The organism is Neorhizobium sp. JUb45 (assembly GCF_004343585.1).
Classification (GTDB): domain Bacteria; phylum Pseudomonadota; class Alphaproteobacteria; order Rhizobiales; family Rhizobiaceae; genus Neorhizobium.
In genome coordinates this window covers 57,672-115,342 of record NZ_SLYW01000001.1, presented here as the reverse complement: position 1 = coordinate 115,342, position 57,671 = coordinate 57,672, and the positions used below count along the sequence as shown (strand labels likewise).

General features: G+C 59.1%; 45 protein-coding genes and 1 tRNA gene (2 of these 46 cut by a window edge). 22 read left to right on the top strand and 24 right to left on the bottom strand.

Annotation, left to right across the window (positions count from 1 at the left end):
• The 5 genes from EDF70_RS00430 to EDF70_RS00410 form a co-directional block, all read left to right on the top strand.
• A protein-coding gene (locus EDF70_RS00430) for a chloride channel protein (RefSeq protein WP_132271292.1) crosses the window boundary here: on the top strand, positions 1-1,726 show its 3' portion. Its footprint begins 146 nt before the window's first position; 1,726 of the gene's 1,872 nt are visible here — the last part of the coding sequence; its start codon lies off the left edge, out of view; the stop codon is at positions 1,724-1,726.
• A gap of 99 nt (positions 1,727-1,825) precedes the next feature.
• The gene (locus tag EDF70_RS00425; RefSeq protein ID WP_132271291.1) at positions 1,826-2,707 is read left to right on the top strand and encodes an AraC family transcriptional regulator; all 882 of its coding nucleotides are present in this window, start codon (positions 1,826-1,828) and stop codon (positions 2,705-2,707) included.
• Positions 2,708-2,871: 164 nt separating this feature from the next.
• On the top strand, positions 2,872-5,043 hold the full coding sequence (locus EDF70_RS00420) for a TonB-dependent siderophore receptor (RefSeq protein WP_132271290.1): 2,172 nt from the start codon (positions 2,872-2,874) through the stop codon (positions 5,041-5,043).
• An 89-nt stretch (positions 5,044-5,132) separates the two neighbouring features.
• Entirely contained in the window at positions 5,133-5,912 is a 780-nt protein-coding gene (locus EDF70_RS00415; RefSeq protein ID WP_132271289.1) for an ATP-binding cassette domain-containing protein, read from the top strand.
• Between the two features lie 57 nt (positions 5,913-5,969).
• Positions 5,970-7,037 (top strand): siderophore-interacting protein, encoded by a 1,068-nt coding sequence (locus EDF70_RS00410; protein ID WP_245518974.1) that lies wholly within the window; start codon positions 5,970-5,972, stop codon positions 7,035-7,037.
• 234 nt (positions 7,038-7,271) lie between these two features.
• Here EDF70_RS00410 and EDF70_RS00405 read toward each other — a convergent pair whose 3' ends face one another.
• From EDF70_RS00405 to EDF70_RS00370, 8 genes are all read right to left on the bottom strand, one after another.
• A complete protein-coding gene (locus tag EDF70_RS00405) occupies positions 7,272-7,895 on the bottom strand; it encodes a 50S ribosomal protein L11 methyltransferase (protein ID WP_132271288.1) in 624 nt (207 codons plus the stop codon).
• Positions 7,892-9,037 carry a UDP-galactopyranose mutase gene (gene glf / locus EDF70_RS00400; protein WP_207908206.1) on the bottom strand — a complete coding sequence of 382 codons (1,146 nt, stop codon included), beginning with the start codon at positions 9,035-9,037 and terminating at the stop codon, positions 7,892-7,894. Before glf ends, EDF70_RS00405 begins: the two co-directional genes overlap by 4 nt.
• Before the next feature lie 143 nt (positions 9,038-9,180).
• Positions 9,181-13,347, bottom strand: coding sequence for a hypothetical protein (locus EDF70_RS00395; protein WP_132271287.1), 4,167 nt, complete (start codon positions 13,345-13,347; stop codon positions 9,181-9,183).
• A gap of 384 nt (positions 13,348-13,731) precedes the next feature.
• A complete protein-coding gene (locus tag EDF70_RS00390) occupies positions 13,732-15,096 on the bottom strand; it encodes a hypothetical protein (protein WP_132271286.1) in 1,365 nt (454 codons plus the stop codon).
• Between the two features lie 86 nt (positions 15,097-15,182).
• Positions 15,183-16,190 carry an NAD-dependent epimerase gene (locus tag EDF70_RS00385; protein WP_132271285.1) on the bottom strand — a complete coding sequence of 336 codons (1,008 nt, stop codon included), beginning with the start codon at positions 16,188-16,190 and terminating at the stop codon, positions 15,183-15,185.
• Between the two features lie 167 nt (positions 16,191-16,357).
• Positions 16,358-17,617 (bottom strand): hypothetical protein, encoded by a 1,260-nt coding sequence (locus tag EDF70_RS00380; protein WP_132271284.1) that lies wholly within the window; start codon positions 17,615-17,617, stop codon positions 16,358-16,360.
• Between the two features lie 57 nt (positions 17,618-17,674).
• Entirely contained in the window at positions 17,675-18,817 is a 1,143-nt protein-coding gene (locus EDF70_RS00375) for a glycosyltransferase family 1 protein (protein ID WP_132271283.1), read from the bottom strand.
• The gene (locus EDF70_RS00370) at positions 18,807-19,976 is read right to left on the bottom strand and encodes an acyltransferase (protein ID WP_132271282.1); all 1,170 of its coding nucleotides are present in this window, start codon (positions 19,974-19,976) and stop codon (positions 18,807-18,809) included. Before EDF70_RS00370 ends, EDF70_RS00375 begins: the two co-directional genes overlap by 11 nt.
• Before the next feature lie 236 nt (positions 19,977-20,212).
• On the opposite strand from EDF70_RS00370, the gene epsC reads away from it, so the two are divergent.
• Positions 20,213-20,791 (top strand): serine O-acetyltransferase EpsC, encoded by a 579-nt coding sequence (gene epsC, locus EDF70_RS00365; RefSeq protein WP_165931906.1) that lies wholly within the window; start codon positions 20,213-20,215, stop codon positions 20,789-20,791.
• A 14-nt stretch (positions 20,792-20,805) separates the two neighbouring features.
• Positions 20,806-21,999 (top strand): glycosyltransferase family 4 protein, encoded by a 1,194-nt coding sequence (locus EDF70_RS00360; protein WP_132271280.1) that lies wholly within the window; start codon positions 20,806-20,808, stop codon positions 21,997-21,999.
• On the opposite strand, the gene EDF70_RS00355 is transcribed toward EDF70_RS00360, so the two are convergent.
• Positions 21,960-23,072: an acyltransferase gene (locus tag EDF70_RS00355; protein ID WP_132271279.1), complete on the bottom strand. Its 1,113-nt coding sequence runs from the start codon at positions 23,070-23,072 to the stop codon at positions 21,960-21,962. The two genes, EDF70_RS00360 and EDF70_RS00355, sit on opposite strands and share 40 nt — an antisense overlap.
• 287 nt (positions 23,073-23,359) lie before the next feature.
• On the opposite strand from EDF70_RS00355, the gene EDF70_RS00350 reads away from it, so the two are divergent.
• Together EDF70_RS00350 and EDF70_RS00345 are read left to right on the top strand one after the other, a co-directional pair.
• Positions 23,360-23,878, top strand: coding sequence for a hypothetical protein (locus tag EDF70_RS00350; protein ID WP_132271278.1), 519 nt, complete (start codon positions 23,360-23,362; stop codon positions 23,876-23,878).
• A 76-nt stretch (positions 23,879-23,954) separates the two neighbouring features.
• Positions 23,955-25,001 carry an acyltransferase gene (locus EDF70_RS00345; protein WP_165931905.1) on the top strand — a complete coding sequence of 349 codons (1,047 nt, stop codon included), beginning with the start codon at positions 23,955-23,957 and terminating at the stop codon, positions 24,999-25,001.
• A 177-nt stretch (positions 25,002-25,178) separates the two neighbouring features.
• Here EDF70_RS00345 and EDF70_RS00340 read toward each other — a convergent pair whose 3' ends face one another.
• The 10 genes from EDF70_RS00340 to rfbC form a co-directional block, all read right to left on the bottom strand.
• Positions 25,179-26,543: a hypothetical protein gene (locus EDF70_RS00340; protein WP_132271276.1), complete on the bottom strand. Its 1,365-nt coding sequence runs from the start codon at positions 26,541-26,543 to the stop codon at positions 25,179-25,181.
• Entirely contained in the window at positions 26,540-27,646 is a 1,107-nt protein-coding gene (locus EDF70_RS00335) for a glycosyltransferase family 4 protein (protein ID WP_132271275.1), read from the bottom strand. Before EDF70_RS00335 ends, EDF70_RS00340 begins: the two co-directional genes overlap by 4 nt.
• A gap of 151 nt (positions 27,647-27,797) precedes the next feature.
• Positions 27,798-28,625 (bottom strand): glycosyltransferase family 2 protein, encoded by an 828-nt coding sequence (locus tag EDF70_RS00330; RefSeq protein WP_132271274.1) that lies wholly within the window; start codon positions 28,623-28,625, stop codon positions 27,798-27,800.
• A 103-nt stretch (positions 28,626-28,728) separates the two neighbouring features.
• Positions 28,729-29,919, bottom strand: a complete 1,191-nt coding sequence (locus tag EDF70_RS00325; protein WP_132271273.1) for a glycosyltransferase family 4 protein — start codon at positions 29,917-29,919, stop codon at positions 28,729-28,731.
• The gene (locus tag EDF70_RS00320; protein ID WP_132271272.1) at positions 29,919-31,292 is read right to left on the bottom strand and encodes a cellulase family glycosylhydrolase; all 1,374 of its coding nucleotides are present in this window, start codon (positions 31,290-31,292) and stop codon (positions 29,919-29,921) included. The genes EDF70_RS00325 and EDF70_RS00320 overlap by 1 nt, the downstream gene beginning before the upstream one ends.
• An 80-nt stretch (positions 31,293-31,372) precedes the next feature.
• Positions 31,373-32,599 (bottom strand): glycosyltransferase, encoded by a 1,227-nt coding sequence (locus EDF70_RS00315; protein WP_132271271.1) that lies wholly within the window; start codon positions 32,597-32,599, stop codon positions 31,373-31,375.
• Between the two features lie 85 nt (positions 32,600-32,684).
• A complete protein-coding gene (gene rfbA / locus EDF70_RS00310) occupies positions 32,685-33,569 on the bottom strand; it encodes a glucose-1-phosphate thymidylyltransferase RfbA (protein ID WP_132271270.1) in 885 nt (294 codons plus the stop codon).
• Between the two features lie 93 nt (positions 33,570-33,662).
• Complete coding sequence (gene rfbD / locus EDF70_RS00305) at positions 33,663-34,553, bottom strand: dTDP-4-dehydrorhamnose reductase (RefSeq protein ID WP_132271269.1); 891 nt, start codon at positions 34,551-34,553, stop codon at positions 33,663-33,665.
• A 5-nt stretch (positions 34,554-34,558) separates the two neighbouring features.
• A complete protein-coding gene (rfbB, locus tag EDF70_RS00300) occupies positions 34,559-35,614 on the bottom strand; it encodes a dTDP-glucose 4,6-dehydratase (RefSeq protein ID WP_132271268.1) in 1,056 nt (351 codons plus the stop codon).
• Between the two features lie 17 nt (positions 35,615-35,631).
• A complete protein-coding gene (gene rfbC / locus EDF70_RS00295) occupies positions 35,632-36,192 on the bottom strand; it encodes a dTDP-4-dehydrorhamnose 3,5-epimerase (protein ID WP_132271267.1) in 561 nt (186 codons plus the stop codon).
• A 675-nt stretch (positions 36,193-36,867) separates the two neighbouring features.
• On the opposite strand from rfbC, the gene EDF70_RS00290 reads away from it, so the two are divergent.
• The 6 genes from EDF70_RS00290 to EDF70_RS30575 all read left to right on the top strand — a co-directional run bounded on the left by EDF70_RS00290 (position 36,868) and on the right by EDF70_RS30575 (position 41,893).
• Positions 36,868-38,181, top strand: a complete 1,314-nt coding sequence (locus tag EDF70_RS00290) for a UDP-glucose/GDP-mannose dehydrogenase family protein (protein WP_132271266.1) — start codon at positions 36,868-36,870, stop codon at positions 38,179-38,181.
• Positions 38,182-38,222: 41 nt separating this feature from the next.
• Positions 38,223-38,408, top strand: coding sequence for a hypothetical protein (locus EDF70_RS00285; protein ID WP_132271265.1), 186 nt, complete (start codon positions 38,223-38,225; stop codon positions 38,406-38,408).
• A gap of 35 nt (positions 38,409-38,443) precedes the next feature.
• Entirely contained in the window at positions 38,444-40,708 is a 2,265-nt protein-coding gene (locus EDF70_RS00280; RefSeq protein ID WP_132271264.1) for a polysaccharide biosynthesis tyrosine autokinase, read from the top strand.
• A 237-nt stretch (positions 40,709-40,945) separates the two neighbouring features.
• Positions 40,946-41,022, top strand: a tRNA-Pro gene (locus tag EDF70_RS00275).
• Between the two features lie 195 nt (positions 41,023-41,217).
• Entirely contained in the window at positions 41,218-41,568 is a 351-nt protein-coding gene (locus tag EDF70_RS00270) for a hypothetical protein (RefSeq protein WP_132271263.1), read from the top strand.
• Positions 41,569-41,758: 190 nt separating this feature from the next.
• On the top strand, positions 41,759-41,893 hold the full coding sequence (locus EDF70_RS30575) for a hypothetical protein (protein ID WP_281033511.1): 135 nt from the start codon (positions 41,759-41,761) through the stop codon (positions 41,891-41,893).
• Positions 41,894-42,602: 709 nt separating this feature from the next.
• Here the strand turns inward: EDF70_RS30575 and EDF70_RS00265 are convergent.
• Entirely contained in the window at positions 42,603-43,946 is a 1,344-nt protein-coding gene (locus EDF70_RS00265; RefSeq protein ID WP_132271262.1) for an MFS transporter, read from the bottom strand.
• A 329-nt stretch (positions 43,947-44,275) separates the two neighbouring features.
• Between EDF70_RS00265 and cyoA the strand changes: the two genes are divergently transcribed.
• The 5 genes from cyoA to EDF70_RS00240 all read left to right on the top strand — a co-directional run bounded on the left by cyoA (position 44,276) and on the right by EDF70_RS00240 (position 49,329).
• The gene (gene cyoA, locus EDF70_RS00260; RefSeq protein ID WP_132271261.1) at positions 44,276-45,406 is read left to right on the top strand and encodes a ubiquinol oxidase subunit II; all 1,131 of its coding nucleotides are present in this window, start codon (positions 44,276-44,278) and stop codon (positions 45,404-45,406) included.
• Between the two features lie 47 nt (positions 45,407-45,453).
• Complete coding sequence (gene cyoB, locus EDF70_RS00255) at positions 45,454-47,457, top strand: cytochrome o ubiquinol oxidase subunit I (protein WP_132271260.1); 2,004 nt, start codon at positions 45,454-45,456, stop codon at positions 47,455-47,457.
• 2 nt (positions 47,458-47,459) lie between these two features.
• The gene (gene cyoC, locus EDF70_RS00250; protein ID WP_132271259.1) at positions 47,460-48,080 is read left to right on the top strand and encodes a cytochrome o ubiquinol oxidase subunit III; all 621 of its coding nucleotides are present in this window, start codon (positions 47,460-47,462) and stop codon (positions 48,078-48,080) included.
• Positions 48,077-48,481: a cytochrome o ubiquinol oxidase subunit IV gene (gene cyoD / locus EDF70_RS00245; RefSeq protein ID WP_132271258.1), complete on the top strand. Its 405-nt coding sequence runs from the start codon at positions 48,077-48,079 to the stop codon at positions 48,479-48,481. The genes cyoC and cyoD overlap by 4 nt, the downstream gene beginning before the upstream one ends.
• 86 nt (positions 48,482-48,567) lie before the next feature.
• The gene (locus EDF70_RS00240; protein WP_132271257.1) at positions 48,568-49,329 is read left to right on the top strand and encodes an SURF1 family protein; all 762 of its coding nucleotides are present in this window, start codon (positions 48,568-48,570) and stop codon (positions 49,327-49,329) included.
• Positions 49,330-49,514: 185 nt separating this feature from the next.
• Here EDF70_RS00240 and EDF70_RS00235 read toward each other — a convergent pair whose 3' ends face one another.
• The 4 genes from EDF70_RS00235 to mqo form a co-directional block, all read right to left on the bottom strand.
• Positions 49,515-50,441 (bottom strand): AraC family transcriptional regulator, encoded by a 927-nt coding sequence (locus tag EDF70_RS00235; protein WP_245518972.1) that lies wholly within the window; start codon positions 50,439-50,441, stop codon positions 49,515-49,517.
• 371 nt (positions 50,442-50,812) lie between these two features.
• Positions 50,813-52,735 (bottom strand): HAMP domain-containing methyl-accepting chemotaxis protein, encoded by a 1,923-nt coding sequence (locus EDF70_RS00230; RefSeq protein WP_132271256.1) that lies wholly within the window; start codon positions 52,733-52,735, stop codon positions 50,813-50,815.
• 257 nt (positions 52,736-52,992) lie between these two features.
• Positions 52,993-53,871: an MBL fold metallo-hydrolase gene (locus EDF70_RS00225; RefSeq protein ID WP_132271255.1), complete on the bottom strand. Its 879-nt coding sequence runs from the start codon at positions 53,869-53,871 to the stop codon at positions 52,993-52,995.
• 122 nt (positions 53,872-53,993) lie between these two features.
• A complete protein-coding gene (gene mqo / locus EDF70_RS00220; RefSeq protein ID WP_132271254.1) occupies positions 53,994-55,700 on the bottom strand; it encodes a malate dehydrogenase (quinone) in 1,707 nt (568 codons plus the stop codon).
• Positions 55,701-56,035: 335 nt separating this feature from the next.
• Here mqo and EDF70_RS00215 point away from each other — a divergent pair, with 335 nt between their 5' ends.
• Both EDF70_RS00215 and EDF70_RS00210 read left to right on the top strand, forming a co-directional pair.
• A complete protein-coding gene (locus EDF70_RS00215) occupies positions 56,036-56,713 on the top strand; it encodes a response regulator transcription factor (protein WP_132271253.1) in 678 nt (225 codons plus the stop codon).
• On the top strand, positions 56,691-57,671 hold the 5' portion of the coding sequence (locus EDF70_RS00210; protein WP_245518971.1) for an ATP-binding protein. It continues 393 nt past the right edge of the window; only the first 981 of its 1,374 coding nucleotides appear in the window; it begins with the start codon at positions 56,691-56,693; the stop codon falls past the right edge of the window. Before EDF70_RS00215 ends, EDF70_RS00210 begins: the two co-directional genes overlap by 23 nt.

Sequence of the window (57,671 nt, the reverse complement as noted above, 5' to 3'; positions counted from 1 at the left end):
CATTCTCGTGCGCCGCAACGAATGGGGCATCATCGTCATCGCCGCCGCCATCGGCGTCATATCCGGTCTTGTCGTCACCGCCATGAACCTTGCGGCTGCCGCCATGCACCAGCGCATTTTTGGCATTGCGGATGGTGAAAGGCTGAGTTCATCCGAGGTCGGCGACACGATCCTGCTTCTGTCTGCACCTATCGTCGGCGGCATCATTCTGGGCATCACCATTCTGGTTCTGGCCCGTTTCCGCAAACGCCCGATGGTCGACCCGATCGAGGCCAATGCCCTGCACGGCGGAAAGCTGTCGCTCACCGACAGTTTTATCATCGTCTACCAGAACCTCGTTTCCAACGGTTTTGGCGCATCCGTCGGCCTTGAGGCCGGTTACACCCAGCTCGCCGCCGGTTTCGCCTCCAAGATCGGCAACAAGCTTTCCCTTCGTCGCGCCGATATGCGCATCCTCGTCGGCTGCGGTGCCGCCGGCGCCATTTCCGCCGCCTTCAACGCACCGCTGACCGGCGCATTCTACGCCTTCGAGCTGGTCATCGGCTCCTACACCACCGCCTCGCTCGCGCCCGTCGTCGTTTCAGCACTGGTCGCCACGCTGGTCGCCCGCCAGTTCATCGACATCAGTTTCATCGTCGAAATGGGCATGCTGCAGAGCGTTTCGCCCGGTGATTTCGTGCCCGCCATCATCCTCGGTGCCTGCTGCGCTGGCGTCGGCATCGTCCTCATGAAAGGCGTCGCCACCATCGAGGAGCTTTCCCGCAAAAGCTCCATCCCCGCCTGGATCCGCCCAACGCTTGGCGGCATCGTCGTCGGCCTGTTCGCGATGATCAGCCCGCAGGTCATGTCCGGCGGCCATGGCGCGCTGCATCTCAACCTGGCGCATGATGTAGCACTTCCCATGCTGATCGCCATTTTCCTGATGAAGGCGGCGACCTCGGCCATTTCCATCGGCGCCGGTTTCCGTGGCGGCCTGTTTTTCGCCTCGCTGTTTCTGGGCGCGCTGCTGGGCAAAATCTTCGCCTTTTCCACCGCAGCGATCGGCCTTGTCCTGCTCGCCCCCGTCGTACTTGCCATTGTCGGAATGAGCGCGCTGGCCGTCGCCATCATCGGCGGCCCGTTGACCATGACGTTTCTGGCACTGGAACTGACCGGCGACTTTCCCATCACCGCACTGGTGCTCGCCGCCGTCATCACCTCGTCGCTGATCGTGCGCACCACATTCGGCTACTCATTCGCCACATGGCGCTTTCACCTGCGCGGCGAAAGCATTCGCAGCGCCCACGATGTCGGCTGGATCCGCAACCTCACCGTTGGCCGCATGATGCGCTCCGACGTCAAGACGGCGCTGGCAACCATGTCGCTCGGCGATTTCCGCCGCGACTTTCCGCTCGGCGCCACCCAGCGGGTGATCATTGTCGACGACACCGGCAAATATGCCGGCATGGTTCTGGTGCCGGAAGTCCACAACGCGCTGACCGATGCCGACGATCACGATGACAGCCTAGAAAAATACATCCGTTTCAAGAACGACGTGCTGCAGACCCAGATGAACGCCAAGCAGGCAGCGGGCATATTCGAAAAGAGCCAGAGCGAAGCGCTCGCCGTGATCGACAATCTGATCGAGCGCAAGGTGGTCGGGCTTCTCACCGAAAGCCACACTTTGCGCCGCTATTCGGAAGAACTGGAACTGCGCCGCCGCGAAATGGTGGGCGATAGCATCTGAACAGCGCCAGACCAAAGGTCTGCGACCACCCGGCAATTGCTAATCCAAGCAATACTTGATAAATATGGGAAGGTTTAATGAGATTGGCCGGGGGCTTTCATGACATTCCAGCCACGGATGCAGAACAGGATCGAGGGCTTTGCCGTCGGCAGCCTGCATCGCCGTGCCTGGAACGGCATTGTTGCGGACCTCTGGGATGTCGAATGCGGCTCCTATGCCGGTGGACATTATGTCGCTCGGGATCCGCGCCTGTTTATCGTCCTCGATCATAGCGGCAAGGGTTGCCCGACGGTCAAACGGTCCCCTACGGATGGCGGGGGCCGCCAGGACAGAAGCACCAGCCCGATCTCCTACGTTCCCGCCGATATGGAACTATGGGTGGATATCGAGGGCGTGCAGCGCCTTCGCCATCTCGACCTTCATTTCGATGCGACCGGTATAGGCCGCCGGTTGATGGACGAAATCGACCCTGATCGCCTTAATCACCCCAACCTGCTGTTTGCCCATCCCGGCATCATGTCGCTGGCCGAACTGATCACCGCGGAAATTGCAAATCCGACACCACTACACGATCTGTATGGCGACAGCCTGTGCCTAGCGCTGATCATTTCCGCGTTGAAGATCGAGAAAGCCAATACCCGCAAGCGCAGCGCGCTGGCACCTTGGCAACTGCGCCGCGCCACCGAATTCATCGACGCCCATTGCCTGCGCAATATCCGCCTTGAGGAACTGGCCGAGCTGACCGGCCTGTCGCAATCGCATTTCAGCCACTCGTTCAAGGTTTCGACCGGCATGGCGCCGCATCAATGGCAGATGAAGGCGCGGCTTGACAAGGCAAAGGCCTTGCTGACCGGTTCCAGCCAGCCGCTGACAACAATCGCCGCCGAAACCGGCTTTGCCGATCAGGCGCATTTCACCCGCGCCTTCCGACAGCATTTCGGCACGACCCCGGCCCGTTGGAAACGGACGCAGACCGCTTGAGCTGGCGAACATCTGCCCTTTTGGCAACACCTTGCAGGCATTTGCCCATAACGTTCAAATTTGCCCAAGAAGCTTCAATTTTCCCCGATAGCGGCAATCCGCAAATCCTAATTTGAGTTAATTCCTCAACTTATATGCAGTAAATGGGGCGTTAAGGGGTGCAAATGCGTAAGCATTCGAAGTTTTTGAACATGGGCATGAAGGCCTCGGCCGCGGCAATCGCGATCATGGCGGCGTGGCCGGCTGCATCACAGGATGCAACGCAGTTGCAGACCATCGTGGTTGAAGGTCAGGGCAATGGAACGGGCACCGGTCCGGTGAAAGGTTATGTGGCCAAGCAGACAACGGCCGGTTCCAAGACGGATACGCCGTTGAATGAGGTTCCGCAGGCGGTTTCGGTTGTCGGCCGTCAAGAGCTTGAGGACCGAGGCGTTGTGAACAAGGTCGATGAGGCGCTGCGCTACACGGCCGGCGTTGCCACCCAGACGTTTGGCACCGACCCGGATACCGATTGGTATTACATCCGCGGCTTCGATGCGAGCCAGACGGGCGTTTATCTCGACGGTCTCAATCTCTTTGCTTACGGCTTCGGAAACTTCCAGGTCGATCCGTTTATGCTTGAGCGGGTCGACATCCTCAAAGGTCCGGCATCTGTGCTTTACGGTGGCGCCAATGCTGGCGGCATCGTCGACATGGTCCGCAAGCGCCCGACGGATGAGCCCTACTACTACACCGAGGCCGGCATCAACACGAACGGCAACGCCTTTACCGGCTTTGATATTTCCGACAAGGTCGGCGCTAGCGAGACGATGACCTATCGCTTGACCGGTAAGATTGCCGGTGGCAACGGTTACACCGATTTCACCAACGATCTACGCGGCTTCATCATGCCGCAGCTGACCATCGCGCCCGATGACGCCACGAAATTCACGATCTGGGCCTATGCTGGCGGCCTCGATCAGGTTCACACGGGCAACGGCTTCCTGCCTTACGAAGGCACGGTCGTCGATCGCCCCGGCGTCGGCAAGATTTCCCGCAAGTTCTTCCCCGGTGAACCGGACCTCGACAAGGGCCGTTATGACCAGCAGATGATCGGCTATGAGTTCGAGCACGAATTCGAAGGCGGCTGGAAGGTCTCCTCGAACGCACGTTATGGCCATCTCGATAAATACGAGCACCTCATCTACCCGTATCTGTGGGCCGGCCCAACCGAGCTGCAGCGCATCGGCTTCACCGGCGATACGTCTGCCGATACGCTGGCCTGGGATAACCGCATCGAGAACGAATTCGACCTCGGCGGCGCAACGCACAAGATCATGGCCGGTGTCGATTATCGCCTCTACAAGATCGATAATGTTCAGAACTCCGTCTTCGGCGCCGGTTTTCCGGCCCAGCCGTACAATGGCAATCTTGATGTCCTGAACCCGAATTACGGTCAGACACAGCCGACGCCCGGCGCGCTCTACAATGAAAACGTCACGATGAATCAGGTGGGCTTCTACGCTCAGGATCAGATTCGCTTCGGCGACGGCTGGCTGGTCACGCTGAACGGCCGCTACGACTATGTCCATACCGACTTTGACAACAAGCTCTCCCCGGCCGGCAGCTTCAAGGAGTCCGACGGCGCCTTGAGCGGCCGCGCAGGTCTGGCCTATGAATTCGACAACGGCGTGACGCCCTATGTCAGCGCCGCAACCTTCTTCAACCCGCTGGTTGGCCGTGGTGCCCAGGGCCCGCTCAAGCCGGAAGAAGGTGAACAGTACGAAGCCGGTATCAAATACGATCCGACCTTCATGGATGCATCGTTCACCGCTTCGGTCTTCCACATCAACAAGAAGAACAATTCGGTATCGATCCCCGTCGCACCGTTTACCGACCAGCTCGGCGAAGTGGAATCGAAGGGCTTCGAGCTTGAAGGCAAGGTCAATATCACTGAAAACTGGAAGCTTCTCGGCTCCTTCAGCTACAATGATGTGGAAGTCACCAGAAACGACCCCAACCCGAACCTCATCGGCAAGACGCCCTATGTCGTGCCGGATTACATGGCCTCGATGTGGGTGGATTACAGCGTGACGGAAGGTGCATTTGAAGGCCTCGGCCTTGGTGCAGGCGTGCGTCACAAGGGCCAGTCCTGGGCTGACGAACTCAATACCTTGCAGGTGCCGGATTCGACCATTTTCGATGCGGCTATCCGCTACAAAAAGGACGGTTGGGCCGCATCGCTTAACGTCACCAACCTGTTTGACAAGACCTATGTGGAATCCTGCCGCACCAACGGCGCATGCGGTTACGGCGACGCCCGCACCATCACTTTCAAGCTGAGCAAGACTTGGTAAGTTGACATTAGCGGAAAGGTTTTGCAGGAAACCGGGGGCGGAAGGAAATCATCCTTCCGCCCCTTTCCGTATCCGATCGGAGTTTTCGCGTGGCCCAGACGTTCCTATCCCTTTCCGGCATCAACTATTCGGCAACCGGCAAGGATATCCTGCACGATATCGACCTGTCGCTGGAGCCGGGCCATGTCTACGGCCTTGTCGGGCCGAATGGATCGGGCAAGAGCACGCTTCTGAAAATCATCGCCCGCCAGATCGGCGCGACCGGCGGCAACATTTTGTGGGACGGCAAGGCCTCGGGCGAATGGGGCACCAGGGCCTTTGCCCGTCACCTCGCCTACATGCCGCAGTTCACGCCGCAGACGGATGGCATGACGGTGCGCGAACTGGTGGCGCTCGGCCGTTTTCCCTGGCACGGCACGCTCGGCCGCTTCACCGATGCCGACCGCGCCAAGGTGGATGAAGCGCTGGAGCGCACCGATCTCGTCCGCTTCGAAGACAGACTGGTGGACAGCATGTCCGGCGGTGAACGCCAGCGCGCCTGGATCGCCATGATGCTGGCACAGGATGCCCGCTGCATCCTGCTCGATGAACCAACCTCGGCGCTCGATCTCTCGCATCAGGCAAGCGTCCTGTCGCTGGTCCACGATCTCTGCCATGAACGTGACCTCACGGTGATCGTCGTGCTGCACGATATCAACCTCGCCGCCCGCTACTGTGATCGCATGGTGGCGCTCGGCAATGGCCGTATCGTCGCGCGCGGAAAACCGTCCGATATCGTCCGCGCCGACATGCTGCAGGAAATTTTTGGCATCGACATGGGCGTCTTCATGCATCCGGTTCGCCAGGAGCCGGTCAGCTATCTTCTCTGAGGCGCCTGCAATCGCCGCCCGCATCTGTTTTGCTTTTAACCGAAAGGACTTACGTCCATGATGATGGCTGAACGCTTCACTCTCTCCGGCACCGCCATTCCAGCCGATCCCCAGCGCATGCTGGATGAGATCTGCGAACATTTTGTCGAACATGCCGACGTCGTTCGCCGCGAAGGCGGCGCAAAGCTGATCACCATCATCGGCAATGCCGATATCGACATCGTCGGCAACAAGCTCGCTATCGAAATCGATTGCCCGGCCCAAAAATTCATCGTGTCGGCGCGCAGCATGATCGCCGAACACCTGTTCGAATTCGCCGGTGACGAGCCGCTGGAACTGACCTGGGCGGAAGAACCGAACCCGGATGCGCTGCCGAGTTTTCGCGAGGCGACCGTGGTATCCACTGCCGACATTACCCCGCATATGCGCCGCGTCACCGTCTCCTGCCGCAATGTCGAACAGTTCATCGGCGTCGGCCTGCATGTGCGCCTGCTGATCCCGCAGCATGACGGCGAGCCTGCATGGCCGGGCATGCGCCCGGATGGCCGAGTGGCATGGCCGGATGAAAAGGATATCGCCGTGCGTATCTACACGATCCGCAGCGTCGATCGCGAACGCGGCCAGCTGGATATCGATTTCGTGCTGCATGAAAGCGATGGCGAGCCGATGCCGGGCGCTGAATTCGCCGTTTCCGCCAAGCCGGGTGACGTGATCGGCATCATGGGGCCGGGTGGAGATGGCGTGGCGCATGCCCGCTCGATCATTCTGGCCGGCGACGAGGCGGCCCTGCCCGCCATCTGCCGCATGGTCGCCGAAGCACCAAAAACCTCCGCCATCCGCGCCTTTATCGAGATCGACAATCCGGCGGAAGAACAGGACCTCGTCTCACCGGCCACGCTCGACATCACCTGGCTGCACCGCAATGGCGGCAAGGCCGGCACGATGCGGCTGCTCGAAGCCCGCGTGAAGGAAGCAGCAGAGACGGCACCGGAAGGCACCTATATCTGGGGCGGCTGCGAAAAGACCGAGGCCCGCGCCATCCGCGATTTCCTGAAAAGCCGCGGCCACGACCGCAAGCAGATGAGCATCAGCGCCTATTGGCAGAAGGCGAAAGCCAAGGCCTGATGATATTCAGGGCGGGGCTATCGCATATGAAGAAAGTCCCTCTCTGGCCTGCCGGCCATCTCCCCCACAAGGGGGGAGAAAACTTGCGGCAAACGCCTGCCCCAATTGAGCCACAGCAGAGCGCCCGGGTTAAGCCCCTCCCCCTTGTGGGGGTCCGAAGGACGGGCGAGACTCGTGGCTCGCCCCGGTCAGGTTTGGGGCGGGGTCTTTTATCATACCCGATCTCCCCGCCGCTCAGGACAGGCTGAACACCCCTGCCCTGCCACCGGCACCCGAACCGAAATCCGGCACCTCGTAATCGGCGACAAGTTGCAGACTGTCTTCCGGCAGATGCGCCCGAAAAGGATCGCCGATCAGCACAGCGATCCCGGCCGCAGCGCAGGCCTGCAACCACGGCAGAACCCTTGCCGCCGTCTCGCGGTCGTAAAACAGATCACCAACCAGAACGACATCGACACCCGGCAACGGGCCACCAATCAGGTCACCCTCCGCAATGTCGATCATCACACCGTTCAGCACCGCATTGAGCCGGGTTGCGGCCACGGCGTTGGCATCGATGTCGGCAGCCAACACCTGCCCAGCACCGGCTTTTGCAGCCGCAATACCCACCACGCCGGAACCGCAGCCGAGATCGAGGACACGTCTGCCCCGCACCAACTCCGGCTGATCCAGAACATGCCGCGCCAGAACGGTGCCGCCGGCCCAGCCATAGGCCCAGTAAGGCGGCGCATCCGCATCGCCGATAAGCTGGCTCAAGCCGCTGCCGGGATGGGCGGTGTAGAGAGAAATTTCCGGTATCAGCCGCGCCGGTTCAATCCGCAAATTGTCGCGAATGAACGCTTCCGCAGATGCACTCATGTCAGCGCCGGCCTGACCTCGTTTTCGAAGGATTTCAGCGCCGAAGCGATGGCCTGATGCATGTCGAGATACCGATAGGTGCCGAGCCGCCCGCCGAAAATGACGTTCCTCTCCTCTTGCGCCAGCGCCTTGTAGGCAAGGTATGTGCGTTTGTCTTCGGCCGTGTCGATCGGGTAATAAGGCTCGTCGGCGCGGGTGGCGAAGCGCGAAAACTCCTTCACGATGACGGTTTTTTCCGTCTGGTAATTCCGTTCCGGGTTGAAATGGCGGAATTCTAGAATGCGCGTATAGGGCACATCCTCATCGGCATAGTTCATCACCGCCGTACCCTGAAAATCGCCGACCGGCAGCACCTCTTCGGCAAAATCGACCGTGCGCCATTTCAGCTCGCCGGCGCGGTAATCGAAATAGCGGTCGATCGGGCCGGTATAGACGACCGGAACGCCCTCCGGGACTTCAGATTTCACATCGAAATAGTCGACTCCAAGCCGGGTTTCGATCAGCGGATTACCCAGCATGCGCTCGAAAATCGCCGTATAGCCATCAACCGGCAGACCCTCGTAAGGGTCATTGAAATAGCGGTTGTCAAAAGTATAGCGCACCGGCAGGCGGGTGATGATGCTTTCCGACAATTCGCGCGGATCGGTCTGCCACTGTTTGGCAGTGTAGCCGCGGATAAACGCCTCGTAGAGCGGCCGGCCGATCAGCGAAATCGCCTTTTCCTCGAGGTTCTGCGGCTCGCTGCCGTTCAGTTCGGAGGCCTGTTCAGCAACCAGCGCCCGCGCCTCGTCGGGGCTCATGCGTTTCCCGAAAAACTGGCCGATCGTGCCGAGATTGATCGGCATCGCATAAACCTGGCCCTTGTGGGCGGAAAACACCCGGTGGCGGTAGTCGGTAAACTGGGTGAAGCGGTTGAGATAATCCCACACCGTGCGGTTGGGCGTATGAAAAAGGTGGGCGCCGTATTTGTGCACCTCGATGCCGGTTTCGCGGTCGTTTTCGCTATAGGCATTGCCGCCGATATGACGGCGGCGGTCGATCAGCAACACGCGTTTGCCGAGTTCGTTTGCCACACGTTCGGCAATGGTGGCACCGAAAAATCCGGCGCCGACGATGATGATGTCGTGGTTCGAAAAACTCATGGGGCCCCCGCCGTGACTGCGAGCGACCATAAGGCCGGACATGCCCATGGCAAAGCCGCACTTGGCGCGGAGAAAAATCATGAACAGAAAACCCGCCGCCACTTGCGCGGCGACGGGTCCGAATGTCGTCGGCTCAGCGGAAATCAGCTGAAGACGAAATAATCGTGGTGCTGCTGCAGGGCGGCGATGGTCGATTGCTTGATCAAGATCGAGTTCTGGTCGTTGAACTCGATCAGCACATCGGTGCCCTGCTGCGTCATGTTGAGATCATCGAACGTGGCCGCCCAGTTGCTGTCGATATCGATGTAGTCCGGGCCGCTGGCATCGTTGTTGAAGTTGAACACCGTGTCCTTGCCACCTTCGTAGAGCATCTTTCCGTCACTGGTGGTGCGGAAATAGAAGGTGTCGTTGCCGGCACCGCCATCCAGCGTCTGGCCGTTGGCATAGGCATAAAGGTCGTGGCGTCCGTCCGCATGGGAAATGTCCCGCGACAGGATGGTGCCGCTGGCGCTCATGTGGTCGCTCCACACCTGCCCCGTACCATCCTGCTTGTAGGCGTGGACGATGCGCGAACCATCGGCCTCGATCTCCGAATTGTAGAGAAGCGTGCCCTTGGCATCGTAGGTGCTGATATCCTTCGATCCATCGGCAAAACGCTGTTCCTTGTAGTCGTAGGAACCGTCCTCGTGGAAACGGGCGATCAGCAGAACCTTGCCGGCCGCATCGGTGGACTGATGTTCGGTGACATAGGTCTTGCCGGTGACGTTATAGGCCCAGTTGTCCATCGTGCCGTCGGCATTCAGGATGTTCTGCTTCATCAGCTCGCCGCCGACATAGGTCTTGTTGGTGGCGCTGCCGTCGGTGTGGAGTACATAGTCGGTCAGCATCACGCCGGCCTTGTCATAGGTCGTCGTATGCTTGTCGCCCAGATGGCCGACGTAATTGTAACCGGTGCGGATGCCGTCCGTGTAGCTGGTGGTGAACAGGTCGCCGTCCGGTTCCTTGACCATCTTGGTGATCACGTGGCCACTCGCCACATCATATTTCAGGGTCGTGTTGGTGCCGTCCGCCGCCACCGTCACGTCGTTCTGAAGCCTGCCGACACTGTCGTAATACATGTAATCGCGGCTGCCATCGGTGGAGCGAACCTCCCGGTAATCATAGGTACCGTTCGTGTGCAGCCGCTCGATCAGCAGGATGTTGCCGGCTGCATCGTTCTTCTGATGCACGGTCGCATAGGTCTGCCCGGTGATGTTGTAGGTCCAGTTGTCCAGCGTGCCATCGACATTCTGGGTGTTCACCTTGGTCAGAACGCCACTGACATAGGTCTTGTTCGTCGCGCTGCCATCGGCATTGGCGATATAGTCGGTCAGCATGATGCCGGTTTTGGCATCATAGGTGATGGTCTGTTTCCAGCCCTCATGGCTGGTGGCGACGTAAAGCGTGCGCACGCCGTTGACATAGGTACTGGTGAACAGGTCGCCATCCGGCTCCTTCACCATTTTAGAAATCACGCTGCCGCTGGACGGATCGTATTTGAACGTGGTGTTGGTGCCGTCTGCCGCGACCTGCACGTCGTTCACCACGCGGCCTGCCGTATCGTAATAGAGATACTGCTTGGCACCATCGACGGTGCGGATTTCGCGGTAGTCGTAGGTACCGTCCGCATGCAGCCGCTCGATCAGCGTGACATTGCCGTTGGCATCGCTCTTCTGGTGAATGGTCACATAGGTCTGGCCGGTAATGTTGTAATTCCAGCTGTCATAGGTGCCATCGGCATTCTGGCTGTTCATTTTGGTCAGCACGCCGCCGACATAGGTCTTGTTCGTCGCGCTGCCATCGGCGTTGAGCTTGTAATCCACCAGAATGACGCCGGTCTTGGCGTCATAGGTGATCTGCTGTTTCCAGCCTTCATGGCTGGTGACGGCATACAGCGTGCGCACGCCATTGGTATATTGCGAGGTAAACACGTCGCCATCGGTTTCCTTGACGACCTTGGAAATCACCTGCTCGGTGGCGGGGTTGTAGGTAAACGTCGTGCTGGTGCCGTCAGAGGCCACCTGCACATCCGTCACCAGCTTGCCGGCGGTGTTGTAATAGAAGAACTCCTTGGAACCATCCGCCGCACGCACCTCGCGATATTCATGGGTGCCATCGGCACGCAAGCGCTCGATCAGCGTGATATTGCCGGCCGCATCGTTCTTCTGGTGGATGGTCTCATAGGCCTGACCCTTGATGTTGTAGGACCAGTTGTCATAGGTGCCATCGGCATTCTTGGTGTTGAGCTTCATCAGCACGCCACCGACATAGGTCTTGTTCGAAGCGCTGCCGTCCGACTGCAGCACGTAATCGGTCAGCATCTGGCCGGTCGTGGCATCATAGGTGATCTGCTGTTTCCAGCCCTCATGGCTGGTCACCGCGTAAACGGTCCTCACACCATTGGTATATTGCGTGGTGAAGATATCGCCATCGGCCTCCTTCACCATTTTGGTGATCAGATTGCCGGTGGCCGGATCATAGGTCAGCGTCGTGTTGGTGCCATCGGTGGTCACCGTCACGTCGTTCACCAGTTTTCCGGCGGCGTTGTAATACATGTACTCCTTGGTGCCGTCGGCCGAGCGGATTTCCCGGTAGTTGAACGAACCATCGGCGTTCAGACGTTCCAAAAGCGTGATATTGCCGTTGGTGTCGAACTTCTGGTGGATCGTCGCGTAGTCCTGACCGGTGATGTGGTAATTCCAGGTCTCGTGCGTGCCATCCGTATAATAGTTGATCTTGCTGACCGGAATGCCGCCGTCGATGCCATAATCGGTGGTCAGTGTCAGGTTGCCGGCCGCATCGAATTCCTGAACCTTGGTCCACTGTGCCTCGCCATAGGTGACAGTGAACGAAAAGCCGCCCTGCACCTTGGCCAGCAACGCCCCGTAATTGGCGATCATATAGGCCATGGTCTCGACCGATGAGACGGCAAGCACATTGCCATCCGTCAGCGTCACAGTCTGCAGCCCCTGCGCATCATCGAGCTTGTGCATCTGCGACACGAACTCGGCAGCAGTCATGCTGAGGTCGGCATCGACTGTGGTAACCGGCTCATGCACCGCCTCAGGCGCTCCGACCTCGATGATCAGGGGACTGTCGCTGAGCGGGATCGTGAAGGAGCTGACATTCTGGTAAACCGCGATCGGCGTCAGGCCCTGCATCGGATCATAGACGCGGATGATGCTTTCGGTGCGGCCGAGATTGATCGTCACCGTGGTCGGCGGATTGGTGATATCCGTGTCGGTGATATCGTCAAACACCAGCGCATCGCGCCAGACGACAAGGTCGTAAACGCCGCCGGATTTTTCCATCAGCATGGAATGGGTGTCGGCAGGTGCGCCTGCCAGCGTGTAGTCGACATCGATGATGCCATCGGCCGTGCCGTCATCACCGAAGCCGAGAATGGTGGTGAGATTGTGCAGCGCGATGGCCGCTTCCTTCGGCGTGCCATCCTGTTCGAACAGGCCGAAATAGACTTCCTTCTCGCCGCGATCGCGGCTCGCCTCGTTGTCGAACAGTTCGTAGATATAGGTTTCGGACGCACCGTTCTCATAGGACAGCAGCAGGTCGGAGAGCAGCAGCTTGGCCTGCGCCGTCTCGCTGGTGCCGATACCGGGCTCGCTCTTCAGCGTCGTATGGCCGGTCTCGGTAACGATCAGCCGGTCCCCGACAGAAGCGCCCTTGGCAAGATCCAGCGTGTATTCGACCTGGCTATCCGCATCCTTGCCGGTATGAGTGTAGGTATGGGCATTCGCCGCATCGGAATAGTCACCCAGATCGCCAAGCTTGGCATAATCGGCCAGATTGTCATAGGCGAGGCTGAGATTGATGACGGTGACGCCGTTCAGCTCCGGCTCGGCCCGGATTGCCGTATAAAGCGCCTTCTGGAAGGCGATGGCGGCATCGAGCCCGACCATGCCGTTATAGGTAACGCTGTTGACATTGGCCTCGTTGACGCCCTCGACGGCGATAACCGAACCGGGATGTTTGGCCATGAATGCCTTCAGGCCGGTGATATGGCCTTCGATGCCATCGTCGCCCTTGCCCGGCAGCGTATAGGTCACACGGAAATCGAACTGGATGCCGGCATCTGCCATGGCATCGACCACCGGCGAGGCCTTTCCGTGCTCGGCAAAGGAATCCCGCACCTTGTTGACGCCGAGATATTCGAGACTCTCGACGATCAGGCTCGAATTCTTGTAGCCGTCGCTATAGGTGGAACCCTTGGTATTGATACCAATGGAGTTCACGAAGGTTGAGGCACTTACCACTGTACGATTATCCGACATCATTCATCCCCGTTCGGTAATTTAGTGAAACATGAACTTCTGAATCGCCCCTTTTGGGATTGGATTGCATTTTAACGATCTGGAACTGATCGCTTTTCGGACACTTCCGCGTCGCGAAACCGGAAAACGTGCCTCAATGGCACGGAGCATCAGCCGGGGATGCGACAAGGCATCCCACGCGGCGCTGCTCCAAATCTGCCGGCCCAAAGCCGGGACACGATGCCCCCTTGGGGACAATCGCGGCATTCCTCCCTGGTAAATCTGCCGGCAGCGCGAAACTGCGTCCGCTTGCTCTTGCACCGGCTCGGTCGGCCTTGCGCCGCCGAAATCATGCTCCACCCGCTTCGAACGCAGGCGAAAAAAGCTTTACTTCATTGAAATATCTGCTGAAAAATCAATGTTCGTATTCTTTGCGAGTTCCACCACAACAGGTGTCGCTCCAATCTCGAAATGCGCCGCATCGGCAACCGGTTCGGCGGCGCACAGGACCTGCGCCTTGACCGCAGAAGCAGTCGGCATCGACATGTCCGCGCGGATTTCTGCGCGTGTCGTCCATGTTGCCAGTCTCACGTCACTGCCATCATCCATCGCCAGAACAAAAACATCCGGCATCGGGCGGCTCAGGTGAAAAGCCTTGGCATCCTTCACCAGACGGATCACTTCGCGCACCGCGCAAGCCGCCGGCTTGGGTTTGTAATCGTAGTCGAAGAGACCGAAATTGGCCTCCAGATCGTTCTTGTCGCGGCCCTGATCCTTCAACTGATAGACCCAGGCGCCCTTCATCCAGGGCGTGGCGGCCGACCACAACAGGAATTGCGCGATATTATCGGCCTGCGCCCGTTCGTCGATCACGCAGGGCTGCTTGGCTGTCGGCCAGCCGAATTCCGTCACCGAAACCGGTACCTGTTTGCCGTCTTTCCCAGACAGCATTTTCTGCAAGTCTTCCAGCCGGTCCACCAATTCGGTGGCATTGCGTTTGGCCACATCCGGCTCGCAATGATTATACATGTGCACAGATAACCCGGCGGGCGCCACTATGGCAGCATCATTGACAACCGCCTTGGTCCACTGCCAGCCACTGTCCACACCGACCGCACCAACCAGAAGCGGTGCACCGAGCGCAGCTTCCGCAATCGCCGGAACGGCCGCCTTGGCGAGCGCTGCATAATGCATCGCGGCACGCGGATCATCCGGTTTTCCCGGTCCGATTAAAAACGGCAACGAAAAACGCGCCGTCAGGTTCCATTCGTTCCAGATTTCATAAATCGGATCGAACGGCTCTGCCGCAGCGGCTGCCCGCGCCGCAAAATCGGCAAAGGCTTTGCGCCCCGCCTCGGTGATCGGCGGATCGCCGCCCGCCACCTGCGGATTGCCATGGCCGAGGATCAGCAACGGCCGTGCCGCTTTCAGCTTCATGAAATCGAAAAGCTGCTTTGGCTCCGGCCTGCCCTGTTTCGCGCCCGGCTGGTCGAATGCCGGCCAGGCGAGATCATCACGATAGGAGGCGAAGCCCATATCCTTGATGAGCGCGGCGGTCTTTCCCGCCACGTAATTGTATTCACCACCAATGCCGAAATGCACGCCGACGCCGATGACCAGAGGCTCCGGCCGGGCAACGAGATCCGCCCGGTCGAAGGAGGTTGAAGCGCTGTCGGCAGAGAGCGCGACACCCGACTGAAGCATCAGCATGGCTGTAACCGCTATGCAGGCTTTTGCCGTTGTCTTCCGCATCCAGCGCTCCCAAAGGCCGTCAGATCAGCATCAGGCGCATGCCTGATAAACTTATCATCTGGCAAAACTGTGACATTGTCACGAATTTAGCTGTAAAATTCCTTATACCACTCGGCAAAGCGCCGAACGCCATAATCCAGATCGAGTTCAGGCTTGAATTTCGTCAGCGCCACCAGCAGGTCCGGCGATGCAAAAGTGCGCGGAACATCGCCCTTCTGCATCGGCAGCATGTTGCGGATCGCCGGCTTGCCCATGGCCTCCTCGATGGTTTCCACGAAACGCATCAGCTCCACCGGCTGGCCACCACCGATATTTACGACGCGGAAAGGCGCATGCTGCGACAGCGTATCGGTAACGCCTTCGGCAACCACGCGGTTTTCCTCGGAAGGCGGCACGGCCATCAGCCGCACGATGCCCTCGACGAGGTCATCGATATAGGTGAAGTCGCGGCTCATCTTGCCTTCGCCGTAGATATCGATCGGGCGATCGTTGCGGATGGCATCAACGAACTTGAACAGCGCCATGTCCGGCCGGCCCCACGGACCATAAACCGTGAAGAAACGGAAGGCGGTGGTCGGCACCTTGAACAGATGCGCATAGCTGTGCGCCATCAGCTCCATCGACTTCTTGGTCGCGGCATAGATGGTCATCTGCTCGTCGGCCTTGTCGCTTTCGGCAAACGGGATCTTTTCGTTGGCGCCGTAAACGGACGAGGTCGAGGCCAGAAGCAGGTGTTTTGGCTGGATCTGGCGGGCAAGCTCGATGATGTTGAACGAGCCGACGAGATTGGAATCCACGTAGGAACGCGGGTTTTCGAGGCTGTACCGCACGCCGGCCTGGGCGGCGAGATGGACGATCACATCCGGCTCGGCAAGCTCGGCGGCCTTGTCCAGCGCATCCTTGTCTTCCAGCTGCGCGATGACGGCCTTGAAACCGTTCGAGCGCGCCAGGATCTCGTGGCGCTTTTCCTTGAGCTTGGTGTCGTAATATTGCGTCATGCCGTCGAAACCGACGACAAAATGGCCCTCGTCGAGCAGCCGCTTGGCCAGATGGAAACCGATAAAGCCCGCAGTGCCGGTAATGAGATAGCGCATGTTTACCCTTTCGCGCGATGTGGGGTCAAAACGACCCCCACCAGGTTGATCTGGCTGCCGCCGCAATGGGTCGTTTGACGGACAGCTAATACGTACATCAATGGTTCAAGCCCTGTCTACCGCAACGCAGCATAAATCTGCGAGACTGTCACTTTTGGGGAAAGCGGTCATGCCGCCACCCCGATGGTGCGGGAGAACCTGAAGAGGAAGATGGCGCGGGCAATGGCGACAAGGATCGCCGTGGCCAGCGCCGCGATGCCGGTGCCGGCAAACCCGAAGATTTCGATCATGGCAAAGGCCATGCCCACCGACAGGAAGACGCCGAGAAGATTGATCGTGGCGTAGTGATTGTCCTTCTTCATGCTGGTGAGGCCGACATTCAGAAGATCCGAGCAGGAGCGGATGACGGCGGCCAGCAGCAGCATGATGAAGATCGAGCGGTATTCGGTGACATCCTTCATGTCGAGGAAGTGGATAAGGATTTCGCTGGCGACGAAGACGCCGGCGCCCAGCACCACCGAGAGCGCCGCCACCTTGATGAACTGGTTCTTCATGATGCGCTTCCAGTCGGAAGCCGAACCGGCATTATAGGCCTTGAACAGCACCGGTAGCGCCAGTTGCACCACGGCCGTGGTCATCAGCGTCTGCAGCGCATTGGTGAGCGACCAGTAGAAGGTATAAACGCCGGTCAGCGTCAGCCCGAGCATGAAGGAAACGATGTAACGATCGGCATAAACAAGCCCGACAAGGCCGAGGTCGCTGAAATAGATGAACCAGGATTTTTTCAAACGGCCCTTGATCCATTCGCCTTCCAGCGGCGCTTTCGCGATTTCCCGAAGCGGCCATTTGCGGATCAGCCAGTACAGTACCGCAAACACCGCGACATAGCTCAGGATCCAGCTGGCAAACACCGCTTCGAGGCTACGCAGTTCCGGCAACCACAGGCCAAGCCCGACAATGACCGGCACCCACAGCGCCGAGCGGATAAACACCAGAATGTTGGCCTGCAGCGCCATTTCCATGGCGATCATCGGCACATGCAGGTCGAGCGCATAGGTTTCCAGCCAGACCAGCGCGATGATGAGGATATAGATGGCGGTGAGCGGATAACCGGTGGCAAGCGCCAACCCGATGGCGAGCAGCGTCGCCAGCGTCAGCGAGATCGTCGTCACCACCAGCCGCGTCTTGATCTTTGCCGCCGCCGTCACGACCGGCACGCCGACCGCATCGCGGGCAACGAAATAGTTCAGCCCCCAACCGATCAGCGCCGGCATGATGCCAACAGCACCGAGCGTCAGGCCATAGATACCGGCCGCCTCATAGCCCAGATATTTGACGATGTAGAAGGTGAGCAGGAAGCGAAAGACCAGCGTCGAGGCCCGCAGGCCAAGGTTCGCAAAACTGTTCAGCTTCTTCAGAATTCGCATCGATGGGTATGTCCTAAAAGGCGGCAGCGCTGCCGCATGGTCTCGTCAGCGCCAGTCTCAATCGAGAATGCCGATATCCGTTTGCTCTGAAATCCGGCCGTTGCGATCGATGTCATCCACCATCGCCAGCAGCCGCCCGGCGCTGTTTTTCCATGAGAAATCCTTTGTTCGCGCCGATCCTCTCTCGCGAACGGCGGCGATATCGACAGTTCCGTCGACCACATCGCGCATGGCCGAGGTGATCGACGCCACATGGAAGGGATCGAAATAGATGACCGCATCGCGGCAGACTTCGCGCACCGGCGGAATGTCACTGGCGATCACCGGGCAACTGAGCGCCATCGCCTCCAGCGGCGGAATGCCAAATCCCTCGTAAATGCTCGGAAACACCAGAGCTGCGGCCTTGCGGTAAAGCGCCTGTATCTCCTCGTCGCTCAGCCGGCCGGTGCTGACAACGTTGGACGGCAGATCGCCCAGCAGCGACTTTGCGAACGTGCTCGCCGCCCCGCCGACCATCACAAAAGCCACATCAGGCCTGTCGAGCGCGACGAAAGCGCGTATGGCACCGGCGAGGTTCTTGTTGTTGGCGGGCGAGCCGACAAACAGAAAGAACGGCCGCGTTTCGAGATCGATTTTTTGAAGCACCGAAACATCCGGCTCGACGCTGAAAACATGATCGACGGCATTGGGCACCAGCCCGATCCGCCCCTTGGGCACGCCGAGCAGTTTCGACAATTCCTGTCGGGAGAAATCCGAAACGGTGGCGATATTGGCGCGCTTTGCCAGCAGCCGCCCGAGCAGGCGATGGAACGTGCCATAAGCCCGCGAAAAGTTTTCCGGGTGCCGATAGACCAGCGCATCATGCAGCACTGTCAGTTGCCGCCCATGCAGGACGGGACCGGAATTGCACAGATTGACCAGCACGCCACCGCGACCGGCGCGCCAAAGATCCGTCTGCTCCCAGGCATGACCCGAACGGCTTCCGACATTGTCGAAACCCACACCCCTCAGCCAATCCGGCCGCGCCACACCCTGCGGCGCCAGCACCACGAAACGCTCGGCATTGGCGGGCGTCAGCGCCGCATCGATCTCGCGTAAAATCATGCCGGCGAAACGCTCGACCCCAGTCACCGGGCGGCCGAGAAAGCGCCCGTTGATGAAGATTGTGCGGGAGGAACCTGCAATCGCTTCAGCCGGCATTGGCGCCCTGCCCGATCGGTGCGCGGGCGCCGGTAATGCGCCGGGAAAGCCGGTTGAAGAAATCCCGACCCGGCTCCTCGACGAAATAATAGGTGAAGCAGGCGCAGATGATGATTGCCGCCAGATAGCCCAGCGCCATCAGATCCATCAGCCCGGCCGGGCCAAAGGCCAGCCGCTCGTGCACACCATCGAACTCGATGAGCGGCGTGCCGATCTTCCCCTGCACAATCTTGGCTCCGGCGAAGATGACGGAAAACACGATGAAATGGACGAGATAGATCGAATAGGACAGCTTTCCGAGAAACAGCAACGGCCTGACCCGCAGCAGTCTGGCGACCGTGCCGCGCTCATAGGAAAACAGCAGGATCGCCGCAGAAAAACCGAGGATGTTGAACGTGGTGTAATGCGGCTTGAACCAGAACAGCAGCAGCATGATCGCTGTTGCCAGCAGTTCGGGCACTGTGCCCTGCACGGCATTCGTCTGCCGCAGCTTCAGATAAAGCTCATAGGTCAGGTTGCCGGCAAAAAAGCCAAAGATGCACTGGACGAGGCCGAGACCCGAAGCGAGGTTGAGGTCCGGGTGATAGGCATCGAGCCAAACGAGCAGCAGGCCGGACAACACGAAAACCGCAACCGATCCCCACATGCGATAGCGCCCAAGCGGAATGAAAACCGCCACGAACAGGAGATAGGTGTAGAATTCCGTGCTGATCGACCAGCTCGAGGCATTCCATGTCAATTCCGGAAAGGGAATGACCGCCTGCAGCAGAAAGATGTTGGCGATCAGTGACGGAATATCGTTGGTGCCTGCAAACGCACCCTCGCTGCTATGCAGCCCGGCGCGGGCCGCCATGAACAGTTTTGCCAGTTCCAGCAGGACAAAAACGCCGAGTGTGAAAATATGCAGCGGATAGAGCCGGCCAAAGCGGCGGATCACGAAACGTAACCCGTCATTGCCGCTGGACAGCGATGTCCGATAGGCATGGGTGATGACAAAACCGCTCAGCACGAAAAAGAAGGGCACAGCGAGATTGCCGTTCCGGACCAGCGGGAAATCATAGAAAAACCCGGCCGCCTGGAAATGGAACAGCGCGACCAGAAGAGCGGCAATGCCTCTCCAGGAATCGAGGGCGTCGAACCTGATCTGCCCTTCTTTCATGCGCCATACTCCCCGGATCCGGTGTATTTGCAGCGCCAGTCTTGGTTCACGAAGGCGACCCCGTCAAGCGTAATGCTGCGTTGCATATAATTCCCGATCAGATATCGTCCAGAGCAATCGGCGACCTATATCGAAACAAAATTCGAGCGACACGTTTCAGTGTTAACCAACGTTGTTAAGTGGCGGACCGGGCAAAAATGCGGTCTGGCCACGAAGTTTGCGGAGACAGGATCGACATGACGGAAACGCCGTTCCAGAAGGTGAAGGCCGATCTCAAGCGGTATGCGCTTCGTGAAAACAGGACATCGGCCGGCCTCGGCTTCACCCTGCGCATGTTCCTGCTCACCCCCGGTTTCCAGTTCGTCTTCTCCCGCCGCCTGCAGGAAATGGTGGTGAAAATTCCGTTGGTCGGACGTCTTCTGCGCCGGATCCTGTGGTGGTGGAGCTGCGTGTTTTTCGGCTCGGAACTGGCCATGGCGGCAAAGATCGGCGGCGGATTTTACGTGCCGCATCCGTTCGGCATCGTCGTCGGCGCGGCAACGCTCGGCCGCAATGTCTCCATCCTGCAAAACGTCACCATCGGCCGCAAGGCAGCGGAAGATCCGCGTGATCCCGTGATCGAGGATGGCGTGTCGATCTCGGCGGGTGCCGTCGTGGTCGGTGCCATCACGGTCGGTGAAGGTGCCACGATCGGCGCCAATGCGGTCGTCACCAAGGACGTTCCGCCCCATTCAGTCGCCATGGGCATTCCGGCAAAGATCATCGGCCCCAAACCGGTCGCCGACAATACCGTCACCACCAGTCCGGCCGCGTGAAGGGAACCGCGCCGATGCGCATCGCCCTGTTCAGCGCCCTTTACCCCACACCAAGACACCCGAAAATCGTCGGTGGCGCGGAAGTGTTTGCCCGCCAGTTTGCCGAGGCGCTTGTTGCCGGTGGCGACGAGGTGATGGTCGTCTGCAATTCGCTGGAGGGCAAACGCGAGAGCGAATTCGTCAACGGTGTGCGCGTGGAATTCATCCCCGTGCGCAACCTGTTTCCACCGTTTCAGGAGAAGCAGAACCCGCTGGCGCGCATGCTCTGGCACGTCATCGATGACTGGCAGACCGCACATCCCGATATCGGCAGGTTGCTCGACGATTTTCGCCCGGACGTGATCAATTCCAACACGATCAACGGCCTGACCGCCGATATCTGGCGCGTGGCGAAGAGACAAAAAATCCCCACCGTGCATACGCTGCACGATTATTACCTAACCTGTCCGCGCTGTTCCCGCTTCCATGGCGAAGGCTCATGCGGGATGGCCTGTACCGCGCTCACTACCGGCCGCCGTCGACGTGCAAAAAAGGTCGATGCCGTGGTCAGCGTCAGCCAGCGCACGCTGGATCTTCATCTGGAGGACGGGCTGTTTGCCCGCGCGGCAAAACATGTGGCGCGCAATGTGCCCAACCCCGCCATCACCTTCTCCCCTCGGCCCTTGCCGGAAATGCCGCTGCGCATCGGTTATCTCGGCCGCTTTTCCGAGGAAAAGGGTGTTGGCCTGCTGGTCGAGGCCGTTGCGCGGCAAAAGCCCGGCACGGTGACTCTGGCGCTTGCCGGCAATGTACCCGATGACGAAAAAGCGCGACTGCGAGCCTTGGCTCCCAATGCCGATCTCGATTTTGTCGGCTTCGTCTCGCCCTCGGATTTTTATGCGACGGTCGATGTGGTCGCCATCCCATCCATCTGGGAAGAGCCCGGCGCCTTGGCACTGGTGGATGCACTGGCGGCGGGCCGTCCGGTTCTCGGCAGCCGTTTCGGCGGCATTCCCGAAGTCATCGAGCATGGCGTGACCGGCTGGGTCGTGCCGCCCGGTGCCGAAGGTTTTGCCAAGGCAATAGAAGCTCTGGTCGAAGATCCGGCACGCGTTCTCGCCGCCCACGACAACCTGCGCGACCGCCCCGGCCGGGTATTCGATGATGTCGTTGGCGAATACCGAAAAATCTATCGATCGCTGATGCCGACCGTGGCGGAAGCCACCTGAACCGGTACTTTCGGCTTCGTCAGACGCGACAGCCATGCGCCCATCGGCTTTTCCAAGAGCAGATGCACGGCAATCGATCCGATGATCGACACGACCAGCCCGCCGGCAAAAATGCCGATCAGCGGCAGGCCCAGCTTGGCGGCAACAACGCCAAAGATCTTGAGCGCAAACGGATGCGACAGGTAGAGGGCATAAGAGGCATCACCACCCAGCGCCAGGGCACGCGTTACCCGCGAACCCGGCGCGGACGGGCCAAGCACGACGGCAGCCGTGATCAGGATCGCCGGAATGCCACCGGTGATGAGGCGGGTGACGTGTTCGTAGGCCGAAATCTGATAAAGCCAGATCGCCAGCGCCAGCCCGGCAACGATCATGGCAAGCATCACGCCGAGCGGCAGGCGATATCCCTTGAGGTAGAGAGCGGCCAGACCGATACCAAGCAGGAACTCGCCGATCATGCCATTGCCCCAGAATTTGATCAGCCACATCTGATCCGGCACCAGCACCGCCGTCGTGCACAGGATCGCAAACAGCACCAGCATCACCGCAATGCCGACCGACCTGCGCAGGCAGAGCGCCAGCGCAAAAACGGCGTAGAACAACATCTCGTAATTCAGTGTCCAGCCGAGCGACAAAAGCGGAAACAGTTCGCCATCGGCGCGCGGAAAGGGAATGAAGGCGTAGGAGGCGATGATGTGGCGGAGATCCAGCCCATTGTTGTTGATCAGGCTGCCGGCGGCGAGGATCGATGCCAGCATCAGCGTCGAAAAGATCCAGTAGAGCGGCACGATGCGCACCAGCCGTCGCCGCAGGAAATCCATAGGCGCACCGGCACGGCCAAAGCGGTCATGCATCATGAAATACATGATGAAACCGCTGATCACGAAAAAGATGTCGACACCCAGCCCCCAGTCGAGAAGGCCGATGCCACCGAACGTGCCGCCGCTGCGCGCCGCGACATTCAACACCTCCGCATGCGCATGCGCGAAAACGACGAGAAAGGCCGCAAAGAACCGCAGGATCTGCACGTTGACGACGTAGTTTCCGCGGCCAAGGACTTCTGCCTGCGACATGGTTTTTCCCGTTCATCGCGCTATGTGAGAGCGCTTCAAGCCAAAATCTTTTCGCAATGCAAAGCTAACATGACGATGACATAGATTCGAGCGATTATGCCTTTCATCAGGCCGAAACATTGTTTGCGCGCTGGATATCCTCGCGAAATCAACTATTTCGCTTAAGGCCGACTCTAGCCGCCACCTGTTCTGAAACGGTGCAAACCGTTGACATTCGCGGTCAGGCGGCTACGAAATATAACATTCCTTCGCAATTGCGAAATGAACCGGACAAACAGGAAGCCTTCATGAAATTCTGGGATGTCGTCAAAGCGGACCTGCAGATCAACGCCGGCCACCGCAGCATGAAGAAACTGCCTTTCACGTTTCTCTTCAATCCCGGTTTCGCCACCGTTTTCCTGCACCGCGTCGCCACGCATTTCTACAAGGGCCGCCTGAAACGCCTCGGCATCATCGTCTGGCGCTGGAATGTCACGCGCAGCGGCTGCCACATCAATCTCGGCAGCCATATCGCGCCCGGCCTGTTCCTGCCGCATCCAGTCGGTGTCGTCATCGGCGAAGGTGTCGAGATCGGCGAAGGTGCAGCGATCTACCAGACGGTAACGATCGGCAAGACCGCCTCGCCAAAATATCCGGTGATCGGCGCGGGTGCCACGCTTTATCCGAATGCCATCGTCATCGGCCCGATCACGGTGGGTGAAAAAGCCGTGGTGGGTGCCGGATCGGTGGTCGTGAAGGATGTGCCGGATCACGGCATCGTCGCCGGCAACCCGGCGAAACTCATCCGTGTCGGCACCGGAGAATAAACCGGGCAGAACAAGGCCCGATCGAACGAAGCGCGCGCTTTCTCGCGAACAACCAATCACAGGGGTGTTTTTGGCCATGGATCAGACGAAGTCGCGCAATCAGCTCTACCAGTTGAACTGGGTCCGTGCCATCGCCGCCCTGATGGTCGTCGGTTATCATCTGGAAATCACCATGGCGCTGTCGAAATATTTCGATCGTGCGGTGTTTCCCATCTTCAAGGCCGGTTCGGCCGGTGTCGAACTGTTCTTCGTCTTAAGCGGTTTCGTCATCTATTACGCCCACCGCCGTGATCGGGAGGGTGATGCGGAGGCGCTGAAAAAGTTCGTCTTCAAGCGCTTTCGCCGTCTCTATCCGCCGCTATGGATCGTGCTGATCGCCACCACGGCGATGGCGTTCGCCGCCGGCGCCGATATCGGCGTCTGGGACGTGATTGCCGCCTACCTCATCCTGCCGGTCGAAAAGGAAGTGCTGCTCGGCGTCGAATGGACGCTGCGCCACGAAATGCTGTTTTACGCCACCTTCCTTGTCTATCTCTGGAACCGCCGGATCGGCCTTGCCCTTCTGATCGGCTGGGGTGTAGTCGGCTCGCTTGCCGGCGTTTTCCTCGATGAGCCGTGGCTTCTGAAATTCCTGCTCAGCCCCTATCACCTGCTCTTCATCGCCGGCATGGGCATAGGCTGGCTGTTCGTGCGCGAAGACATGGCCTATGGCCTGCCGACCTTCCTTGCTGGAACCATAGTGTTCGCCGGCACATGGTGGCAGGTCAGTTATGGCGGCGGGGCAGACCCGGATTACCTGATCCTGCTCTTCGGCCTCGGCGCGACAGGCATCATCTACGGGCTGTGTGCGCTTCCCTCATGGAACCGCCCGTTCAAGCCGTTGGATATGATGGGCGCAGCCTCCTACAGCCTCTACCTCATCCATTACCCGCTTCTGTCGCTGCTGTTGAAGATCACCATGATCGCGCATGCGAAAATTCCGCTGCCGCTCGAGTTCTATTTCGTCGGCATCGTCATCGCCTGCCAGGTGGCTGGCCTGCTGTTTCATTATTACGTGGAGAAACCGGTGCTCAGCCTGACGGGACGGATCATGCAGCGTCGTCAGCCGCAGCCGGCGGAGTGAGGGCTGAAAAACCTTTCCGGATTTGGCAAAGTCCCCCTCTGGCCTGCCGGCCATCTCCCCCACAAGGGGGGAGAAAACCCGCGGCTACCTCTCGCCTCAATTAAGCTTCGACGGGGCGACGGGTTAAGCCCCTCCCACTTGTGGGGAGGGGTTTGGGGCGGGGTCTTTTTAATTGCCCTACCCCTGCGGTCTCGGCACCATATCCGCCTGCCTGTTGGCCAACCCCGGCTCCGCCCCGCCCTGCGCCACATTGCGTGGCTTCAGCTTCGGCTGTTTCGGCACACGTGACTTATTCCTCACGTGATACCCGAACATTTCGGAAAAGATGTAGCCGAACATCAGCGTCGCATAGGACGGGCCGTAACACTGGATGGTGATGCTGTAGAAATTGAACATCGTCATCAGCGACAGTTTTACCGGGTCTCGCGCATGCCGCACCATCAGGAACTGCATGACCACGAACAGCACGAAGGGCATGCCCATCATGATCAGCGTCGACATGTAGAAATTGTCGAGCGGCAGGTTGTAGTCGGCAAGCGCCGTGTAATCCATCGGATAACTGAAGCAGCCGAGGCCACAGCCGAACACGGTGCCGGCCGGAAAGATTTCGGCGACCGTCTGGAACGGACCGGGCCAGGTATTGTCGATACGGTCCTGCAGACTGAACAGCGACGACGACACCTTGCCGAGTTCGGCGCCATAAAACATCAGCATCAATAGCGGCGGCACCAGAAGGCACACGAAGGACCACTTGGCGACAAGCCGCAGGAAAGCGATGTTCAGCGCCCGGTCACGCAGGAAATAGACGGTGAAATAGATGCCGACATAGAGGAAATAGACGCCCAGCGCCGTCTTGCTGGTCGAGACCTGAATAGCCCAGAGAATGATCGGCAGGCAGATGACGTTGGTCAGAAAGCTGTAATGCGGTGACAGCAGGATGAAGATGAAGATCACCATATAGGCGGCCATGGTGCTGTCGCCGGCAAGCCCGCCGTAACGGATGCCGCCTTCCTGCCACCACAGCTTTGTCGCCTCGCGCTCCATGCCAAAGCTGCTGATCGTCTGGCCGACCCAGGGATATTCGACATAAGGATTGGCCAGAAGGCCGAGGACGGAGGATGCACAGATGGCGATCAACACCACCCGCACCCATGGCCGTTCCGTCACCGAACGACCGTAGAAACAGAAGCCGACAAACATCGGGATGAACATCTTGATCGACGAAAACAGCGAAAACGCCGAATTGTTCATGAAGAAGATGCTGGTGATCGTCGACAGGATGAAGATGTAGCAGAGATACATCCCGATCGCGTTCTTCTTGACGAAGAACTGCTGGTAGAAAAACAGCCCCATCGCCACGAAGGACATCAGATCCGGCACGAACCACAGAAAGGACACGTGCAGCAGCTGGAACAGATAGCGGATACTACCGGTCAGGCCGTCGCGGATGGCGAACAGGATGAAGGTGACGAGCAGGAAGTTGTAAACCACCTCGTCCCAGTCGATCTTGGGCGTATCGCTTTCGTACCGTCTTGTGATCATACGGGTTGTGGCTCCGTCACCCGGCTGGTGAGGATCGAGACGTAAACGTCGTCGATCTGCCGCACCATCCGGTCTGATGTGTAACATGCGAGAAAGCGCTTGCGGCCCACCTCTCCGAGTTCCGCAAGCGTTTCGCGGGTCAGCCCGGCAAGGCAATCGCGCAGCGCATCGGGGTCTTCAGGGTTGACCAGAATGCCGTATTGGCCATTGCCGAGGATCTCGACGAGACCGCCGACAGCAGCCGCGACAACCGGCTTCTGCATACGCATCGCCTCGATCGCGACAAGCCCAAATCCTTCCCAGCGCGATGGCACGACCAGCACATCGCAGGCCTTCATCTGCGCATAAACGCCATCGCGGTCCATCCAGCCCAGCTGGGCGATATGGTCGGGCAGCGTTTCGGGCATGTTTTCCTCGCTGACGGCGAAACCGCCGACCAGACGCACACTCAAATGATCGCCCAGTCCATCGATGGCTTTGAGAAGAATATCGACACCCTTCTGGTAATCGAACCGTCCGGCATAAAGAAGGCGGATACGATCATCCTGCCAAACGGCGGATGGCACGGGCGGCACGTTGCGGTCGATACCGCTTTCCACCAGCGTCACTTTATCGGGCGACAGGCCCAGTTCCATGGCGCGGCGGTATTCGTGTTTGGAAATGACGATGATGCTGTCGGCCGCATTGCCCAGCTTGCGCTCCATCATCTCGGCAAAGCCGCGCACATAACGCGCGCCCTGCATGTCCACCGACCAGCCATGCGGGCAGAACACGATGCGGTGGCTCCGACGCAGGCCAAGCACCCGCACGATGATACCCGCCACCGACGAATGCGCATGCACGACATCCGGCTCGAAACTGCTCACCGTCTGCAGATAACGCTGCACCAGCAGGAAAGAGCCGAACAGCCGCGTCGGCCGCTTGAAGGTGACGATCTGCGCACCGCATTCACGGATGGCAGGATCGATGAAATCGAAATGCGTTTCCGGCACCAGAAGCTGCACGTTCTCGCGCCCATAGGCTGCGACCTGATGCGGGATCAGTTCTGCCAGATAGGAGCCGGTACCACCGATAATGCTTTCGCAGACGTGAAGTATCTTCATGGTCTAGTTGCGCCATACAAAACGAACGGTTCGAAGGCATTTTCAACCTGCACCGATCGTTTGAATGGTCGCGCCTGCCGGAGCATCGCGACGCTGTTGGCTGCGTTGATGTGTTCCGACAAACGAAATCCCCCCAAGGTTGGTTTTAATCTTACGATCGCATGATCTTTTTAAGGCCGGGCGAGCGGATCAGCGGCAAAGAGAACCTCCGCCCGAACATCACCAGGCTTCTCAAATGCGCGCGCCCCGCGAAACTGAAGGGGCTGGACGCACTCGAGCGCTGGTGGTCATGCACCAGCTGCGCGCCCGGATAGCAGATCACCTTCTTGCCGGCCCGCCACACACGGGCGCAAAGATCGACGTCCTCCATATAGAGGAAATAGGCCTCGTCCATGCCATTCAGCTGCGCGTAAAGCTCGCTGCGGATGACGAAACCGGTGCCCATCACCCATTCCGCCTCGAACGGCTTGCCGTCACGCCAGGCCTCGCGCATGAGGTGGCGGTCGATGCGGCCGGCGAACATCTTGCCGAGCATGTTCACCCGGCGCGCGCCGATATCGAGGACCGAATAGAAGCGGCGCGCCGAATACTGGCGGCTGCGATCCGGGTTGACGAGATCGAGACCGACGAGACCGACACCCGGATCGCGGTTCATGAGATCCATCACCCGCGCAACGCTGTCGAACTCGAAATAGGTATCCGGGTTGAGCACCAGCAGGTAATCGGCGTTGGTATGCTTGTAGCCTTCGTTGATACCGGCACCGAAGCCGGCATTGCGGTCGGAGGCGATGAGCCTGACCCCGATCGGCAGCTTGGCACGCAGGACTGGCACGGAATCGTCACCGGACAGATTATCGACGACGATGATCTCCTCCGGCTTGGCGACGGATTGCGCGATCATCGATTCCACGCAGCGGATGGTGAGACCCGCCGTGCGGAAGTTGACGACAATGACGTTGAGAGGCGATTTTGTTGTCATCTTTGACCCATGTGTTCGTGATGGGATGAAGTGCGCTGCGGCAACGTTTGCAGGGTTGGCAGCAGAAGAATTCGGCGAAGATTTTTTGGTGTGAAAGTCATGGTCATGCCTTCCCCGCTGCGCCCGGCAGAAAACCGGCTGACGTGTCGAAGGTCGTATCGGGATCGGCGGCTGCGTCGATTTCCAGCGCGTGGAAAAAGATGTTGGCCTGCGCCACCGAGCGGCGGTGCATGGCGGCGATATGGGCACGTCCGGCCCCGGCGATCGCCTGACGGTTAGCGGCGAGATCGGTGATGGCGCTGTCGAGCAATTCCGTATCCTTCTCTAGATCGAAGGACATGATGCGGTCGCTCGTGCGCAACCGCTCCGGAATGCAGCCGGTGGAGGAAGCGAGAATATCGCAGCCGTAACCATAGGCCTCAAGAATCACCAGCGGATCCGCCTCATCGATCAGCCGCGACGGCAGAGCGAACATGTCGAGCCGCTGGTAAAACGCATCCTTGGCATCGTCATAAACCGGGCCGAGATATTCGGCGCGATCCGGATATTTTGCGCAGAAGGCCAGAATCTCCTGTTTCAGGCTTTCGTCGCGCACCGGGCCGGCCAGCACGAAACGAAAATCGTCGCGTTTGGCAAAGATGCGCTCGGCCAAGGCGATCAGGTAATCCACGCCCTTTTCGCGGGTGAGAACGCTGAGGTGCCCCATCGTAATCGGGCCTGTACGCACCGCGCCTGCCGGCTTTTCCTCGAAAAACAGATAGGCATTTGGCAGCACAAAACTGCGTGCCTTCAGTTCCGGCGTGAAATAAAGATCGGCATAACGATCCCGCATCTTTTCCGACAGGAAGACATGGCGCTGATAGGGACCGCTGACGGCAACCAGCGTCCGCGCCGAACGGGTAGGCCCGAGATTGATCGGCCGGAACGAATGGTGGTGGATGAAATGGTCCAGCCGCTTGAGCCGAAGAGCAGCCAGGCACCCCATGAACAGCCAAAGACCGTTCTGGCCGGGTGGCGAGGTATAGACGTGATCGGTGCGCGGGATGGAAAACAGCACAATCAGCGGCAGAACGAACGCGGCAGCGATCTTTTCCGCGCCCGTTCCACCGGTCGGCAGCACTGTCACCGGCGCATGTTTTTCGAACTCGGCGACGATGTGGCGATTGTAATTGGTCTGGCCGTTCAGCGGCTGCGGCATCGGGCCGATCACCCAGATACGGCTGCGCCCGTCGCGTGTGGCCTTTGCCGCACCGGCTGCCGAAAACAGTGATCGAACGAAGGAAATAACCGACATTATTGCTGCACCTCGCCCAACTTGATCGTGACCGGATCCTGCGTGGAAAAATCGAGAATGACCGGCGCCGGGCCGATACGTCCGGCATTCGCCTTGGCAAGACCTTCTGCCTCGCACATGGCTTGTGTCTTCACCGGCTGGGCAGAGGTGGAATAGCCCGCCTTCACCCAGTCACCTTTCGTCCACATGACGATTTTCTGGCCCGTACCGGAGACGAGACGCGCAACAAAGACGTCCGGCCGGGGCTCGCGGATTTCCACGCTCTCCGCCGACTTCACCAGTTCGGCGGCGGCACCCATGAAGCAGGCAGCCGGTTTGGCTTGGTCCTCATAGGAAAAGAGGCCGTAATTGCTTTCACGGTCCACCGGGTCCGGTGAAATGTTCTTCAATTCGTGCATCCAAACACCCTTGATCCAAGGGATGGTTGCGGAATGCAGGATAAACTGGGCGAAATTATAGGCGGATGTGTCGAGCGGCATACCACAATTGCCCTTCGAGGTCGGCCAGCCGAACTCGGTGATGTAAAGCGGCGTCTCGGTTCCGCCGCGCACTTGGCGCAGGTCCGCCTGCAGTTTCTCGACGCGATCGATCATTTCTTCAGCCGTACGGTCATGCGGATTGGCCGAGCATTGATTGTAGAGATGCACGGACAGGCCATCGGCACCGTCCATCACGCCATCGCGCACGATCGCCTTGGCCCAGCCCCAGTCCTCGTCATCGCCAACGGCGCCGACGACGATCTTGGCTTTCGGGTTCACCTGCCGGATCTTTTCGACTGCCACCTTGGCGACACGCACATAATGGCTGGCCGAGCGCGGATCATCCTTCGGCCCCTCGCCCATGATGCGCGGCTGCGGTTTGCCGGTGCCGATATACATGTTCCATTCGTTCCAGATCTCGTAGATCGGATCGTATTGTTGTGTCAGCTCCACAGCCTTGCCGACATAATCCTCGAACACTTCGAGCGCTGAATCGCTGACCGGCGGCACACCACCTTTGACGCCGGAATTGGCAAGGCCGAGATTGATCATCGGCGTCAAACCGGCCTGCGGCAGGAAATTCATCAGCCGGCCGGATTTGGAAAGAACCGGGCCGGAGGGCGGAAAGTTGAACGACTGCCACGGCATGTAGTCGCGGAAGCTAGTCGCGCCAATCTGGCCGAGCTGCTCGCGCACCTTGTGGGCATCCTTGTAGCCGAGAACACGCACCGTGCCGAAATGGGTATTGGCGCCGATGATCGGGGCGACATAGCCCCTCTCCTGTGGCTTCTCGAACGTAACCGACTGCGCTAGAGCCGACGACGCGCAGGCGAGCACACCGAAGCAGGCGCTCAAAAGCGCGGTGCGAAAAGCCGTCTGTCGTGTCACCTTCATGTCGTTTTTCCTGCCTTTGCACATTTCTTTCGGCCTTGGAGCCGAAACCGCATGCGACGCATGGAATTTGCAAAATGGCCTCAAACGGCCACCCGCCCGTCGAAATTCTTGATCTGATCGATGAACTCGAGATAGCGCCCGCCGAGATAGTCCTGATCGAACTCGCCTGCCTTGGACGCGGCATTGGACTTGTAGCGTTCCAGCTTTTCGCGATCGGCCAGCACTTCTTCCAACGCATCACGCCAGGCGTTTTTGTCACCCGGCGGCACCAGAATGCCGTTCTCGTCGTGCTGCACCAGTTCCGGAATGCCGCCGACGCGGCTGCCGATGACAGGCACACTCATGCCCAGCGCCTGGATGACGACACCCGGCGAATTTTCCATCCAGATCGATGGAATGCAGAGCACATCGCTGCCGCCGATATTGTCGATCGCCGTCTGCAACGGCACATGGCCGGTAAATTCCAGCCACTTGTGATGCCCGAACCGGGCTTTGAGCGCATCGGCATCGGCACCGGAACCAACCACCTTGAAGCTGAACGGCCATTTTTCAGCCAGTTCCTCGGCGGCTTCTAGCAGAACATCCACGCCCTTGGCGGATTCCAGACGTCCAGCATAAACGAAACGCACGTCATTGCTCGGTTCGCGCGCCTTTGTCGGCGGCGGATATTTGTTGGCGTTCAGAATATGCGCCATCGGGTAATCGGCCAGCGGTTGAAACATCGCATTGCGCTCCAGGTTCGCCCTAGAGGGGGAACAGAAGCCGATGCGGCGCATGGCGCGGATGCCGCGACGTTTGTAACCGGCCGACATCTTGCACGGCCCGCACTGGGTCTCGCAGGTCTTGCCATCGACGAACATCGTCAGCTTGACGCAGGAGAGCGCCATGTCCGGCATCACATACATGACCGGGATATCGCGCTTGCCCAGTTCCGGCAGAACATTATGGCCGATACCGGTGATGTAATGCACATTGCAGAAATCCGGCTTGAACTCGTCCAGAACCTTGGCAACCATTTTGGGATTGCGCGGATCGAGATGGTCCTGCAGGTGCCAGAGCGGCTTCTTGTATTTCGAAACGCCCCGGCCCTGCTTGAAGATCGGGTAAGGCCTCGGCATGTAGAGCGCCCAGATCTTCATGCCATCGACCATTTCGCCGTACTTCACCTCGTCCGGCGACTTGGCAGCCGTCAGCACGCCGATCTCGTGGCCCTGTTTCTGCAGCCAGGTCGTGAGGTTGAACGCCGAAATTTCCGCACCGCCGAGAATATTGGGCGGGAACATCGCCGAGATCACCAGAATACGCATTCACACCTCAAGTTTGTTGCCGGATTGCTGTCTGCCGGTCGGGTCGCCCTCCTCCCAAAGGGCGTTATTCTCAACGTGTCTGGCCTCAAAAGCCCAGGTCGTATTTGGTCTTTGCAAGCTTCATCAGGTACTGGCCGTAATTGCTCTTGCCGAGTTTGACGGCAAGCTTCTCCAGCTGGGCGTCATCGATATGACCCATGCGGTAGGCGACTTCTTCCGGGCAGGCGATCTTGAATCCCTGACGCTTTTCAAGCGTGCCGACGAAATCAGCGGCATCCAGCAGGCTGTCCGGCGTACCGGTATCGAGCCAGGCATAACCACGGCCCATCAGTTCGACCGAAAGCTGGCCGCGCTCGAGATAGATGCGGTTGACGTCGGTGATCTCAAGCTCGCCGCGCGGCGACGGCTTCAGGTTGGCGGCGATGTCGATGACCTGTTCGTCGTAGAAATAAAGACCGGTGACCGCCCAGTTGCTCTTCGGCTCGGCCGGCTTTTCCTCGATCGACAGCGCCTTCATCGATTGGTCGAACTCGACCACGCCGTAACGCTCCGGATCGGTGACGTGATAGGCAAACACACGCGCGCCCTTGTCCGTACCGTCCTTCGGACGCATCAATTGCGGCAGGCCGTGGCCGTAATAGATGTTGTCGCCGAGGATCAGCGCCGACGGGTTGGAGCCGACAAAATCCGCACCGATGACAAAAGCCTGCGCCAGACCATCCGGGCTTGGCTGCACAGCGTATTCGATCGAGATACCCCACTGGCTGCCATCGCCGAGCAGGCGCTTGAAGGCCTCGTTGTCATGCGGCGTGGTGATGATCAGGATTTCCCTGATGCCGGCCAGCATCAGCGTGGTCAGCGGATAATAGATCATCGGCTTGTCATAAACCGGCATCAGCTGTTTGGAGACGGCCATGGTGATGGGGTAAAGCCGCGTGCCGGAACCGCCGGCGAGAATGATACCCTTCATGCTTTTTCCTTCGTGTGAGGGCGGACATTTTTGCAGGTCCGCGCCGATCGCTGGAATGCCATGCGCCGGGAAGGCGCAAAGGCTTTTGGTCGTTCAACTGTTCGCTTCGCTCAGAAGCCGGTCGAGCACCACCGCCGTCGACTGTTTCCAGTCGGGCATCACGATGCCGTAAGTCTTGGCGAGCTTGTCATTCGACAGCCGCGAATTGGCAGGCCGTTTTGCCGGCGTCGGGTATTGATCGGTAGTGATGCGGCCGACGGTGATGGTCTTGCCGCTTTTGGCCTTCAGCCCGGCAAAGATCTCATCGGCAAAATCCGCCCAGGTGGCTTCTCCGCTGCCGGTCAGATGGAAGACACCGCGAAGCTTGGGATCGGCATCGGTCGCCAGACGTTTGGCAATGGCGATTACCGCATCGGCAATGTCGAGCGCACTCGTCGGCGTACCGTGCTGGTCGGCAACGACATTCAAACCATCGCGGGTTTCCGCCAGCCGCAACATCGTCTTCACGAAGTTGGCGCCAAAGGGAGAATAGACCCAGGCGGTGCGCAGGATGGTATGATTGGCGGCTGCTGCCGCAATCGCCTCTTCGCCCGCCAGCTTCGACTGTCCGTAGACAGACACCGGCCCCGTGGCATCCGTCTCCAGATAGATACCATCCTTATCGCCGGGAAACACGTAATCGGTAGACAGATGCACGACCGGAATACCCAGTTCATCAGCGATATGCGCCAGCGCTTCCGGTCCCTTGGCATTGACGGTAAAGGCCAGTTCCGGCTCGCTCTCGGCCTTGTCGACCGCCGTATAGGCGGCCGCAGACACGATCGCATCCGGCTTCAGTTCGGCAAGAACACGGCGGATCGAGGCCGGATCGGCCAGATCCAGTTCCGGCCGGCCGACGGCGATAATCTCGACACCGGCTTGAGGTCCACGCTCGATCAGCGCGGTCACCACCTGTCCCTGTTTTCCTGTGACGGCTATGCGCATGCGCATCACCCCTTCTTCAGAACGCCGAGACGCTCGCCGGAATAGACACCCTGACGCAGCGGCTGCCACCACCATTCATTGTCGAGATACCAGCGCACGGTGCGCTCGATGCCGCTGTCAAAGTTCTCCTGCGCCTTCCAGCCCAGTTCCGTTTCCAGCTTGGTGGCATCGATGGCATAACGCGCATCATGGCCCGGCCGGTCGGTGACATAGGTGATCAGGTCGGCATGCGGCGTAGCCTTGGGGCGAAGTTCGTCCATGAGAGAGCAGACGCGTTTGACGACATCGATATTGCGGCGCTCGTTGCGGCCGCCGACATTGTATTTTTCGCCGAGACGGCCACGCGATGCGATCAGGTCGAGCGCGCGGGCGTGATCCTCGACATAAAGCCAGTCGCGGATATTGACGCCTTGCCCGTAGACCGGCAGCGGCTTGCCATCCATGGCGTTCAGAATGATCAGCGGGATCAGCTTTTCCGGGAAATGGTACGGGCCGTAATTGTTGGAGCAGTTCGACACCACCACCGGCAGGCCATAGGTGCGATGCCAGGCGATCGCCAGATGGTCACTCGCGGCTTTCGAAGCTGAATAGGGCGATGACGGATCGTAAGGCGTGACTTCCTCAAACAGGCCTTCGTCGCCGAGCGAGCCATACACCTCGTCGGTCGACACATGCAGGAAACGGAAAGCCTCTTTCCGTGCAGGCGACAGGTCGTTCCAGTAATGGCGGGCGGCTTCCAGCAGCGAGAACGTGCCCATGACATTGGTCTGCACGAAATCGGCGGCACCGCTGATCGAGCGATCGACATGGCTTTCTGCCGCCAGATGCATGATGCGGTCCGGCTTGAACGAGGTCATCGCCTCCGACATCTTCTGCAGATCACAGATATCCGCCTGCAGGAACTGGTAGTTCGAAGCGCCCTCGATCTCTTTCAGCGAAGCGAGATTACCGGCATAGGTCAGCTTGTCGACATTGAGCACTTCGGCGCCAACGTTTTTGACCAGATGCCGCACGAGTGCCGAACCGATAAAACCTGCTCCGCCGGTGACGAGAATTCGCATGGGGTCTGCTCCTGTTCTTATCGATACTGGAAGGACGGCGGCAGATCCGCCAGCGCCGGCTGTTTTTTGTCCTTGTCGGACAGGACCGCATTGTCGAGCGGCAACGGCCATTCGATGCCGATGGCCGGATCATTCCACAAAAGGCCACGATCGTTTTCCGCGCTATAGGGTGCCGTCACCTTGTAGAAGATGACGCTGTCGGGCTCGAGCGTGGCAAAACCATGGGCAAAACCGGCCGGCACCCAGAGCTGCTCGCCATTTTCCTTGGAAAGCTCGGCGCCATACCACTGACCATAGGTCGGGGAACCGACGCGGATATCGACGGCGACATCAAATATCTTGCCCGCAAGGCAGCGCACCAGCTTGCCCTGCGCAAACGGTTCCAGCTGGAAATGCAGGCCGCGCACCGTGCCGACCGTTGCCGAAAGGGATTCGTTTTCCTGCACGAAGGTGACGTCCGCGACATTCTCGCGGAACCAGCCATCCTTGAAAACTTCTGAAAAATAGCCGCGATGATCGCCCAGTCGCGTCGGAATAATCTTGGCCAGCCCGGCCAGAGGCAATCTCTCGATCTTCATTGCGCACCCGTCAGTTTCTTGAAAACCCTTTTCAACGAAAAGGCAGTTCGGACAGAGGCAGCCGACATGCTTGCCTCTTGAGAATTTTCAGTGTCCGGCGACCTTTTGAAAGGCCCTCCGGCAGCTTGAATTCGTTTCATTCAGCAATGACCGTAGCGGCAGGTTTGCACTTTTTATGCTGCGAAGCAACATTTTCTGCCTAACTGTCAACTTTCCCGGTTCATCCTTTCTTCACCACCCCGCCGGCCGGAATTAGGCGTCCAAAAGCGTATGGCAAGGGTGACTCAGATATTTAAAAAGTGACCATAATTGGAAACAAAGGTGAATTTCTGCTCACAGGCGAAAATTGCCTCACGCTTCATCACGCAACCCCGCCATGATCATAGGACGCAAATAAAACATTTTTGTATCAAAGACATAAAAGCCGTCACAAATATGATGGATCGTCAACTTGCCCATTCTGCGGCAGAAAAGTCACTCGACAAGGGTTAATTTCGCCTGACGGGCAGGTGTGATAAAAAAATCGGATTGAAAGAACGGACTTACGCCCCAGCTATGTCACGCCCACAATCGAATTCTCTGTCAGAAAGTGGCTTTTTGTCGTTGTCCTGAAACAGAATATGACACAATAATGCCGCGCTGCAGCATCAACCTAGTCCTAACACGCGAGGGAATATGCGTATCACCATGATCGGTTCTGGCTACGTCGGTCTCGTCTCCGGCGTCTGCTTTGCGGACTTCGGCCATGACGTCATCTGCGTCGACAAAGACAAGTCGAAGATCGACGCGCTCGAAAAGGGCGTGATGCCGATCTACGAGCCGGGTCTCGACCAGATCGTCGCCGAAAACGTGAAGTCCGGCCGTCTGACCTTCTCCACGGATGTGCCCAACAGCGTCAAGGATGCGGACGTGGTGTTCATCGCCGTCGGCACGCCGTCGCGTCGCGGTGACGGTCACGCAGACCTCTCCTATGTCTATGCCGCAGCGAAGGAAATCGCCGAGCATTGCACCGGTTTCACCGTCGTCGTCACCAAGTCGACCGTGCCGGTCGGCACCGGTGATGAGGTCGAGCGCATCGTCAAGGAAGCCAATCCGAACGCCGATATCGCCGTCGTTTCCAACCCGGAATTCCTGCGCGAAGGTGCGGCCATCGAGGACTTCAAGCGTCCCGACCGTATCGTCATCGGTCTCGACGACGACCGCGCCCGCGGCGTCATGACCGAAGTCTACCGCCCGCTCTACCTCAACCAGGCGCCGCTGCTGTTTACCGCCCGCCGCACCTCGGAACTGATCAAATACGCCGCAAACGGTTTTCTCGCCATGAAGATCACCTTCATCAACGAGATCGCCGATCTGTGCGAAAAGGTCGGCGCCAATGTGCAGGATGTTTCGCGCGGCATCGGTCTCGATGGCCGTATCGGCGCAAAATTCCTGCATGCCGGCCCGGGTTACGGTGGTTCGTGCTTCCCCAAGGACACACTGGCGCTGGCAAAAACCGCGCAGGACCACGAAAGCCCGATGCGCCTGATCGAGACCACCATCTCGATCAACGACAACCGCAAGCGCGCCATGGGCCGCAAGGTCATCTCGGCGCTGGAAGGCGACGTGCGCGGCAAGAAGATCGCCGTGCTCGGCCTCACCTTCAAGCCGAACACCGACGACATGCGCGATAGCCCGGCGATTGCCGTCATCCAGACCCTGCAGGATGGTGGCGCGACCGTTGCCGCTTACGATCCGGAAGGCATGGCGAACGCCAAAAAGCTGATCGAGAACATCGAATATGTTGCCGGTCCCTATGAGGCGATCGCCGATGCCGATGCCATCGTCATCGTGACAGAATGGAACCAGTTCCGTGCGCTCGACCTGCCGCGTGCCAAGAGCATGATGAAAAGCCCGGTCCTTGTCGACCTGCGCAACATCTACCGCCCGGCGGAAGTCGCAAAGCACGGCTTTGCCTATCACGGCATCGGCCTCAACACGGCCGATTGACAGCTAAGCCGCAGTCCTCAGGACTGCTGGCGAAGCGTAAAATGATGCAGAAAATGGCCCCGGCATGTTTCCTTTGGCATTGCCAGGGCCATTTCCTTAATTTCGTCAGAGATGGCATGATGATTGCGTCTTCAACGAAAGACCGGGCGAATGTCGCCACGATCGTGGCCGCCATAGCGGCAGCTTCAGATGAAACCCAGATCCTTGCCCGTGACGTTACGGGCTGAATGCCAGTCATTCGAAGGGCCATGAGGAGTACTTGATGAGGATGCCAGACCAGCTCTCGTTCCAGCAAGACCAGGGAGCCAGTGATCCGGAAATCACTCTGATCGATTTCGACGCCATTCTGTCGATGATCCGCCGGCAATGGCTGATCATGGCGGCGATGGTCGTCGTTTTCGCAGGCCTCGGCTTTGCCTATGTCTCGACGACAGTGCCGCAATTCACCGCCTATACCAGCCTGATCATGGATCGTGGCAATAGCGGCGTTGTCACCGACATGACGGAAACCCAGTCGCGCGTCACGGTGGATGACGAGGCGACCATTCTCAGCCAGCTGGAAATCATCAAGTCCGACAGCGTCGCCGATCTGGTGATCGACAAGCTGAACCTCACCCAGAACCCGTCTTTCATGGGCGCATCCGGTTTTTCGATCGGCAAACTGCTCGGGCCTCTCAACGTCATGCAGTGGTTGCGCTCCGACGCCGAGGTGGAGGAAGACAACAGGGCCATCGCCCGCAGCGTTCTGCAAAAGAACATGGCAGTGGCGCGCAGCGGCCAGTCCTATGTCATCAATCTCGGCTACACTTCGGCCTCCGCCCAGCTTTCCTCCGAGATCGCCAACACCTATGCCAGCGTCTATCTGCTGGACAAGTTCAATGCGCGTTTCGATTCCACCCGCCGCGCCAGTGAATGGCTGGAACTGCGTCTGGCCGAGTTGAAACAGCAGGTGATGGATTCCGACCTTGCCGTGCAGAAATTCCGCCGCGACAACGGCCTGATCGCCGCCAAGGATGGCCTGCTCGTCAATGAGCAGCAGCTGTCGGAACTCAACAGCTCGCTGATCGTGGCACAGGCCGATACCGCCCGCGCGCTGGCGAAATACAATCGCATCCGCACCATCGTCAACGAACGCCGTTCCGATGCGCTGGTGACCGATGCGCTGGTCAATTCGATTTCCGCCAACCTGCGCGACAAATATCTCACGGCATCCCGCAAGCAGGCCGAGATTTCCCAGAAATTCGGCGAGAACCATGTGCAGGCCATCCGCCTGCGCGGCGAGATGGAGCAATACGAACAGCAGATGTTCGAGGAGCTCGGCCGCATCGCCGAAAGCTATCAGAGCGAACTCGACGTCGCCCGCGCCAAGCAGAAATCGCTGGAGGAAAGCGTCGCCAGCTCCACCTCGGTCTCGGCGCTTGCCGGTGAAACACAGGTACAGCTGCGCGAGCTGGAACGCTCGGCCGAAAGCTACAAGACCCTCTATCAGACATTCCTCGCCCGTTATCAGGAAGCCCTGCAGCAGCAATCCTTCCCGGTGACGGAAGCGCGCGTCATCACCAAAGCCACCCCGCCGATCAAGCCGAGCAAGCCCAACAAGCCGATGCTGATGGTGCTGTTTGCATTCTTCGGCCTGATGGTCGGCGCCTCGATCGGCGGCTTTCGAGAGTTCCGCGACCGCTTTTTCCGCACCGGCGATCAGGTGCGCGACCAGCTGGGGCTGGAATATCTGGGCCTTGCCCCTCTCCTCACCAATCTGCCGCCACCGTCCAACAGCAGCGAACCGGCACGCCCCGGCGTCATTCGTCCGCTGAACAACGCCTATCGCTATTGCGTGGACCATCCGCTGTCGCAATTTGCTGAAACGCTGAGAAGCGCCAAGATCGCCGCCGACCTGTCTTTCTCCGGTGAAGGTGCAAAGGTGATCGGCGTCGTCTCTGCCCTGCCCGGCGAAGGCAAGACGACGATTTCCGCCAATCTTGCCGGCCTGCTCGCCATGCAGGGCTCGCGCACGCTGCTCATCGATGCCGATCTGCGCAATCCGGGTGCGACGCGTGCCCTTGCCATGCATGCCGAACGCGGCATTCTGGAAACGCTCACCAATAACGAGCCGCTCGACCAGACGCTGATGTTCGATCCGCAGACCCACCTCGCCTTCCTGCCGGCAGTGGTGCGCCGTCGCGTGCCGCATTCTTCCGATCTTCTGGCATCGCCGGTCATGGGCCGGATCATGGAAACGCTGCGGCGCAATTTCGACTACATCATCGTCGACCTGCCGCCGCTCGGCGCCGTCGTCGATGCCCGCGCCATCAGCCCGATGCTGGATTCCATCGTCATGGTGGTGAAGTGGGGCGAAACCTCGCCGGCCGTTGTCCGCAACACGCTGTTTTCGGATGCCGAACTGCATGCCAAGTGCATCGGCGTCATCCTCAACAAGGTCGATATGGAAAAGATGAAGCTCTACGGCCAGCATGGCTCCAACGAGTATTATCACAGCCAGTTTTCCAATTATTACCACGAGAAATGAGCCGTAGCCGCGGCTCGTTTCGGCAGCAGAAAACGCTTCCAACGGATACCGAGGGACGATGAACTGACGATCGTCAAGTGCCGCCAACCCACTGCGCTTATTACGAAATTCTGCATAAAGGCTAATTTGCAGGCGATCTCGGATGCGACCGAAACACTGTCACAAAAAATACGAAAATTATTCGCTTTACCGCTTGTGCGAGACAAGCGGCTCGATTATAGAAACCCCCGCTGGACACGGAGTGTAGCGCAGTCTGGTAGCGCACCACGTTCGGGACGTGGGGGTCGCAAGTTCGAATCTTGCCACTCCGACCAGCCAGAATAACCCCGCTCACGCGGGGTTTTTTCGTTTTGGGCCTGCCGCTTCTCCCGCCCACGACGACACCGCCAGTCCGGCAAAGCCGGTCCCAAAAATCGCCGAAATCCGGCCACGAAACAATCACACTTCATTCATTCACGGTTCACCGCCCAAGGTGCCAAATCCCCTCACCCCAAAAGGAGGGATATGACATGCGCGGATTGATTTTGAGCGCCGGAATCGTTCTCGGAACACTGCTTGGCGGCGGCGCCAACGCGATGCCGATCGGGCAACCGGCAGCACCAGCAGCAGCAGCGGTGCAGAATGTTGATTATGCCTGCGGACGTGGTTTTCACCTGTCTCCCCGCGGCTTCTGCCGGCCCAATCGGCCACCACCGCGTTATGAGCGCCGCTGGGATCGGCACGAGCACTGGCGAGACCGACGTGATCGCCGGGAATGGCGTGAACGCCGCGAACGCAGGGAATGGCGTGAACGCCGCGAACGCAGAGAATGGCGGGAGCATCGCCGCGACAGAGATTATCGCGAATATCGCGAGTGGTAATGAACCCAGGGCCCTTCCGGAAACGGCAGGGCCTTTTTCATGAGAATGTCATTGCATGGTCTGTTCGCAGAAAAGGCGCAAGGGACAAGGCACCTTCATCACCTCCTTCGATTGTGATCGGCGCCGGTTTGCAATTTGAGGCCAATCACCCGATATTAATGATCGTTACTGGACGTGACGGAGGACGATCATGAAGCCTTGGATTGTCATGGGGTTGCTGTTCGCCGCAGTTCTCGCCGCTCGCTGGTTGCTCTGGGCCTATCCCGGCGTCACTGAAGCGTCCGCGCATATCGGCTGGCTGTTCCCCAGTTTGTCAGTAAGCTGAACGTCGTCGCAGACGCCTTTCCGATCGAGCCAAAATCGTTTTTGAAGAGCCGGTGAAGCCAGGCCAACGTTCTCCGATTGTAACGCGGTGTTGCGGTAAGTGATTAAACCTTGGGGCAGATAAGGCGTTATAAGCTGAGCCGCAAAGGAGCAGCCATGAACGCCAAAATACGTCTTGAGGTTTTCGGCTGGATCATCGGAATGGCTGTGACGGTCGCATGGCTTTCTATGCCGCTCTGGTTGAACAGCTAGGATTTCTTGGCCCGCCTTACCGGGTAAGGCCACCTGCAATTGATCGCGGGGGATCCGGATGTTCCGAACCTCCCCCGCAACGTCGCAAATAGCGACTTGATCAGCAGACGTTTCGGTGCTCGGCGCCTCCTCCCCTATTCATATCATTGCGTCGCCTGCATGCCTTGATCGGCAACAGCGGAACTTCTCGGCTCTCATCGGGTTGACCATGCGATGCCTTTTCGAAGGCCACCGGTTTCAAACAGCGAGGAGCAGCTTCATGGAAAACAGCCAACCGCAGGCCCGTCGCGGCATGGTCAAATTCGTCATCACAATCTTTCTCATCGCCATCGTGATTGCCGGCATCTATCTGCTGGGCTTCACCCCCGGCGAGGCTTGAACCACAAACGCATGACGTCAAAGCAAAAGCCCCGGCGGGTAACCGCCGGGGCTTTCGTCATATCCAATGGCAATGTCGGTCACACCGTGCCGGCACTATCCGAACTGTTGTCCAGCGCCCGGCTGAGGCCGAGTGCGACGAGCGTACAGATCGCGCCGGAGATCAGGTAACCACCGATGAAGATGATACCGAAATTGCTGGCAAGACCGAGCGCCACCAGCGGCGCGAAACCTGCCCCGACCAGCCAGGCAAGGTCGGACGTAAAGGCGGCACCGGTGTAGCGATACCCCTGGCTGAACCGGAACGACACCGAGCCGGAGGCCTGGCCGAAAGACAGGCCGAGAATACCGAAACCGATGATGATGAACGCATCCTGTCCGGCCGGACCCGCATCGAGCAGGAACGGGGCGGTGAAGCTGAAGATGGCGATGATGATCGCCCCGATCAGCAACTGGCCGCGACGGCCGATCCGGTCGGCCAGCATGCCCGACAGGATGATAGTCATGACGCCGACGACGGCACCGGCAATCTGCACGAACAGGAACCCTGCCGCCGGCTGGCCACCGTAAAGCGTCACCCAACTGAGCGGAAAGATCGTCACCAGATGGAACATCGCAAAGCTTGCCAGCGGCACGAAGGCACCGAGCATGATGTCACGACCATGCTTGTTCAGCGTCTCCAGTATCGGACGCGCTTCCAGCTCATGGTTTTCCAGCTGTGCGCCAAACTCCTTGCTGGCAACGATACGAAGCCGCGCAAACAGCGCCACGACGTTGATGGCAAAAGCCACGAAGAACGGGTAACGCCAGCCCCAGCTCAAAAAGTCCGCGTCGGACAGGTTGGCGACGAAATAGCCGAACAGCATGCTGGCCATCGCAAAACCGATCGGTGCGCCGAGCTGCGGGATCATCGCATACCAGCCACGCCGATTTTTCGGTGCGTTCAACGACAGAAGCGAGGCCAGACCATCCCATGCGCCTCCCAACGCAAAGCCCTGGCCCATACGGAATATCGCCAGCAGGATCACCGACCACATGCCAACCGTTTCGTAACTCGGCAGAAAGGCGATCGATGCGGTTGATCCGCCAAGGATCAGCAGCGCCGTCGTCAGCTTGGTGCCGCGGCCATAAACGCGGTCGATCCACATGAACACGACCGAGCCGACCGGGCGGGCCAGAAATGCCAGCGAAAAGACGGCGAACGAATAGAGCGTTGCGGTGACCGGATCAGGCGCGAACGAAAACACCAGACGCGGAAACACCAGAACGGATGCGAGACCGTAGACGAAGAAATCGAAGAATTCGGACATGCGGCCGATGACGACGCCGATGGCGATATTGCCAGGCGAGACCGGCTTGTCCTCATGCATATGCCTGACGTCATTTTCGGCAGACGTCGACGAGGGTATTGCGACAGCGGTCATGAATTGCGTCCTCCTTCGCTTTCAATTCCGGTACCAACAAAGAGATGATGTCGGTGAATGCGGCCAGCAATCAAGAACATTCTGATAAAGTCATGCAGATTTAGATTATTTGACTAACTTCAAATGCCCTTCCGCCTTGGCTTTGCCCCATTCCCGCCTTATTTGGAAAACGCCTGCGGTGTGGGGCTTATGCGTCACGGAATGATTTTCGACGTCGTTCGTTCCCTTGCGCAAGCGCATTTTTTGTTGCGATGCGACGAAACACCTCATAGAGGCTACGGCGACGCTGCATTAGTCAAAATAAACAAATGCGAATTTCGAACAGAAAGATGCCTAGGTTGTTGAAGCTTGTTTCTCGCCTCTGTGCGCTCGCCATCCCCCTCGCACTTGCCGGCTGTGACATGGTCGTCATGTCACCCTCGGGGGATATTGCGGCGCAGCAGAGGGATCTCATCGTCGTATCCGTGCTGTTGATGCTTCTCATCATCGTACCGGTACTTTTCCTGACCCTGTATTTCGCATGGCATTATCGCCATTCGAACACCAAGGCGCGATATGAGCCCAACTGGCATCATTCTACGCGCCTCGAAGTCGTGATCTGGTCGGCTCCGCTGGCCATCATCATCGTACTCGGCGCCATCACCTGGATCAGCACCCACAAGCTCGATCCGTACCGTCCGCTGGACCGGCTCGATGCAGAGCGCCCGATCCCGGCCGAGACAAAGCCACTGGAAGTGGAAGTTGTCGCGCTCGATTGGAAATGGCTGTTCTTCTATCCCGAATACGGTGTTGCCACCGTCAACGAGATGGCAGCACCGGTCGATCGCCCGATCACCTTCAAGATCACCGCATCGTCGGTGATGAACTCGTTCTACGTTCCGGCGCTGGCAGGCATGATCTACGCCATGCCGGGCATGGAAACGAAGCTGCACGCCGTCATCAACAAGGAAGGCGTGTTCGATGGTCTGTCGGCCAACTATTCGGGCGCCGGCTTCTCGCACATGCGTTTCAAGTTCCACGCCGTCACCAATGACGGCTTCGACGGCTGGATCGCCCGCGTAAAGCAGAATGGCACCGCGCTGAGCCGCGACGCCTACCTGAAGCTTGAAAAGCCGAGCGAACGCGAACCCGTTCGTTATTACGCCACCGTCGAGGATGGCCTCTATAACCGCGTTCGCAACATGTGCGTTACCCCCGGCAAGATGTGCATGAACGAAATGATGCATATCGACATGATGGGCGGCGCTGGCGTTGAAAGCCACGAGAACCGCGAAAAGCTGAAATACGACAACCGCCACGCTGGCGAAGTCGGCCACGGCACCGGTTCCGGCATGGGTGACACCGTTCCGGCCACCGGCGAACCGGCCCGCAGCGAACCTGCTCCGCACGAAGGCCATTCGGCGGCACCAGCCGAAAGCAACAATGGGACGCCGGCACCGGCCCAGCTCAACAGCAATTGAATCTGGCGCGTCGCGTCCCTTTAAGAAATCAATGAACGGGTTACTCCATGTTCTCCAATCCTGACCTTGCCAAATGGATTTTTGGGCGGCTGACACTTGATGCCATCCCCCATGAACCAATTGTCATCATGACTTTCTTCGCGGTTGCCCTTGGCGGCATCGCGGTCGTCGGCCTCATTACCTACATGAAATGGTGGGTTCCGCTGTGGCGGGACTGGGTCACCAGCGTCGATCACAAGAAGATCGGCATCATGTACATCATCCTCGCCATCATCATGCTGTTCCGCGGCTTCGCGGATGCGGTGATGATGCGTATCCAGCAGGCCATCGCCTTCAACGGCAACGAGGGTTATCTCAACTCTCACCACTACGACCAGATCTTCACCGCCCACGGCGTGATCATGATCTTCTTCGTGGCCATGCCGTTCGTCACCGGCTTCATGAACTATGTCGTGCCGTTGCAGATCGGCGCACGCGACGTGTCCTTCCCCTTCCTGAACAACTTTTCGTTCTGGATGACCACGGCCGGCGCAATCATCATCATGATCTCGCTGTTCGTCGGTGAATTCGCACGCACCGGCTGGCTGGCCTATCCGCCGCTTTCGGGCGCGGATTACAGCCCGGGCGTCGGTGTCGACTATTACATCTGGGGCCTTCAGGTCGCCGGTGTGGGCACGACGCTTTCCGGCATCAACCTGATCGCCACCATCGTCAAGATGCGCGCTCCGGGCATGGGCTTCATGAAGATGCCTGTCTTCACCTGGACCTCGCTCTGCACCAACATCCTGATCGTCGCCACCTTCCCGATCCTGACCGCAACCCTCGTGCTCTTGTCGCTCGACCGTTACGTCGGCACCAACTTCTTCACGAACGACCTCGGCGGTAACCCGATGATGTACGTGAACCTGATCTGGATCTGGGGCCACCCGGAAGTCTACATCCTCGTCCTGCCGGCCTTCGGTATCTTCTCCGAAGTCGTTGCGACCTTCTCCGGCAAGCGCCTGTTCGGTTATGCCTCGATGGTCTACGCAACCTGTGTGATCATGGTTCTGTCCTACCTCGTATGGCTGCACCACTTCTTCACCATGGGTTCGGGCGCATCGGTCAACGCCTTCTTCGGCATCACCACGATGATCATCTCGATCCCGACGGGCGCGAAGATGTTCAACTGGCTGTTCACGATGTACCGCGGCCGTATCCGTTACGAAGTTCCGATGTACTGGACGGTCGGCTTCATGGTCACCTTCGTCATCGGTGGTATGACCGGCGTCATGCTGGCAATTCCGCCGGCCGACTTCGTGCTCCACAACTCGCTCTTCCTCATCGCCCACTTCCACAACGTCATCATCGGCGGGGTGCTGTTCGGCCTGATGGCGGGCGTCACCTACTGGTTCCCGAAGGCTTTCGGCTACAAGCTCGATCCTTTCTGGGGCAAGATGTCCTTCTGGTTCTGGCAGATCGGCTTCTTCTTCGCCTTCATGCCGCTCTACGTTCTCGGCCTGATGGGCATCACCCGCCGCGTCAGCCAATTCGAAGATCCGTCCCTGCAGATCTGGTTCATCATCGCTGCCTGTGGCGCCGGTATGATCGCTCTCGGCATCGCCTCCTTCGTCATCCAGCTCGTCGTCAGCTACTTCAAGCGCGAACAGCTGAAGGACGTCACCGGCGACCCGTGGAACGGCCGTACTCTGGAATGGGCAACGTCTTCGCCGCCGCCGGACTACAACTTCGCGCTCACCCCGATCGTCTATGACCACGACAGCTGGGATGACATGAAGGCGCGCGGTTACGTTCGCCCGACCGAAGGCTTCCGCAAGATCCACATGCCGAAGAACACCGGCACGGGTGCCATCCTCAGCGGTCTCAGCGTCGTCCTGGCGTTCGCCCTGATCTGGTACATCTGGTGGCTCGCCATCGTTGCCTTCGTCGGCATCATCGCAGTCTCGATCGCCCATACCTTCAACTATGATCGCGATTTCTACATCCCCGTGGAAGAAGTCATCGCGACGGAAGGCAAGCGCACTGAATTGCTTGCAAAGCAGGTGTCCTGAACATGAGTGAGATCAACACACAGACGGCCGAAAAGCCGGAATTCTACCTGACGGAAGACCACCACCCGGAAAATTCCACCAATCTGGGTTTCTGGCTCTACCTGATGAGCGACTGCCTGATCTTTGCAGTGCTGTTCGCCACCTACGCCGTGCTCGGCCGCAACTATGCGGCCGGCCCTTCGCCGGCCGACCTGTTCGACCTGAAGCTCGTCGCCATCAACACCGCGATGCTGCTGTTCTCGTCGATCACCTACGGTTTCGCGATGCTGCAGATGGAGCGCGGCGCCAAGCAGGAAACCCTGTTCTGGCTCGGTATTACCGGTCTGTTCGGCCTCGCGTTTCTGGGTCTGGAACTCTATGAGTTCTACCACCTGATCCACGAGGGTGCGACGCCGCAGCGTTCGGCCTTCCTGTCGGCCTTCTTCACGCTGGTCGGCACCCACGGTCTGCACGTCACTTTCGGCATCATCTGGCTGATCACGCTGATGGTGCAGGTCTCCAAGCGCGGTCTGATCCCGGAAAACCGTCGTCGCCTGATGTGCCTGTCGATGTTCTGGCACTTCCTCGACGTCGTCTGGATCGGCGTGTTCTCTGTTGTCTATCTCATGGGAGTAGTCGGATGAGCTCTAACGCCCCTTCGCACGAAGATGCACACGATGCGCATCACGCCCACAGCCATGGTCACGAGGCCAGCCACGGTTCGCTGAAAAGCTACGTGATCGGCTTTGTCCTGTCGGTCATCCTGACGGCGATCCCGTTCTGGCTGGTGATGGGCGAAGTGATTGAAAGCAAGGCCGCTCTGGTCGCTGCGATCATGATCCTCGGCGCCATCCAGATCGTTGTTCACATGGTGTACTTCCTGCACATGAACACCAAGTCGGAAGGCGGCTGGACGATGATGGCCCTGATCTTCACGATCGTCATCGTCGCCATTGCGCTCGCCGGTTCGCTGTGGGTCATGTACCACCTGAACACCAACATGATGCCGGCCATGTCGCCGGAAATGATGCGAAACCTGCCCTGACGGGTGGTTCTTCAAGGGCGGCTTCGGCCGCCCTTTTCTTTTGATGCTGCGGCACATGCCGCCAAAGTTTGACGGCACAACTGCCCATGTCCTCCTCCGAAAATACATCCGAAAGCTCCAGGCCGGCCGGCAAGGGCCGCATCATCCTGTTCGTGGCGATGCTGGTCGTGACCGCCGCAACTACCGCGCTCGGCGCCTGGCAGGTGCAGCGACTGTTCTGGAAACTCGATCTCATCGCCCGCGTCGATGCCCGCATCCACGCCGAACCGGTCGCCCCTCCCCCGGCATCCGAAAGCGTGACTGCCGCAAACGACGAATACAAGCATGTTCGCGTCTCGGGCACCTATCTCAACGACAAGGAAAGCTTCGTTCAGGCCGTCACCGCGCTTGGCCCCGGCTTCTGGGTGGTAACACCGCTCGCCACCGCCGACGGTTCGCATATCCTGATCAACCGCGGTTTCATTCCCGCCGATCGTCGTGACGTCTCAAAGCGCGCCGAAGGACAGGTGGAAGGCCAGACAGAAGTCACCGGCCTGTTGCGCATCAGCGAACCGGGCGGCGGCTTTCTGCGCGAGAACGATTCCGCCAATGACCGCTGGTACTCCCGCGATGTGGCTGCCATCACGGCCGCCAAGGGCGTTTCTCCGGCTGCACCCTATTTTATCGATGCAGAGGCAAATCCCGCACTGCCGCAAGCGCCGGTCGGTGGACTGACGGTGATCAAATTCCCCAACAACCATGCCTCCTACATCTTCACATGGTTCGCTCTGGCGATCATGTCGGCAGCAGCAGCCTTCTATGTGCTGCGTGGCCATTGGCCATTCATGCGTAAGAAGACGAAAGCCTGAAACGACAAAGGGCGCTCGACCCTTTCGGGGAGCGCCCTTGCCTACCCGGACAGTTTCGAAAGCGATCGCTGGACGCATGACGCGCAGGGGGCTCGCAGAAAACTATCGAAACGGGTGGTAGGCCTTAGATGCGCATGCGGCATCTCATTTTCAAGACGCTCTCATAAACGCCCGCAACAGAACGCTCACTGAAGCCTGTAGCCACGCCAGGCGCCGGGCGACATCCCGGTTTCACGCAGGAAAGCGCGGGAAAGGTGGCTATGGTCGGAGAAACCGCAGCGATGCGCGATCGTCTGCAGACTGAGCGACCTCTGGCTGAGCAGGTCCTTGGCGCGAGCGATCCTGACATGCATCAGCCATTGATGCGGTGTGTAACCAGTCGCCTCGCGAAAGCCGGCCGACAGATGCCGGGGCGAAACACCGGCGGCGGCGGCAATCAGCGAAATCGAAAGGTTCTTCTGCAGGTTCTCCAGCACGAAATCCTTCGCAGCCTTCAGTTGCGCATCCGACAACAGGCTGGGTGGTTTGCGGCACGCCGCCTCCATACCCGACAGATGGCCGTAATCATGCAGAAGATGGGTGCATAGCGCGATGGCCATATGCCTGAGCGTCGCCGCCGCAGCCAGATCCGGCCGTTCGAACAGCGGCAGCAATGCTTGCCCCACATATCCGATCATTGCATCGACTTCACCACGCCGGCAATGCAGACCGCAGGCCGTCAGATCGCTCAGGAGGTCACCCATTTCATCGAAGAGGTCGTATGGAATAACGAATGCCAGCGAGTCCAGCCGGGAGAGCAGCATGATCGAGGCGCCCTCCTTGAGATCGACCAGGCAGACGGAGCCTCGCGGGTATAGCTTTGCCTTGGTAAGCGAACCATCCAGACGGATATCGCAGTGACTGACATCGCTCAGATAGAGCATGAGGAAATAGGCATTTTCGGCCGGTAACCGCACGGGAACCGGCACACTGCCCGAAACTTCTCTTCTCAACCGCGTCACGGTAAGAGACGCACTTTTTACGGGAACAGTCGTCAGACAGGGTGCACCGGCGATACCGAAATAGCGGCCGACCTCCCCTTTTTCATGAGCGAATGTTTCCAATGACTTCACAGGAAATCCCTTGAGTACACGGCCAACAGATCAACGGAACAAAGCGAGCATAATGTAGAGCCCACAACCGCGCAACCATCAATAAAAAGCAATCAATAAGTGTATATATAAAATCTTGGCATCACGAGCCTGACATTTGGCAGGTGATTTCTGGTTAAGCGTCCACCGGCCGCATGACAATCGGCAATTCCGTTTAAGTAACATATTTTTGCCGACTTGACGAATGCGATCTGCCAATTGTGCATCGGCCGAAGTCTGTCCGCGCAAAACCGCAGGCATGACAAAAAGGGGAGAACCGCATTGCGGCGCTCCCCTCTGTCTCAATCATAATGTCTTCAAGGCGGCCCGTTTCCGTCAGGCCGGGGACGAGATCAGAACTCGGTCCAGTTCTGCTCGACGGCAACGGCGGCATTGCCGTTGAAGGCGTTGGCGACCTTGCGCACCATCGACCGGGCCGGCGAGGCAACCGGTGCGTCTTCGCGGCGGGCAACGCGGGCCAGCTGTGCCTCACCCAGCTTGAACTGGGAAAGCAACTCGCTCAGCGATGCAACCTCACGGGCAAGGCCATGGCTTGCGGCCGTCTGTTCTTCCACCATCGCCGCATTCTTCTGGGTTTCCTGATCCATGGAATTGACGGCGGTGTTGATCTGCTGAAGACCGGTGGACTGTTCCTGCGCGCTTTCGACGATCGCCGCCACGTGACGGTTGATCTCCTGCACCTCGACCACGATCTTTTCCAGCGCCCGGCCGGTATCACCGACCAGATCGACACCTTCCTGAACCTGCTGGTTCGACGCGTTGATCAGGGTCTTGATTTCCTTGGCAGCGTTGGCCGAACGCTGCGCCAGTTCGCGCACTTCCTGTGCGACCACGGCAAATCCCTTGCCGGCTTCGCCAGCACGGGCAGCTTCGACACCTGCGTTCAGCGCCAGAAGATTGGTCTGGAAGGCGATGTCGTCGATGACACCGATGATGTTGCCGATTTCGCCCGAAGACTTTTCGATCTTCTCCATGGCGATAACGGCACGGCGCACGACTTCGCCGGAATGCTCGGCTTCCTGACGGGTACGGGAAACCAATGCACCTGCCTCCTGTGCACGCTTGGTGCTGTCCTTCACCGTGGTGGTGATCTCTTCCAGCGCGGCGGCGGTTTCTTCCACGGCGGCGGCCTGCTGTTCGGTACGCTTGGCCAGATCGTCGGCCGCAGCCTTGATCTCGTTGGCACCGGCATCGATGCCGCGGGCATTGTTGGCAACGCTCTTCAGTGCATCCTGCAGCTTGGCGGCAGACGCATTGAAATCGGTGCGTACGCCATCCAGCGAGACGGCAAAACCGTGCTCGATGCGGTAGGCGACATTGCCATCCGAAAGCTGCGACAGGCCGGCTGCCAGATTGTCGACGGCGAACTTCACGTCCGCAGCTTCGCGGGCTTTTGCGGCTTCGCGATCGATGCGTTCCTGTTCGGACAGGCTGCGGTTGGCGGCAGCTTCCTTCTCAAGGTTGATGCGCTCGATGGCATTGCTGCGGAAAACCGCGACAGCTTGCGCCATCTGACCGACTTCGTCCTTGCGCTCCATGCCGGGAACCTCGGAAACGGTCTCGCCACCGGCAAGTGAAATCATCCGCGCCCGCAGACGGTCGATAGGGCTGGAGATACCGCGCGAGGCAACGAACAGTGCCGCGACGATGCTGGCGGCAAAGATCAGGCCCAGGCTGACCAGCGAGGTGATGATCAGCTTGGTCACCGACGTGGTGATGGCATCAGCTTCGGCGATGACGGCCTTGGCATTGGCAACGTTCCAGTCGCGCAGATCATCGCGCAGCTTGCCGATCGACGGGTCGACGCTGGCCAGAATGACCTTGGCGTCGGAAAGCTTTCCATCCTTGATCAGGGCAACGGCCTTGTCGGTCTCCGTCGTGATGACGCGAGCGCGATCTTCAAATGCTCCAAGCGTCGCAGTCTGCTCGGGGATCAGTTTTTTGGCATTGGCAAAGCGCGCAAAGATGGCGCCCTTGCCGCTTTCGTAGTTCTTGGCGGCGTATTCGCGAAACTCCGAAGACGCGTCATACACCATCAACTGGTAAGCGCTGTATGCCATCGAATTGACCGAGGATGCGGCGCGCGACACATCCGTCGCCGCCACGCTGTCTTCAGAAATGAAGGAATAATAGCGGTCGTCGGAGTTGTTGTAGCTGTAAGACATGATGCCGATGCCGGCGATGCCGACCGCACAGATCGGCAGAATAAGAGACAGTATTTTCGTGCGAATTTTCGCATGAGACAGAAAAGACATGGCACACCACGAGGCGGGCGAGTTCCGTGACGCGTCGCGGAAACTCACTGGGTGAAGGAAATTGGGGAGGCTGACATCGCGCTGGAACAAGCCGCTCATCGGCTCGATCGGACGCTAGAACGAAGATGATTAATCGGTGATTAAACCAGACTTTAATCAAATCAAATTTGTTGCATTACTGATGATTTTCTACGAAACAATATACCATAAGCGGCGCAACGCCAGAGAAAGGCACTCATTACGTGTATTCCGCGCCGTCACCAGCTCACATCCGGAAATGCATTCAGCGGAATTTTCAGGTAACGCCGGCCATCATCTTCCTCGGCCGGAAGCGCACCGGCATTGAGATTGACCTGCAGCGCATGCAACAGCAGTTTCGGGAATGGCAGTGACGCATCACGCGCCTTTCGGGCTGCGATGAAATCCGCACCATCGCCTCGCAGATGAATGTTCTTCGCCTTCTGTTCGGCAACCGTGCTTTCCCACAGCGGTTCGCGGCCGTCGGGACAGTAATCGTGACCGGTGAACAGGCGCGTGTCATTCGGCAGGGCAAGGATCTTTTCGATCGAGGCCCAAAGCGTCTCGGCACTGCCACCCGGAAAATCGGCGCGGGCAGAACCGCTATCGGGCATGAACAGCGTATCGTGAATGAAGGCGGCATCACCGATCACATAGGTGATCGATGCCAGCGTATGGCCGGGCGAATGCATCACCTGCACCGCCATCTCGCCGATCGCAAAACGCTCGCCATCGGCAAACAGCCGGTCCCATTGCGAACCATCACAGGCGAGTTCCGGCAGGTTATAAAGCTTGCGCCACAGCGCCTGCACCTTCACCACCTCGGCACCGATCGCAGTCGGCACACCGGTCTTTTCTTTCAGGTAGGTCGCAGCCGAAAAATGGTCTGCATGCGGATGGGTATCGAGGATCCATTCAAGCGAAAGCTTTTCCGCTTCGATATAGGCAAGGATCGCGTCGGCATGACGGGTGGCGGTCGATCCCGACTTCTCGTCGTAATCCAGCACCGGATCGATGATCGCACAGGCCCGCGTCTTCGGGTCCGCCACCACATACTGGATGCTGCCGGTGCGCTCGTCGTAAAAACCCTTGACCAGCGGATGCGCCAAAACCGTCATACGATACCTTTCCTGCTTTCAGCGATATCCCTAACCGATTGGCCGGAAGATCGAAACCCTGTGGGTGCCAAACGCAAAAGGCCCCGACGAGCGGGGCCTTTCACATAAATTCGGGACGGTTCTTAGAGGGCGAGGCCCGGAGCCATCTTCACTTCACCGGCAGGTGTCGCCGGCTTGCTGTAAGCGGCCGGGTCCATGGCCGGCGATGCGATGGCAAGCTGCAGGCGCTCTTCGGTAGCGGCCCATTCCTTGGCCAGCATGTCCGGGTTTTCGTTCAGCTTCTTGCCGTAGCTCGGAACGATAGCATGAACGCGTTCCTGCCATTCCGGCGTCTTCAGCTTTTCACCAAACACCTTCTTCAGGACGTCGAGCATGATCGGGGCAGCGGTGGAAGCTCCCGGCGAAGCGCCAAGCAGAGCCGCGATCGTGCCGTCCTCGGATGCAACGATTTCCGTGCCGAGTTTCAGCTGACCGCCCTTTTCAGGATCGTTCTTGATGATCTGTACGCGCTGGCCAGCCTGCCAGTAGCGCCAGTCCTCAGCCTTGGCATTCGGGAAGTAGACCTTCAGCGCGTTGAGACGGTCTTCGTCCGACATCATCAGCTGGCCGGCGAGATACTGCACGAGGCTGAACTCATGCGTACCGACCGTCAGCATCGGCCAGATGTTTTCGAGCGTGACCGAGGCTGGCAGATCGAACAGCGAACCTTCCTTCAAGAACTTGGTCGAGAAAGTAGCAAACGGTCCGAACAGGATGTGGCGCTTGCCATCGAACACGCGGGTATCGAGATGCGGCACCGACATCGGCGGAGCGCCGGTCTCTGCCTGGCCATAGGCCTTGGCGAGGTGCTGGTTGACGATTTCCGGGTTGTCGCAGACGAGGAACGAGCCGCCGACCGGGAAACCGGCATAGGCGTCACCTTCCGGAATGCCGGACATCTGCAGAAGCGGCAAAGCACCGCCGCCGGCGCCGAGGAAGACGAATTTTGCCTTCACGACGGTGGTGTCACCGGTCTTGGTGTTGGAGTAGGTCACGCTCCAGGTGCCGTCATCGTTCTTGACGATATCCTCGACTTCCGAAGAAGTGCGCAGCGCGAACTGCTGCTGGCTCTTCAGATGCGCAACGTACTGGCGGGTGATCTCGCCAAAATTGACGTCGGTGCCGAGCGGGCTCCAGGTGACGGCCAGCTTCTGGTTCGGATCGCGGCCTTCCATCATCAGCGGAACCCACTTGGCGATCTGCGCATGGTCGTTCGAGAACTCCATGCCGGCAAACAGCGGGCTGGCCTTCAGCGCTTCATAGCGCTTGGCGAGGAATTCGGTGTTCGCGTCACCCCAGACGAAGCTCATGTGCGGGGTGGAGTTGATGAACGAACGCGGGTTCTTCAGAACGCCCATGTCGATCTGGTGCGACAGGAACTGGCGGGTGATCTGGAACCACTCGTTGATCTCGATCGCCTTGGTAATGTTGACATTGCCCTTGGCATCCATCGGCGAATAGTTGAGTTCGGCGAGTGCCGAGTGGCCGGTGCCGGCATTGTTCCAGCCGTTGGAGCTTTCCATCGCCACGTCGTCGAGGCGCTCGATCATCTCGATCTTCCAGGTCGGCTCGAGCTGCGAGAGCAAAACGCCGAGCGTCGCGCTCATGATGCCGCCACCGATCAGCAGCACATCGACGGTGCCGTCGGAAGCTTGGCTCTGTGCCCAGGAAGGCACGGTGCTGACGCCGATCGCGGCGGCGCCCGTGGCGGCCGAGCCGAGAAGCTGGCGGCGGCTGAGCACCAGATTGCTGGACGTGGAATTGTCGGTATTGTTCTTATTGGAAGGCATACTAGACCTCGGTTTGGTTTCGGACTGCCTGACGGAGGGCCTTCAAGGAAGGTCACGACAGTGACATCTGCGCCCGCGACGTCTTGTCGCGCAGTGGTCACGCGGGGTTTGCGCCTTCGATTTGACAAACGCCATTAAATTGGAATTTAAGAATTCACGCAGAAGCCGGGTCCGGATTGGATTTCAATTGTCATTGATCGACGGTAAACACCCGCAATCAACGCCCGCAGCTTCGCGCGGCTAAAGAGTAACCGCCGCCGTAAGCTCTATGGCGCATCGTGACGATGGAAGTGGACGGCCTCGATGGCACCACAGATGGAAGCCAGGCACACGCCATGACCAAGGTCGTTCTGATCGAGGATGATGCCGATACCGCACAGGATATCTGCGCCGAACTGAGAGACTCCGGGTACGTGGTGGACTGGGCAGCCGACGGTCTGACCGGACTGGAGATGGCACGCGCCGCCGATGCCGATGTGCTGGTCATCGACCGCATGCTTCCGGGCATGGATGGTCTTGCTGTCATCGATACGCTGCGCCGGGAAAAGATCCGCACGCCGGTTCTGGTGCTGAGTGCGCTTGGCGCCGTCAACGACCGCGTCAAAGGTCTTCGCGCCGGTGGTGATGACTATCTCAGCAAGCCGTTTGCCGTGCTTGAACTTGTTGCCCGCATCGAGGCACTTTTGCGCCGGCCGGCCGACACCTCGGCCAAGACGCTGCGCGTCGGCCCGCTGGAAATCGACCTGATCGAGCGCAGCGCCAATCGCGCCGGCCGCGAGATCGAGCTTCTGCCGCGCGAATACAAGCTGCTCGAATACATGATGCGCCACTGTGAACAGCTGCTCACCCGCGCCATGCTGTTCGAAGAGGTGTGGAAATACAAGTTCGTGCCCGACAGCAATCTCGTCGATGTGCATATGGGCCGCCTGCGCCGTAAGGTCGATGCTTCGGGTGAAGCAGCGATGATCTCCAATATCCGGGGAGAGGGATTTGTCCTTCGCGCGCCTGATTGATTGGGTCTGGAACTCGACCTTTCGCTACACGGTCGTACTGTTCGTGGCGATCGCCGTCGCGGTCATGGCCAGCCTCATCTTCGCCTATGTGAACACCAGCCGCGAACTGGTGTCATTTCTGGACGGACTGATCATCCAGGAATCGGATTCGATGGTTGCGCAGGCCAAAGAAGGGCACCTGACGCAATATGAAGAACGGCTGCGTCAGGATCCACGCCGCTACAAGCCGACCGGCCTGTTTGCGCCGACAGGTGAACGCATTTCCGGCAACATCCTGCGCTGGCCGGCGGGCCTCGAAGTCGATCAGGCCCCCATCCAGGCCGAAATCCACCGTTTTGGCCCCGGCTGGAAAATGATCCAGCCGTCGCGCGCGCTTGCCCGACGGCTTTCCGATGGCACGATCCTCGTCGTCGGCTGGAGCACCAAGGACAATGAACAAACCGCATTGGTGGTGGAGCGCGGCCTGATCTTTGGCCTGCTGCCGGCCTTTCTTCTCGGACTTGCCGCCTCGCTGCTGTTTGCCGCCCGAACCCAGCGGCGTATTCGCGAAATGCAGTTGCGCGCCGCCGAGATCGTTGCAGGCGATTTCGCCCGACGGCTTCCGACCCGCAACAGCGAAGACCCGCTCGACAAGCTGGCGCAGATTGTCAACGGCATGCTCGACGAGATCCAGACGCTGGTCGAAAACCTCGCCGCAATCGGCGACGACATTGCCCACGATCTTCGCACACCGCTTGCACGCGTGCGGATCGGGCTGGAACGGGCAAAACACAGCGCCACGACTCCCGAGGAATTTCAGGCCGCAACCGACCGCGCCATGGCCGGTGTCGATCACGCCATCTCGATCGTCACGGCACTCCTGCGCATCCGCGAGATCGAACAGACCCGCCGTTTCCAGGCCTTTGGCAGCGTCGATCTCGCTGAACTGATCACCGAGGTCGGTGAACTCTACGAGCCG

What these genes read in the sequence shown, in the direction of transcription:
- EDF70_RS00425 (WP_132271291.1), top strand. Translation starts at nt 1,826, where the DNA reads ATGACATTCCAGCCACGGATGCAGAACAGGATCGAGGGCTTTGCCGTC.
- EDF70_RS00420 (WP_132271290.1), top strand. Translation starts at nt 2,872, where the DNA reads ATGCGTAAGCATTCGAAGTTTTTGAACATGGGCATGAAGGCCTCGGCC.
- EDF70_RS00410 (WP_245518974.1), top strand. Translation starts at nt 5,970, where the DNA reads ATGATGATGGCTGAACGCTTCACTCTCTCCGGCACCGCCATTCCAGCC.
- EDF70_RS00405 (WP_132271288.1), bottom strand. Translation starts at nt 7,895, where the DNA reads ATGAGTGCATCTGCGGAAGCGTTCATTCGCGACAATTTGCGGATTGAA.
- glf (WP_207908206.1), bottom strand. Translation starts at nt 9,037, where the DNA reads ATGAGTTTTTCGAACCACGACATCATCATCGTCGGCGCCGGATTTTTC.
- EDF70_RS00390 (WP_132271286.1), bottom strand. Translation starts at nt 15,096, where the DNA reads ATGCGGAAGACAACGGCAAAAGCCTGCATAGCGGTTACAGCCATGCTG.
- EDF70_RS00385 (WP_132271285.1), bottom strand. Translation starts at nt 16,190, where the DNA reads ATGCGCTATCTCATTACCGGCACTGCGGGCTTTATCGGTTTCCATCTG.
- EDF70_RS00380 (WP_132271284.1), bottom strand. Translation starts at nt 17,617, where the DNA reads ATGCGAATTCTGAAGAAGCTGAACAGTTTTGCGAACCTTGGCCTGCGG.
- EDF70_RS00375 (WP_132271283.1), bottom strand. Translation starts at nt 18,817, where the DNA reads ATGCCGGCTGAAGCGATTGCAGGTTCCTCCCGCACAATCTTCATCAAC.
- EDF70_RS00370 (WP_132271282.1), bottom strand. Translation starts at nt 19,976, where the DNA reads ATGAAAGAAGGGCAGATCAGGTTCGACGCCCTCGATTCCTGGAGAGGC.
- epsC (WP_165931906.1), top strand. Translation starts at nt 20,213, where the DNA reads ATGACGGAAACGCCGTTCCAGAAGGTGAAGGCCGATCTCAAGCGGTAT.
- EDF70_RS00360 (WP_132271280.1), top strand. Translation starts at nt 20,806, where the DNA reads ATGCGCATCGCCCTGTTCAGCGCCCTTTACCCCACACCAAGACACCCG.
- EDF70_RS00355 (WP_132271279.1), bottom strand. Translation starts at nt 23,072, where the DNA reads ATGTCGCAGGCAGAAGTCCTTGGCCGCGGAAACTACGTCGTCAACGTG.
- EDF70_RS00350 (WP_132271278.1), top strand. Translation starts at nt 23,360, where the DNA reads ATGAAATTCTGGGATGTCGTCAAAGCGGACCTGCAGATCAACGCCGGC.
- EDF70_RS00345 (WP_165931905.1), top strand. Translation starts at nt 23,955, where the DNA reads ATGGATCAGACGAAGTCGCGCAATCAGCTCTACCAGTTGAACTGGGTC.
- EDF70_RS00340 (WP_132271276.1), bottom strand. Translation starts at nt 26,543, where the DNA reads ATGATCACAAGACGGTACGAAAGCGATACGCCCAAGATCGACTGGGAC.
- EDF70_RS00335 (WP_132271275.1), bottom strand. Translation starts at nt 27,646, where the DNA reads ATGAAGATACTTCACGTCTGCGAAAGCATTATCGGTGGTACCGGCTCC.
- EDF70_RS00330 (WP_132271274.1), bottom strand. Translation starts at nt 28,625, where the DNA reads ATGACAACAAAATCGCCTCTCAACGTCATTGTCGTCAACTTCCGCACG.
- EDF70_RS00325 (WP_132271273.1), bottom strand. Translation starts at nt 29,919, where the DNA reads ATGTCGGTTATTTCCTTCGTTCGATCACTGTTTTCGGCAGCCGGTGCG.
- EDF70_RS00320 (WP_132271272.1), bottom strand. Translation starts at nt 31,292, where the DNA reads ATGAAGGTGACACGACAGACGGCTTTTCGCACCGCGCTTTTGAGCGCC.
- EDF70_RS00315 (WP_132271271.1), bottom strand. Translation starts at nt 32,599, where the DNA reads ATGCGTATTCTGGTGATCTCGGCGATGTTCCCGCCCAATATTCTCGGC.
- rfbA (WP_132271270.1), bottom strand. Translation starts at nt 33,569, where the DNA reads ATGAAGGGTATCATTCTCGCCGGCGGTTCCGGCACGCGGCTTTACCCC.
- rfbD (WP_132271269.1), bottom strand. Translation starts at nt 34,553, where the DNA reads ATGCGCATAGCCGTCACAGGAAAACAGGGACAGGTGGTGACCGCGCTG.
- rfbB (WP_132271268.1), bottom strand. Translation starts at nt 35,614, where the DNA reads ATGCGAATTCTCGTCACCGGCGGAGCAGGTTTTATCGGTTCGGCACTC.
- rfbC (WP_132271267.1), bottom strand. Translation starts at nt 36,192, where the DNA reads ATGAAGATCGAGAGATTGCCTCTGGCCGGGCTGGCCAAGATTATTCCG.
- EDF70_RS00290 (WP_132271266.1), top strand. Translation starts at nt 36,868, where the DNA reads ATGCGTATCACCATGATCGGTTCTGGCTACGTCGGTCTCGTCTCCGGC.
- EDF70_RS00285 (WP_132271265.1), top strand. Translation starts at nt 38,223, where the DNA reads ATGATGCAGAAAATGGCCCCGGCATGTTTCCTTTGGCATTGCCAGGGC.
- EDF70_RS00280 (WP_132271264.1), top strand. Translation starts at nt 38,444, where the DNA reads ATGAGGATGCCAGACCAGCTCTCGTTCCAGCAAGACCAGGGAGCCAGT.
- EDF70_RS00270 (WP_132271263.1), top strand. Translation starts at nt 41,218, where the DNA reads ATGCGCGGATTGATTTTGAGCGCCGGAATCGTTCTCGGAACACTGCTT.
- EDF70_RS30575 (WP_281033511.1), top strand. Translation starts at nt 41,759, where the DNA reads ATGAAGCCTTGGATTGTCATGGGGTTGCTGTTCGCCGCAGTTCTCGCC.
- EDF70_RS00265 (WP_132271262.1), bottom strand. Translation starts at nt 43,946, where the DNA reads ATGACCGCTGTCGCAATACCCTCGTCGACGTCTGCCGAAAATGACGTC.
- cyoA (WP_132271261.1), top strand. Translation starts at nt 44,276, where the DNA reads ATGCCTAGGTTGTTGAAGCTTGTTTCTCGCCTCTGTGCGCTCGCCATC.
- cyoB (WP_132271260.1), top strand. Translation starts at nt 45,454, where the DNA reads ATGTTCTCCAATCCTGACCTTGCCAAATGGATTTTTGGGCGGCTGACA.
- cyoC (WP_132271259.1), top strand. Translation starts at nt 47,460, where the DNA reads ATGAGTGAGATCAACACACAGACGGCCGAAAAGCCGGAATTCTACCTG.
- cyoD (WP_132271258.1), top strand. Translation starts at nt 48,077, where the DNA reads ATGAGCTCTAACGCCCCTTCGCACGAAGATGCACACGATGCGCATCAC.
- EDF70_RS00240 (WP_132271257.1), top strand. Translation starts at nt 48,568, where the DNA reads ATGTCCTCCTCCGAAAATACATCCGAAAGCTCCAGGCCGGCCGGCAAG.
- EDF70_RS00230 (WP_132271256.1), bottom strand. Translation starts at nt 52,735, where the DNA reads ATGTCTTTTCTGTCTCATGCGAAAATTCGCACGAAAATACTGTCTCTT.
- EDF70_RS00225 (WP_132271255.1), bottom strand. Translation starts at nt 53,871, where the DNA reads ATGACGGTTTTGGCGCATCCGCTGGTCAAGGGTTTTTACGACGAGCGC.
- mqo (WP_132271254.1), bottom strand. Translation starts at nt 55,700, where the DNA reads ATGCCTTCCAATAAGAACAATACCGACAATTCCACGTCCAGCAATCTG.
- EDF70_RS00215 (WP_132271253.1), top strand. Translation starts at nt 56,036, where the DNA reads ATGACCAAGGTCGTTCTGATCGAGGATGATGCCGATACCGCACAGGAT.